General features: G+C 71.9%; 52 protein-coding genes (1 of these 52 cut by a window edge). 24 read left to right on the top strand and 28 right to left on the bottom strand.

All coding sequences use genetic code 11. The features are described from left to right. On the bottom strand, window positions 1–485 hold the 5' end (the start) of the coding sequence (locus EST54_RS11565) for a penicillin-binding transpeptidase domain-containing protein (protein WP_129247522.1). The gene continues 970 nt to the left of window position 1, outside the view; only the first 485 of its 1,455 coding nucleotides appear in the window; it begins with the start codon at window positions 483–485; the stop codon falls past the left edge of the window. Window positions 486–723: 238 nt separating this feature from the next. Here EST54_RS11565 and EST54_RS11560 point away from each other — a divergent pair, with 238 nt between their 5' ends. From EST54_RS11560 to EST54_RS11550, 3 genes are all read left to right on the top strand, one after another. Next, window positions 724–1,683, top strand: coding sequence for a LysR family transcriptional regulator (locus EST54_RS11560; protein ID WP_129247521.1), 960 nt, complete (start codon window positions 724–726; stop codon window positions 1,681–1,683). Then, window positions 1,680–2,576 (top strand): serine hydrolase, encoded by an 897-nt coding sequence (locus tag EST54_RS11555; RefSeq protein WP_129247520.1) that lies wholly within the window; start codon window positions 1,680–1,682, stop codon window positions 2,574–2,576. The genes EST54_RS11560 and EST54_RS11555 overlap by 4 nt, the downstream gene beginning before the upstream one ends. A 273-nt stretch (window positions 2,577–2,849) precedes the next feature. After that, window positions 2,850–3,638 (top strand): Fpg/Nei family DNA glycosylase, encoded by a 789-nt coding sequence (locus EST54_RS11550; RefSeq protein ID WP_129247519.1) that lies wholly within the window; start codon window positions 2,850–2,852, stop codon window positions 3,636–3,638. A gap of 52 nt (window positions 3,639–3,690) precedes the next feature. Here EST54_RS11550 and EST54_RS11545 read toward each other — a convergent pair whose 3' ends face one another. Beyond that, on the bottom strand, window positions 3,691–4,512 hold the full coding sequence (locus EST54_RS11545; protein ID WP_129247555.1) for a Rieske (2Fe-2S) protein: 822 nt from the start codon (window positions 4,510–4,512) through the stop codon (window positions 3,691–3,693). 366 nt (window positions 4,513–4,878) lie between these two features. On the opposite strand from EST54_RS11545, the gene EST54_RS11540 reads away from it, so the two are divergent. Continuing rightward, window positions 4,879–5,490, top strand: a complete 612-nt coding sequence (locus tag EST54_RS11540) for a DNA polymerase ligase N-terminal domain-containing protein (protein WP_129247518.1) — start codon at window positions 4,879–4,881, stop codon at window positions 5,488–5,490. A gap of 73 nt (window positions 5,491–5,563) precedes the next feature. On the opposite strand, the gene EST54_RS11535 is transcribed toward EST54_RS11540, so the two are convergent. From EST54_RS11535 to EST54_RS11525, 3 genes are all read right to left on the bottom strand, one after another. Then, window positions 5,564–6,322, bottom strand: coding sequence for an MgtC/SapB family protein (locus tag EST54_RS11535; RefSeq protein ID WP_129247517.1), 759 nt, complete (start codon window positions 6,320–6,322; stop codon window positions 5,564–5,566). Between the two features lie 172 nt (window positions 6,323–6,494). Beyond that, window positions 6,495–6,920 carry a universal stress protein gene (locus tag EST54_RS11530; RefSeq protein ID WP_244942497.1) on the bottom strand — a complete coding sequence of 142 codons (426 nt, stop codon included), beginning with the start codon at window positions 6,918–6,920 and terminating at the stop codon, window positions 6,495–6,497. 613 nt (window positions 6,921–7,533) lie between these two features. Next, entirely contained in the window at window positions 7,534–8,250 is a 717-nt protein-coding gene (locus EST54_RS11525; RefSeq protein ID WP_129247515.1) for an alpha/beta fold hydrolase, read from the bottom strand. Here EST54_RS11525 and EST54_RS35870 point away from each other — a divergent pair. Next, window positions 8,249–8,383, top strand: coding sequence for a hypothetical protein (locus EST54_RS35870; RefSeq protein ID WP_275416021.1), 135 nt, complete (start codon window positions 8,249–8,251; stop codon window positions 8,381–8,383). The two genes, EST54_RS11525 and EST54_RS35870, sit on opposite strands and share 2 nt — an antisense overlap. Here the strand turns inward: EST54_RS35870 and EST54_RS11520 are convergent. The 3 genes from EST54_RS11520 to EST54_RS11510 form a co-directional block, all read right to left on the bottom strand. Further along, entirely contained in the window at window positions 8,373–8,972 is a 600-nt protein-coding gene (locus tag EST54_RS11520; protein WP_129247514.1) for a hypothetical protein, read from the bottom strand. The genes EST54_RS35870 and EST54_RS11520 overlap by 11 nt on opposite strands. Continuing rightward, complete coding sequence (locus EST54_RS11515) at window positions 8,969–9,253, bottom strand: hypothetical protein (RefSeq protein ID WP_129247513.1); 285 nt, start codon at window positions 9,251–9,253, stop codon at window positions 8,969–8,971. The genes EST54_RS11520 and EST54_RS11515 overlap by 4 nt, the downstream gene beginning before the upstream one ends. 68 nt (window positions 9,254–9,321) lie before the next feature. Next, window positions 9,322–10,533, bottom strand: coding sequence for a WXG100 family type VII secretion target (locus EST54_RS11510; protein ID WP_129247512.1), 1,212 nt, complete (start codon window positions 10,531–10,533; stop codon window positions 9,322–9,324). Window positions 10,534–11,084: 551 nt separating this feature from the next. Here EST54_RS11510 and EST54_RS11505 point away from each other — a divergent pair. The 6 genes from EST54_RS11505 (at window position 11,085) to EST54_RS11480 (ending at window position 21,226) form a co-directional block, all read left to right on the top strand. Next, a complete protein-coding gene (locus EST54_RS11505; RefSeq protein ID WP_129247511.1) occupies window positions 11,085–13,172 on the top strand; it encodes a SpoIIE family protein phosphatase in 2,088 nt (695 codons plus the stop codon). Between the two features lie 38 nt (window positions 13,173–13,210). Continuing rightward, window positions 13,211–14,179, top strand: a complete 969-nt coding sequence (locus tag EST54_RS11500; protein ID WP_129247510.1) for a cyclase family protein — start codon at window positions 13,211–13,213, stop codon at window positions 14,177–14,179. Window positions 14,180–14,416: 237 nt separating this feature from the next. Continuing rightward, window positions 14,417–17,275 carry a SpoIIE family protein phosphatase gene (locus EST54_RS11495; protein WP_239012628.1) on the top strand — a complete coding sequence of 953 codons (2,859 nt, stop codon included), beginning with the start codon at window positions 14,417–14,419 and terminating at the stop codon, window positions 17,273–17,275. Between the two features lie 182 nt (window positions 17,276–17,457). Continuing rightward, window positions 17,458–18,987: a sugar ABC transporter ATP-binding protein gene (locus EST54_RS11490; RefSeq protein ID WP_129247508.1), complete on the top strand. Its 1,530-nt coding sequence runs from the start codon at window positions 17,458–17,460 to the stop codon at window positions 18,985–18,987. A gap of 2 nt (window positions 18,988–18,989) precedes the next feature. After that, entirely contained in the window at window positions 18,990–20,030 is a 1,041-nt protein-coding gene (locus tag EST54_RS11485) for an ABC transporter permease (RefSeq protein WP_129247554.1), read from the top strand. Window positions 20,031–20,074: 44 nt separating this feature from the next. Next, window positions 20,075–21,226 (top strand): substrate-binding domain-containing protein, encoded by a 1,152-nt coding sequence (locus EST54_RS11480; RefSeq protein WP_129247507.1) that lies wholly within the window; start codon window positions 20,075–20,077, stop codon window positions 21,224–21,226. A 117-nt stretch (window positions 21,227–21,343) separates the two neighbouring features. On the opposite strand, the gene EST54_RS11475 is transcribed toward EST54_RS11480, so the two are convergent. Continuing rightward, entirely contained in the window at window positions 21,344–22,288 is a 945-nt protein-coding gene (locus EST54_RS11475) for a LysR family transcriptional regulator (RefSeq protein ID WP_239012629.1), read from the bottom strand. A gap of 89 nt (window positions 22,289–22,377) precedes the next feature. On the opposite strand from EST54_RS11475, the gene EST54_RS11470 reads away from it, so the two are divergent. The 3 genes from EST54_RS11470 (at window position 22,378) to EST54_RS11465 (ending at window position 23,348) form a co-directional block, all read left to right on the top strand. Further along, entirely contained in the window at window positions 22,378–22,809 is a 432-nt protein-coding gene (locus tag EST54_RS11470; RefSeq protein WP_129247506.1) for a tautomerase family protein, read from the top strand. Between the two features lie 108 nt (window positions 22,810–22,917). Further along, a complete protein-coding gene (locus tag EST54_RS34650) occupies window positions 22,918–23,085 on the top strand; it encodes a hypothetical protein (protein ID WP_167511529.1) in 168 nt (55 codons plus the stop codon). After that, complete coding sequence (locus EST54_RS11465) at window positions 23,082–23,348, top strand: DUF4190 domain-containing protein (RefSeq protein ID WP_129247505.1); 267 nt, start codon at window positions 23,082–23,084, stop codon at window positions 23,346–23,348. The genes EST54_RS34650 and EST54_RS11465 overlap by 4 nt, the downstream gene beginning before the upstream one ends. 116 nt (window positions 23,349–23,464) lie before the next feature. On the opposite strand, the gene EST54_RS11460 is transcribed toward EST54_RS11465, so the two are convergent. The 7 genes from EST54_RS11460 to EST54_RS11430 all read right to left on the bottom strand — a co-directional run bounded on the left by EST54_RS11460 (window position 23,465) and on the right by EST54_RS11430 (window position 30,445). Continuing rightward, on the bottom strand, window positions 23,465–24,592 hold the full coding sequence (locus EST54_RS11460; RefSeq protein WP_129247504.1) for a chitinase: 1,128 nt from the start codon (window positions 24,590–24,592) through the stop codon (window positions 23,465–23,467). A gap of 314 nt (window positions 24,593–24,906) precedes the next feature. Further along, window positions 24,907–26,106 carry a cytochrome P450 family protein gene (locus tag EST54_RS11455; protein WP_129247503.1) on the bottom strand — a complete coding sequence of 400 codons (1,200 nt, stop codon included), beginning with the start codon at window positions 26,104–26,106 and terminating at the stop codon, window positions 24,907–24,909. After that, a complete protein-coding gene (locus tag EST54_RS11450; protein ID WP_239012630.1) occupies window positions 26,103–27,293 on the bottom strand; it encodes an MAB_1171c family putative transporter in 1,191 nt (396 codons plus the stop codon). Before EST54_RS11450 ends, EST54_RS11455 begins: the two co-directional genes overlap by 4 nt. Then, window positions 27,286–27,858, bottom strand: coding sequence for an ImmA/IrrE family metallo-endopeptidase (locus tag EST54_RS11445; RefSeq protein WP_203525346.1), 573 nt, complete (start codon window positions 27,856–27,858; stop codon window positions 27,286–27,288). The genes EST54_RS11450 and EST54_RS11445 overlap by 8 nt, the downstream gene beginning before the upstream one ends. Then, window positions 27,858–28,358, bottom strand: a complete 501-nt coding sequence (locus EST54_RS11440; protein ID WP_129247501.1) for a helix-turn-helix domain-containing protein — start codon at window positions 28,356–28,358, stop codon at window positions 27,858–27,860. Before EST54_RS11440 ends, EST54_RS11445 begins: the two co-directional genes overlap by 1 nt. 187 nt (window positions 28,359–28,545) lie before the next feature. Beyond that, window positions 28,546–29,493: a hypothetical protein gene (locus tag EST54_RS11435; protein WP_129247500.1), complete on the bottom strand. Its 948-nt coding sequence runs from the start codon at window positions 29,491–29,493 to the stop codon at window positions 28,546–28,548. Window positions 29,494–29,785: 292 nt separating this feature from the next. Further along, a complete protein-coding gene (locus tag EST54_RS11430) occupies window positions 29,786–30,445 on the bottom strand; it encodes a ScbR family autoregulator-binding transcription factor (RefSeq protein WP_129247551.1) in 660 nt (219 codons plus the stop codon). Between the two features lie 99 nt (window positions 30,446–30,544). On the opposite strand from EST54_RS11430, the gene EST54_RS11425 reads away from it, so the two are divergent. Both EST54_RS11425 and EST54_RS11420 read left to right on the top strand, forming a co-directional pair. After that, on the top strand, window positions 30,545–31,465 hold the full coding sequence (locus tag EST54_RS11425) for a ScbA/BarX family gamma-butyrolactone biosynthesis protein (RefSeq protein WP_239012632.1): 921 nt from the start codon (window positions 30,545–30,547) through the stop codon (window positions 31,463–31,465). 228 nt (window positions 31,466–31,693) lie between these two features. Then, window positions 31,694–32,428, top strand: a complete 735-nt coding sequence (locus EST54_RS11420) for an HAD family hydrolase (RefSeq protein ID WP_129247499.1) — start codon at window positions 31,694–31,696, stop codon at window positions 32,426–32,428. A 61-nt stretch (window positions 32,429–32,489) separates the two neighbouring features. Here the strand turns inward: EST54_RS11420 and EST54_RS11415 are convergent, their stop codons facing one another. The 3 genes from EST54_RS11415 to EST54_RS11405 all read right to left on the bottom strand — a co-directional run bounded on the left by EST54_RS11415 (window position 32,490) and on the right by EST54_RS11405 (window position 36,646). Beyond that, window positions 32,490–33,200 (bottom strand): FadR/GntR family transcriptional regulator, encoded by a 711-nt coding sequence (locus tag EST54_RS11415; protein ID WP_129247498.1) that lies wholly within the window; start codon window positions 33,198–33,200, stop codon window positions 32,490–32,492. A 183-nt stretch (window positions 33,201–33,383) separates the two neighbouring features. Continuing rightward, entirely contained in the window at window positions 33,384–35,240 is a 1,857-nt protein-coding gene (locus EST54_RS11410) for a GMC family oxidoreductase (RefSeq protein ID WP_129247497.1), read from the bottom strand. After that, window positions 35,237–36,646, bottom strand: coding sequence for a hypothetical protein (locus EST54_RS11405; protein WP_239012633.1), 1,410 nt, complete (start codon window positions 36,644–36,646; stop codon window positions 35,237–35,239). Before EST54_RS11405 ends, EST54_RS11410 begins: the two co-directional genes overlap by 4 nt. A 552-nt stretch (window positions 36,647–37,198) precedes the next feature. Here EST54_RS11405 and EST54_RS34645 point away from each other — a divergent pair. After that, window positions 37,199–37,354 (top strand): DUF6131 family protein, encoded by a 156-nt coding sequence (locus EST54_RS34645; RefSeq protein ID WP_167511528.1) that lies wholly within the window; start codon window positions 37,199–37,201, stop codon window positions 37,352–37,354. 147 nt (window positions 37,355–37,501) lie between these two features. Then, entirely contained in the window at window positions 37,502–37,723 is a 222-nt protein-coding gene (locus EST54_RS11400) for a DUF6480 family protein (RefSeq protein WP_129247496.1), read from the top strand. Window positions 37,724–37,984: 261 nt separating this feature from the next. On the opposite strand, the gene EST54_RS11395 is transcribed toward EST54_RS11400, so the two are convergent. The 4 genes from EST54_RS11395 to EST54_RS11385 form a co-directional block, all read right to left on the bottom strand. Next, on the bottom strand, window positions 37,985–39,202 hold the full coding sequence (locus EST54_RS11395) for a cytochrome P450 family protein (RefSeq protein ID WP_129247495.1): 1,218 nt from the start codon (window positions 39,200–39,202) through the stop codon (window positions 37,985–37,987). Between the two features lie 244 nt (window positions 39,203–39,446). Then, complete coding sequence (locus EST54_RS34045) at window positions 39,447–39,608, bottom strand: hypothetical protein (protein ID WP_154074016.1); 162 nt, start codon at window positions 39,606–39,608, stop codon at window positions 39,447–39,449. A 74-nt stretch (window positions 39,609–39,682) separates the two neighbouring features. Continuing rightward, entirely contained in the window at window positions 39,683–40,357 is a 675-nt protein-coding gene (locus tag EST54_RS11390) for a hypothetical protein (RefSeq protein ID WP_129247494.1), read from the bottom strand. Beyond that, window positions 40,354–40,932, bottom strand: a complete 579-nt coding sequence (locus EST54_RS11385) for an RNA polymerase sigma factor (RefSeq protein WP_129247493.1) — start codon at window positions 40,930–40,932, stop codon at window positions 40,354–40,356. The genes EST54_RS11390 and EST54_RS11385 overlap by 4 nt, the downstream gene beginning before the upstream one ends. A gap of 717 nt (window positions 40,933–41,649) precedes the next feature. Between EST54_RS11385 and EST54_RS11380 the strand changes: the two genes are divergently transcribed. Continuing rightward, complete coding sequence (locus EST54_RS11380) at window positions 41,650–42,888, top strand: cytochrome P450 family protein (protein WP_129247492.1); 1,239 nt, start codon at window positions 41,650–41,652, stop codon at window positions 42,886–42,888. 133 nt (window positions 42,889–43,021) lie between these two features. On the opposite strand, the gene EST54_RS35865 is transcribed toward EST54_RS11380, so the two are convergent. The 4 genes from EST54_RS35865 to EST54_RS11360 form a co-directional block, all read right to left on the bottom strand. Next, window positions 43,022–44,131 (bottom strand): IPT/TIG domain-containing protein, encoded by a 1,110-nt coding sequence (locus EST54_RS35865; protein ID WP_129247491.1) that lies wholly within the window; start codon window positions 44,129–44,131, stop codon window positions 43,022–43,024. Window positions 44,132–44,510: 379 nt separating this feature from the next. Beyond that, window positions 44,511–44,993: a hypothetical protein gene (locus EST54_RS11370; RefSeq protein WP_129247490.1), complete on the bottom strand. Its 483-nt coding sequence runs from the start codon at window positions 44,991–44,993 to the stop codon at window positions 44,511–44,513. 486 nt (window positions 44,994–45,479) lie between these two features. Then, window positions 45,480–47,201 (bottom strand): acyl-CoA dehydrogenase family protein, encoded by a 1,722-nt coding sequence (locus EST54_RS11365; protein WP_129247489.1) that lies wholly within the window; start codon window positions 47,199–47,201, stop codon window positions 45,480–45,482. A gap of 104 nt (window positions 47,202–47,305) precedes the next feature. Beyond that, window positions 47,306–47,863, bottom strand: a complete 558-nt coding sequence (locus tag EST54_RS11360) for a PadR family transcriptional regulator (protein WP_129247488.1) — start codon at window positions 47,861–47,863, stop codon at window positions 47,306–47,308. A gap of 231 nt (window positions 47,864–48,094) precedes the next feature. On the opposite strand from EST54_RS11360, the gene EST54_RS11355 reads away from it, so the two are divergent. The 5 genes from EST54_RS11355 to EST54_RS11335 all read left to right on the top strand — a co-directional run bounded on the left by EST54_RS11355 (window position 48,095) and on the right by EST54_RS11335 (window position 54,199). Further along, the gene (locus EST54_RS11355; protein WP_129247487.1) at window positions 48,095–48,889 is read left to right on the top strand and encodes an AAA family ATPase; all 795 of its coding nucleotides are present in this window, start codon (window positions 48,095–48,097) and stop codon (window positions 48,887–48,889) included. A gap of 108 nt (window positions 48,890–48,997) precedes the next feature. Then, the gene (locus tag EST54_RS11350; protein ID WP_129247486.1) at window positions 48,998–50,995 is read left to right on the top strand and encodes a P-loop NTPase family protein; all 1,998 of its coding nucleotides are present in this window, start codon (window positions 48,998–49,000) and stop codon (window positions 50,993–50,995) included. 37 nt (window positions 50,996–51,032) lie between these two features. Next, on the top strand, window positions 51,033–52,580 hold the full coding sequence (locus tag EST54_RS11345; RefSeq protein ID WP_129247485.1) for an ABC transporter substrate-binding protein: 1,548 nt from the start codon (window positions 51,033–51,035) through the stop codon (window positions 52,578–52,580). Window positions 52,581–52,597: 17 nt separating this feature from the next. Then, a complete protein-coding gene (locus tag EST54_RS11340) occupies window positions 52,598–53,437 on the top strand; it encodes a hypothetical protein (RefSeq protein ID WP_129247484.1) in 840 nt (279 codons plus the stop codon). 336 nt (window positions 53,438–53,773) lie between these two features. Then, entirely contained in the window at window positions 53,774–54,199 is a 426-nt protein-coding gene (locus EST54_RS11335) for a DUF779 domain-containing protein (RefSeq protein ID WP_129247483.1), read from the top strand. A gap of 285 nt (window positions 54,200–54,484) precedes the next feature. Here EST54_RS11335 and EST54_RS11330 read toward each other — a convergent pair whose 3' ends face one another. Next, window positions 54,485–55,432, bottom strand: a complete 948-nt coding sequence (locus EST54_RS11330; RefSeq protein WP_129247548.1) for a hypothetical protein — start codon at window positions 55,430–55,432, stop codon at window positions 54,485–54,487. Window positions 55,433–55,588: the final 156 nt, after the last annotated feature.

Here is a 55,588-nt window from a genome sequence, read left to right as displayed (position 1 = left end):
GTGGCGGGGTCGAGGGCCACCGCGGCGCCCTTCTTCCCCTTCAGCGCGGCATATCCGGCTTTCTGCACGCGGGCGTCGACGGTGGTACTGACGTCCCCCGCCTTGGGCCGCTTGCGCAGGAGGGCGTCCGAGGGCCGGGCCAGGCGGGAGTCGCTGCCGTCCAGGACCTCGCGGTAGACGCCCTCCAATTGAGTGCTCCCGTAGATCTGGGAGGAGAAGCCGGTGATCGGTGCGTAGAGCGGCCCGTCGGTGTAGGTGCGCTTGTACGCCAGCGTCCCGCCGGTCTTCGCGGATCCGGTCACCGGGGCGCCGTCGACGAGGATGTTGCCCAGCGGGTGGCTGTACCGGTCGATGGCCAGGCGCGGGTTGTGCGGGTCGGACCGGTACGTGTCCGCCTTGAAGAACTGGATCCAGGTGGCCCTCCCCATCAGGGCAAGCACCATGACCAGGAAGCAGACCGCGACCCGGCGCAGTGGCCTGTTCATGCCGTGGCGCGGCTTTCCTGCCGCGGGCGGGCGACCGGCTGCGGACCGCTGCCGTGATGCGCCACGTCGGCGCCGGGGCCATGGCCGTCGAGGCGGCGAGGACTGCGCCGAGGCGGGATCCCCGCGCCGATGAGCATCGGAAGGTGCGGACATGCCCCGAGAAGAGCATCAGAGAGCCGTTCATGTCCAAGATGCATATCGTGCACGTAACCATCTGTTTTTGATATTCTTGCTGCTCATGGACCTATTGGGGCATCTCCGGTGCTTTGTGGCTGTTGCCGAAGAGTCACATTTCGGCCGGGCGGCAGCGCGCCTGGGCATGGGCCAGCCGCCGCTGTCGCAGCGCATCCAGCGCCTGGAGCGCGAACTGGGCATCCGGCTCTTCGAGCGCTCCAGCCGACACGTGACGATCACCCACGGCGGCACCCTGCTGCTGGCGGAGGCGCGCGAGATCCTCACCCGGTCCGAAGCGCTGCTGGCCACCGCCCGCCGGATTCGCGACGGTGAGAGCGGACTCCTGCGCGCCGCGCTCCCTCCCGACGTCTCCGGCGAGACCATCGCCGCGCTCCTGGCGGACTTCGCGGACCGCCAGGCCGGCACGGAGCTGGAGCTGCACGAGCTGACGACCGCCCAGCAACTCGACCGGTTCGGCGCGGGAGCCCTCGATGTCGGGCTCGTGCACCATCCCTGCGACGTGTCCGGGCTGGAGATCGGCCCCCTGCTGCGGCGCGAGCTCGGCGTCCTCCTGCGGCACGACCATCCCGCCGCCCAGCTGACCGACGTGCCACTGGCCGCCCTGACCGGCCATGACCTGGTCCTTTTCCCGCGGGCCGATGCCCCCGCGCTGCATGACGAGCTGCTGACCACCTGCGCCCGCAACGGCTACACGCCCACCGCGGTCCGCCACGGCCAGAGCCCGAGCTTCATCCGCGGCCTGATCCTCTCCTCGCAGGCCGTCGCCTTCAGCCCCAGGGACACCCAACCCGCGCCACCACACCCGCAGATCATCTGGCGCCACCTGGCCGGCACTCCCCTGGCCTGGCGTCACTCGGTCGCCTGGCGCCAGGGGCACCGGGACGCCGCGGTCGACGCCTTCGCCGAAGCGGTCACCCAGGCGCTGTGGGGCACTGACACAGTGAGCATGGACCAGCCCCTGCCCCCTCTCCACCTACGCCCCACAGCGGAGTACTGGCTATGACCCGCACCCAGGACCACATCCGAACCGCCTTCGCGGACGCGGCTGTCACGGGCTGGCTGCACGCCTGCGACATCGACACCGGCGCGGAGGTCGGTCTCCACCCCGACCATCCGGTCGTCACGGCCAGCGTCCACAAGCTCTGCCTGCTCGTCGCCCTCCACCAGCGCGCCGAACAAGGCGACTTCGACCTCACCGAGCAGATCGAGGTGCCGCCCACCGGCCGCACCTTCGGGCTCACGGGCCTGGGCGCCATGCTCGATCCCGCGCGGGTGTCACTGCGCGACGCCGCCTACCTGATGATGAGCGTCAGCGACAACATCGCCGCCGATCTCCTCCTGGAACGGGTCGGCCTCGACGCCGTCAATCGCACCACCACGCAGCTCGGCCTCGCCCACACCCTCGCCGTGCACACCTTTCGTCAACTCCTCGACACCATCAAGAAGGACGCCGGACCGAGCGGCACCCGGGCGCTGAGCGATCCGCACACCATCACCCGGCTCACCGCTCTCGACCCCGCCCGCACCAACCGCAGCACCCCGCGGGACATGACCCGCCTGCTGTCCTGCATCTGGCGTGACGAGGCCGGCACCCCCGACCACGGCGCCGCCATCCGCCGGCTCCTCGGGCTCCAGGTCTGGCCGCACCGCCTCGCCTCCGGCTTCCCGTTCGACGACGTGCACGTCGCCGGCAAGACCGGCAGCCTCCCCACGCTGCGCAACGAGGTCGGCGTCGTCGAATACCCCGACGGCGGCCGCTACGCCGTCGCCGTCTTCACCCGGGCCGCCAACACCGCCGCCACCCTCCCCGCGGCCGACGCGGTCATCGGCACCGCCGCCCGTATCGCCGTCGATGCCCTCCGGGCACCCCGCACACGGCGCCGGTCGGGTACGTAGTCCCCGGGATCCGTGGTGGGCCGCGCGCTGTCCGGCGATGACGGGCCGAGCAAGCCGAGCACCCGGCGAACGCTCCGCACTGCGCACCGGGGTGCCGGCGGGTGCATCCGGAGCAATTCCCGTAGTGGTTCGTTAGCCCCGGGGAGGGCCGGGAACTCGTGACATCCGTGCGGTGCTTTCCCGGTACGTGGCCGGCGGGAGCCGCCGGGCGGCGCGCCTGGGGCCCGCGTGCCTCGCCCGAAGGCTTCCCGCGCACCATCGACGGAGGGCTGGATGCCTGAGCTGCCCGATGTGGAGGCCTTCCGCAGGGTTCTCGACTCCTGTGCGCGGGGCGTCCCGCTGCGGCGGATCGATGTGCACGACGAGGGTGTGCTCCACGGTGTGAGCGCCCGCGGGCTGCGGCGCTCGCTGGAGGGGCGGCGGTTCGCCGAGCCCCAGCGGCGGGGAAAGTGGCTGCTGGCGCCCACCGAGCAGGGCCCGACCCTGATGCTGCACTTCGGCATGACCGGACAGCTCCTCTGCTGTCGCCCGGCCGAGGCGCTGCACCCTCATGACCGCGTGACGTTCACGGTCGGTCCCGACCGGCAGCTCCGCTACCGCGATCAGCGCAAGCTCAAGGGTCTCTGGCTGGCGGACGAATCCGCGGTGACTCGCATGATGAAGGGTCAGGGACCGGACGCATTGTCGGTCGACCGGCCCGGCTTCGAGGACGCGCTGTCCGGCCGACGCGGCGGCATCAAGTCGGCACTCCTCGACCAGTCGGTCCTGGCCGGCCTCGGCAACCTGCTGGCCGACGAGATCCTGTGGCGTGCGCGGCTGCACCCCGCTCGGCCGGTCGGCACACTCACCGGCCAGGAGCTGGCCCGGTTGTACCCGAGCATGCGCCGGACGCTGCGGTCGGCGGTGGCGGCCGGCCGGGTACCGCCGCGCAGAGCGTGGCTCACCGGCCGCCGTGACGATGCCGATCCGGTCTGCCCGCGCTGCGGCGAACGGCTCCGCAGCGGGCGTACGGCCGGCCGACGCACGGTGTGGTGCCCTCGGTGTCAGCCGGCAGCGGTCTGAGCTGCCCGGGCCGCCGACCGTCCGAGCCGGCGTTTCGGGCCGGGCCGTGGGGTCAGCCGGCGCCCGGCAGCCGCACCTCCACCACGCCGCCCGCACTCACCCGGGTTTCGAAGGAAGGCTGCGGGGCGGTGGCCGGGCCGCGCACGTTCCAGCCGTCCTTCAGCCGGAAAACGCTGCCGTGCCAGGGGCACTCCACACAGCCGTCCACGAGCCTGCCTTCGGACAACGGCCCCGAGAGATGGCTGCACCTGTCCGCAAGGACCGAGAAGTCCCCGTCGCTCTCCCGGACCACCAGCACGGGCACCTCCCCCAGTTCCCGGCGCACCGCCTCACCGACGGGGAAGTCCTCCACCGCGCCCACGGCCTGCCACCCGGGCTCCAGGAGGTACGGCACCGGCTCCGTCTTGTTGGGCCCGGCCGCCTGCCGAAATGCCAGGTGGCCGCCCAGCATCGCGCCGGCGCTCGCCATGCCCAGCCCCGCGTATCCCAGGGCCCTGCCCCAGCCGTACCGACGGCGGCCGCGAGCCACCCATGAGCCGGCGTAGAGCCCGACAGCCACCACATTCGAGGCGGCGTGTACCAGGCCGGTGCGCATCTGCTGTGGCTGCTGCTCCGCCCAGTCGACGGAGCCGGACACGGCGGCGGGCACGGCTGCCACCAGGCCCGCGCCCACCAGAAGCCGTGCGCTCCTCCGCGTACCGGGAACGGCATCCAGCAGCGCGGCGGACAGCCAGGCCCCCATCGGGAGCTGCACGAGGGCCGGGTGGAGCGGATGTCCCAGCTGGCGGCCGTGGAGCACATCGCGGTACCGCCCCCACGGCACGGCCCGTACCGCCCGCTGGAGGACGCTGATCACCGGATCCAGTACCTGCATATCGCCCAGGGCGTCGAGCGGCTTCAGGAACGCGGCTTCGCCGGACCTGTCACGTTCCACGTGCTGCCTCCTTCATGGGCACGAAAACCTGCATGGGCACGAAAACCTGGAAAACACGGAACACGCAGAAAGCACGGAACAGAAAGCACGGCACACGCGAAACACACGGAAGCCCGAAAAGGGGGACGTCCTCGGCGCATGCGCGCCGGTGTCCCCAGGGCTCCAGAAAAGCATGCACAAGACGGGCCGCCCTCGCCCGTCGAAGGGGCTGCCCGGATGATCGCCGCCCGGGTGCGCGCATGCGGCCCCGCCCGTCGCGCGCCACAGTGAGAGAGGTGGCCCTCGGACGGAAGGGGAGGCGGTCACGTGGGCGGCAACGACGGACTGACGGCGTACCGCGGCAAACGGCACTTCGACCGCACCCGCGAGCCGCGGGGCGAGCAGGCGGACGCCGGCGAGGCCCCCTGCTTCGTCGTACAGATCCATGACGCGAGCACGCTGCACTTCGACTTCCGGCTGGAGGTCGACGGCGTGCTGAAATCCTGGTCCGTCCCCAAGGGCCCCTCCACCGACCCCCAGGACAAACGGCTCGCGATGCCGACGGAGGACCATCCGCTGGAGTACCGCGCGTTCGAGGGCGTCATCCCGCGGGGCGAATACGGCGGGGGCACCGTGATCGTCTGGGACGAGGGCACCTACCGGCCGCTGGCCCGGAAGAAGAAGGGCCGCACGCTCTCGTTCGGCCAGTCGCTGGAGGACGGCCACGCCTCCTTCTGGCTGGACGGCCGCAAGCTCCGCGGCGGCTACGCCCTCACCCGGTTCCGTGGCGGCAAGGACTCCGGGGCACGCGAGGCCTGGCTGCTGGTGAAGGAGAAGGACGACCGGGCCGGTCGTGGCGGCACCCCCGACCCCTGGCGGGCCCGGTCGGTGCACAGCGGGCGCACCCTCCGGCAGGTGGCCGCCGAGGACGCCGACTGACGGAGCGCCCCCGGATGACCCCCGCATGACCCACGCATGATCCCCGCATGTCCGCAACCGGCGACGGACGGGCTCATTCCGGGCTGTCGCCCTGCCGTCCCAGCGTGACCCCGTACACCCCCGTCAGTTCGGACAGCTTCTCGACCAGCGCGTAAGGGGACGCCGTCCCCTCCATGCGGAGCACCACCTCGGCCGGGGCGCCTTCGTCAGCCGGTGCGCCTTCCTCGGCCGTACCCGTCTCCGTCCGGACGTTGGTGACCCGGAAGCCGCTGCCGGTACAGGTCTCCAGCAAGTGTCCGAGCACCCCGTGGCGTGAGCGGTAGCTGACGCGTAGCTCGATGCGGGCCAGGGACGGGGGCGAGGAGACCCGGTCCGACAGCTTCGGGAAGCCTCGGATGACCAGGAAGTGCACGGCCGTCGCGCCGATCGCCAGCAGCGGCAGGCCACCTCCACAGGCCATGCCGATGGCGCAGGTCAGCCAGACGGTGGCGGCTGTCGTCAGCCCCCGGACCGCGTCCTTCCTGACGAAGATCAGGCCGCCGCCGATGAAGCCGATGCCGGAGACGACCTGTGCGGCGACCCGGGACGGGTCGAGCGTCACGCCCGTGGTGCCCAGTACCGAACTGAAGCCATGGATCGACACCTCCATGAACAGCGCGCTGCCCACCCCGACGAGCGTATGGGTGCGCAGTCCGGCGCTCTGCTGTCTCGCCTGACGCTCCAGACCGATCAACGAGGACAGCAGCAGGGCCAGCGCCAACTCGGTGAACTGGCGCAGCCCCTGACCATTGTGGACGTCGAACAATGCGGCGGAGAGGTACGAGAAAGGCATATCGGCAATTCTCTCTCTGCTGTCCCTGCGTACGACTCGCCGCGAGCCGTGGGCAGTGGTGGCGGACGGCGTGCCGGCCGGCGTGACGGGCGGAGTGGCGCACGTGGGGCGGATCGCACGGCACGCGTGGGCAACTCCTTGCCGCTCGCAGTGCGTGGGCCACTCGCGGCACCTACACCCGCCGGCTCCGTTCGCCGACGACGACCACCGGGCACGGCGCGCGCCGGGTGACGTGCCGGCTCAGGGATCCGCCGAGCGCGCCCAGGATCCTGCGCCTGCGGCGGCCCACGACCAGCAACGAAGCGTCCCGCGCCGCATGGTGGAGCACACCGGAGGGGGTCCCGTACGCCACGGTGGCAGAGACCCGCGGGGCGTCATGCGCGCGGACGACCTCGCCGATGGCACCGTCCAGAGTCTGATCCGCCCGTACCTTCAGGTCGGCCGCAAGGTGCTGCGGTGCGTCGATCCAGCCGATCGAGCCGTACAGCGGCGGGTACTCCCAGGCCAGCACCGCGTGGACGGTGCAGTGGTCCAACTCCGCCTGGCGTACCGCCCAGTGCAGGGCATCCTTGGACGACTCCGAGCCGTCGACCCCCACGACGATGCACTCATGTCCGTCCGGCCGACTGTCACTTCCGCTCGGTTGATTGTCGCTTCCACTCGGCTGGATGTCGCTTCCGTTCGGCCGGGTGTCATGTCCGTTCGGCTGGCTGTTCATGGTCACCTCCGCAACTGGGCGTGCCCGGACGGTTTTCCTGGCATCGCCGGTTCGGTCGGCCGTGTCGTCTCTCTCCCCTCCTCGGACGTGCCGCGGGTGGGCGGGCCCGTGGGTGTACGGACCCGCGCGCCGCCCGTACCGAAGGCACGGACGGCGCGCCACCCTCACCTGGAGAAACGACGGCCTGAAACGTGGCGAGGAGGGCTGCCCGCTTCCCGCGGGCCCTGACTGCGCGGTGCACGGAGTCTCCGTTGTGCCGCATTCCCCGTGTTCCTCGCCCTGTGTTCCTGTGTTCCTCGTCATTTTCAGTAGAGCCCACCCAGCCGCCCAGGACCACGTCCGATCGGCCTGATCAGGGGGGCGACCGGTCCCGGTTGCGGGGCGGGGCCAAGTGCCCGCCCCGTCGGGCCCTTCGGCACCTTCCTCGGGCCCTACGTCCCGCGCGGCCGGGGCCCGGGCACGGCGGGGCCGGGCACGCCGAGGCCCCGGCCGGTCAGCCCCCGGCGATGCGCGAGAGCAGATCCGCTGTTGCCTCCGGCGCGGCGAGCATCATGTCGTGGCCGCACGGCAGGTCGTACGTCTCCCAGCCGGCGGCCAGGGCCTGTTCGTAAAAGCCCGTCAGGCTCGGCAGGGGCGGGGCGGTGTGCCGCACGTAGACCTTGCGGATCCGGTCGAGGGCGGAGGGGTCGTGGTCGACCCGGTCCGTCTGGCAGCGGAGCGGGAAGTCGGTCAGCCGCGGTGCGACCCATGCGCGCAGGTCGGGGTCGGTGACACCCCACAGGTCGAGGAAGTCCGGGCTCGCCGGGAGCCGCCACCCGTCCCCGGCGGCCACCGTACGGCGGTAGCGGGCAGCGGTCTCAGCGGGTTCGACGTCCAGCAGCGACTGCCCGGGACCGGCGAGGAAGGCGCCGAGGAAGACCAGGCCGGCCAGCCGGTCGCCGGCCCGCTGCGCCAACGGCCCGGCGAGGATTCCCGCGTAGCTGTGCAGCACCAGGTGCACCTCGCGCAGATCCTCGAACCAGAGCAGCTCGGTGAGATCGGCGAGGTGCGTCTCGACGCCGACGGAGGGCGTGAGCGACTGACGGCGTTCGCCCTGCCCGGTGAGGGTCGGGGTGAACACCAGATGCCCGGCTCGCTGGAGTCGCGCCCGTACCTCGCGCCAGGCCCATCCCCCGTGCATCGCTCCGTGGACGAGGACGAACGTCGCCATGGCTCAGAGCCTCTCCCTCACCGGCTGGACCACACCACCGGGCGCACCCCGCGGGGCGGCCTCGGCGATTGTGGCACCGATGACCGGCTGCCTCACGGACCGGCAGGGCAGCCGGGCCGCGCTCACTCCTTGAGGGGGTTGGAGACCAGGTCGACCAGGTTCTTGCGCGGGTCGGACGCGACATACCGGTTGAACTGCGCGAGGCAGGCGAGCACCAGGAGACGGCTGACGCGGGGGTCGTGCACCGTCACCTCGTACGCGGAACGGACTCCGGCGGGCCGGGAGAGCTCGAAGCCCTCGGACTCGTCCGAGCGGAACCGGAGGCGGTGCGAGAGGACGTTGTTGACCTGCACGGCGTCGAAGGCCATCCGCAAGGGGGAGGCATGACGCAGCCGGCTGCCGGCGCCCACCGGTGCGCCGGTCAGTTCCCCGAGGTCGTGCTGGGCGAACGTCCAGCGGTCCGCGCTGTTCGTGCGGCGGCTGTGCTCCACGGTTCCCACGAGGGTGCGGTCGGGCAGCCATGCCTTCCACTCGTTGATGTGGCCGACGCACTCGGTCAGGCCCGGTCCCGCGGTGACGGTGTAGGGGCGCAGGCCCTCGTAGTGCACCTCCCTGTGCACCCGGGCCACCGGCTCCCGCTGCCCGTCCGCCCGCACCAGGAAGGTGGTGTGGGTGCGGGCGTACTCGACGCTGACGGTGAAGGAGTTGAGTGACTCGATCACGGCCGGCCGCCCCTGTTCCGCCCGGCGTCCGGCCGGTTGGCGGCGTCCTCGGTGCCCGCCCGGCTCAGCCTGGCGATGAGGTGCTTGATGTCGTCCACCTGGGAACCGGCCCGGAGCTGCTCGTAGATTTCCCTGGTGACGTCGTCCTGGCGGGCGGTCTTACGCTCCAGCAGCTCGTCACCGAGCCGGTCCGTGGCCGCGATCCGCTCTTCGGCGGCGGGGTCCCGGGGCGGCTCGGGCGTCCCGGGATACGGGGAGTTGAGGGAGTGGTACGCGGACATGGTGCGCTCCTGGGAGTGGGAGGGTGAGAGGGGTGGCGGGCGGTGATCCCGGTGGGTCGGCCCGGTGTTCAGGCCGCGGGGAGCATGCCGATGCGGGCGGCGCCCGCGGTGGCGCTCCAACCACCGCTCTTCTCGAACTCGAAGCCCCGCCGTTCCACGTCGTCGATCAGGCTGTCGACGGTCGGCATCGGGGAGTTCAGCGCCTCGGTGACCTTCTTGACCGTGGACTCGATTCCCTTGATCGCCGCTTCGATCGCCTTGTAGATGCCCTCGATGACATTGATGATGGTGATGATCTTGCTGATGGTCTTGTACATCTCGTAGAGCTTGTAGGCCGAGTACAGACCGGCGCCGACGTCCGCCAGCGGGTCCTCGGGGCCGAGTCCGACGGCCTCGATGGCGGCATCCCCGGCCAGCATCTCCGCGCCCTGCTTGGCCAGTTGCTCGATCTCCTGCTGGATCAGGTCCTCAAGCTTCCGCAGGGCCTGGTGGACGAGGACGATGACGACGTCGTAGGCGTCCTTGTACGCCGTGGCCACGGTCTTGGCGGCGTCCCCGACGCCCCCGATGCCCATCGTCCAGCGGAACAGATAGGAGTCGAAGGCCGTACCGGTCTGCCCCTTCCACTCGCTTCCGAGGGCCCAGGAGCCCTTGCGCAGGGTTCCGGCGACGGTGTAGACGGCCTCGCCCACGGTGTCGTACGCGTCGTGCAGCGCCATCAGCCGGCCGTAGTCACCGGTCAGCGGCTTGAGGAGGAGTTCGATCAGGCTCTGGCCGGTGAAGAACTTGAACACCTTGTCAGCGGTCTTCAGTTCACTCTTCAGGCCCAGCATCATGAGCTGGTGGTGGATGTTCTTCCCGGTGACCTCCGCCGCGTTGGCCGGCTCCTTGAGGGAGACCGCCTCATCGGTGAAGTTGGCGGCCCGGGAGGCGCCCGGAAGGCTGCCGATGTTCGGGAAGTGGGAGATCGCTCCCGGGTATATGGAGTGCAGGTCCGTCATGGCCTGGTGATCGGCCGTGGCGTAGTCGCTGCCGGTCCGGTGGATCTTGTCCTCGATGACGCCCATGCCACGGTGGCACTGGGCGAGCTTGCCGGAGAAGTAGTCCGCGGTCGCCGGCACGAGCAGGCGCAGGGGCAGCAGCAGGCCGTCCAGATCGTCGTCCTTGCGGCAATGGTGACTGCTGTAGCTCTGGATGTCGGCGAGATGACCGGCCTGCTTGGACGTCAGGCCGGCGTACTCATGAAATTCATCCTGCGATGGCGCCTGAAATCCCGACATGAAGGACCCTCCCCGTTGGGCGTTGCATGAAAAGGCATCGGGTGCGGCGGTATCCGCACACACCCGGTGACGCGACGTACTCGTGTGCCCCGTGAGCCGAGGCCCATAGGGAGGTTAGGCACCGCGAGTTGCGGTCTGACCATGGGTTTCTTTTGTCGGAGTTTCCGCGGCCCCAAAGGTTGCTTAATTAACAATTTGCCGTTCATTTGCCTTACGGGCGGCGGACTCGCCGAGGGCTTTGCGTGCGCCCCCGCCCCGTGTCGGAAACTCGAATTTCCGGGCAAGGGAACAGGGCACATTTCAGAACTCACACGGCAGTTGTCCCGGGAAATCCGCGCGTCGCGTCCATTCCGAGCGCACGCCGCGCGGGCGCACCCGGCCGCGGCGCCGGCCGGTGCACGCCCGGACGGAGGTGCGGTCGGGCGCTCCAGGAGGACCATGGAAGCCGGAGCAGTCGCCGGGCAGGGCAGGCCACCGGACGGATACGTGGGCAGGCCACGGAACGGAGCGAGGGGAAGGGTCCCGGTCCGGCAGACGGAAGGAGTGCCGGGGTGAGCGCAGCCGACCTGCGTCCCGCTGACGCCGGTGAACCGGACGGAAGGTCGTCGCAGCCGAGCGGGCTGCTGGACCTGCTCGCCGTCGCCGCGGTGCTGGTGGACGACGAGGGGCGGATCGTGCTCTGGAGCCCGCAGGCCGAGGAGCTGTACGGCTACTCCGCCGAGGAAGCCCTCGGGCAGTACGCGGCGCCGCTGCTCATCCACCAGGAGCACTGGGGCCTGGTGATCAAGAAGTTCGCCGACGTCATGGAGACCGGCACGAGCTGGGGCGGCACCTTTCCCGTCCGGCACAAGGACGGTGCCGCACGGCTGGTGGAACTGCGCACCATGCGGCTGACGGACGACCACGGCGAGTTCTACGCGCTCGGGCTCGCCACCGACTCACCGACGCTGCGCGAGGTGGAGCGCGATGTCGCGCTGTCCACCCGGCTGATCTCGCAGTCCCCCATCGGGCTGGCGATCCTCGACACCGAGCTGCGCTATGTGGCCGTCAACCCCGCCCTGGAACGGATGCACGGCATCCCCGCGAAGGACCATCTCGGCCGGCACTACCGCGAGATCATGACCGCCGCGAAGTTCGAGGTGCCCGAGGCCGCGATGCGGCAGGTCCTGGAGACCGGGGCCCCCATGGTCGACCAGGCCACGGTCGTCGGCCGGACGCCCTCCGACCCGGAGCACAAGCACGCCTGGTCGATCTCGCTGTACCGGCTGGAGGACCCCCAGGGGCGCGTGCTCGGAGTGGCCGACCTGGTGGTGGACGTCACCGACCGTTATCAGGCGGCCATCGAGGCCACCGAAGCCCGGCGGCGCCTGGCCCTGGTCGCGGACGGCTCGGCGCGCATCGGCACCACCCTGGAGGTCGAGCAGACCGCCCGGGAGCTGGCCGAGGTCGCGGTGCCCGAACTCGCCGACCTGGTCACGGTCGATGTGCTCGACTCGGTCCTGGACGAGCACCGCCGGCCCCGCGGTGAGGGCCCCGCGGTCTTCCGCGCGCTCGCCGTGAAGGCCGCCTACCCCACCGTGGCGGTCCAGGCGGCCGACCCTCCCGGTCAGACCGCCGCCTACGAGGCCGACCGCCTGGCCACGCAGTGCGTGCGTACCGGGCGCCCCATCCTGGTCTCCCACGCGGACGGCGACGACCTGGCGCGCATCGCCCGCAGCGACCATGCGGCCACGTTGCTGGCCCGCGCCGGAGTGCACTCCTACCTGCTGGCCCCGCTCATCGCCCGTGGCCACATCCTCGGCTGCCTGGGGCTCACCCGGGCCCGCAACCCTCAGCCGTTCGACGAGGACGACCTCGCCCTCGCCGTCGAGCTGGCCTCCCGCGCGGCCGTGTGCATCGACAACGCCCGCTCGCACCAGAGCGTGCGCACCGCCGCCGAGACGCTGCAGCGCAGCCTGCTCCCCGACCACCCGCCGCACCTCCCCGGTCTGCAGATCGCCTCCCGGTACCGGCCCGCGCAGGCCACCTACGAGATCGGCGGCGACTGGTACGACGTCCTCCCGCTCGACGACGACAAGACGGCACTCGTCGTGGGCGACGTGATGGGCAGCGGTATCGACGCCGCCGCGACCATGGGCCGGCTGCGCACCGCCACCAGTGCCTTCGCCGACCTCGACCTCGATCCGGCCCAGGTCCTCCAGCACCTCGACAAGATCACCTCAGGGCTGGAGCACTACATCGCCACCTGCGTCTATGCGACCTACGATCCCCACGACGCCACCTGCCACCTCGCCACCGCCGGTCATCTGCCCCCCGTCCTGGTACGCCGCGGCAAGCACCCCGAACTCCTCGACCTGCCCACCGGCACCCCGCTCGGCGTCGGCGGCGTCCCCTTCGAAACCGTCACCGTCGGCCTCGACCCCGGCGACCAACTGGTCCTGTACACCGACGGACTGGTCGAAACCCGCCACCATCCCATCGACGAGCGGCTCGAAACCCTTCGCCGCCTGCTGGACGCGCCCGACCGCTCCCTGGAGGAGACCTGCGACCGGCTCCTGGCCGAGCTCCGGCGTCCCGACGATCCCGATGATGTGGCGCTGCTCATCGCCCGCACCCAGCCCTTCGGCCCCGGCTCGTAGCGCGGCACCCGGCCCGTCCCCCTTGGAGCGCTGAGCAGATGACCCGCCACCCCAGCGAGGCACCGACGCCCCCGCCGACCGGTACGGACAACGGGCCCGCCGTCTCCCGCCAGGAGTTCGACGCGCTGTTCGCGACGGTCCGCGCATGGGGCCGCTGGTCCCCCGCCGACCGCGGCGCCTGGAACCGGGTGACCCCGGACCTGGTACGGCGGGCCACCGCCCTCGTCCGTTCCGGCACGGTCGTCCCGATGGCCCGCCCCTGGGACACCTCCCCCGGACCGGACAACAGCCGGCCCGCCCTGCACTACATGTCCGACCTCGGCGACCTCGAAGCCGCCGAGCCGTCCACCCACAAGGACTTCATCGCCGTCGACTACCACGGCAAGGCCGTCAGCCATCTGGACGCCCTGTCCCACGTGGCCTACCGCGGGCAGCTCTACGACGGCCGCACGGCGCGGGACTGCGTCGACGCCGGAGGCGCCCGCTTCGGTGCCGTCTCGGCGCTGGGCCCCCTCGTGACCAGGGGCGTACTCCTCGACCTGCCGGCCGTTCTGGGCTGCCGGTGGCTGACGCCCGGACGGGCGGTGCACGCCGACGACATCGTGTCCGCGGAGCAGGCACTCGGCGTGACCATCGGCGCGGGCGACGCGGTGCTGCTGCGGACCGGCAGCCTCCGTCGCCGCCAGGAGGAGGGCGCCTGGGACCCCGGCGAGGCGAGCGCGGGGCTGCACGTGGACGCCATGCCCCTGCTGGCCGGGCGGGGTATCGCCCTGCTCGGCGGCGACGGCGACAGCGATGTCCGGCCCTCGCCGGTCGAGGGCCTGCATTCGCCGGTCCACGCGCTCGCCCTCGCCGCGATGGGCGTGCCGCTCCTGGACAACCTCGACCTCGAAGCGCTCTCCGCCGCCGGCGCCGAGGAGGGCCGTTACACGTTCCTCCTCGTGGTGGCTCCGCTGCACATCCCGGGCGGCACGGGCTCGCCGGTCACGCCGGTCGCGGTCCTGTGACGGCCGAGGTCACCGTCGTGATCGCGGCGGCGGGCCGGCCCGGTCTCCCCGTCGGCGGGAGCGGGGCCGAGCCCCGTGAGCCGACCGGCCCAGGCCCCTGCTCCCCCTCCGTCCACCCCGTCCGCACTCGCTACCGATATATGTACAAAGCTCTACAATTAGACCTGACGGTGCAGCTGCTCCGAACGGACGGACGGGCGGCCATAGCAGCACGTACCGATGTGGCAGGTGATCGGCATGGGGCTTGGGGCAGGCGACTTCGGCCCCGCACACGCCCGTGACCAGTTCCTTCACGGTGGGCCGGTCGAGGGGACCGTGCGCAGCCCGATCCTGAATTCATGGCAGCGTTCCCGGTCCCTGGGGCTCACCCCGGAGGGGTGCGAGCTCCCCTTCCGTCAGGACATCGATCTGGACGGCCGGCTCGTCCGTGCCGCCGGCCCCGTGCTGGACCGGCTCCAGGCCAGGTTCACGGGCAGAAACATGAACGTGTGCCTCGCCGATGGACACGGGGCGGTGCTGCAACGCCGCTTCGGCGAAGCCTCGCTGGTCAGACATCTGGCGGCGATCCAGAGCGTCCCGGGCTTCGTGTTCGCCGAGCAGTTCGGCGGGACGAACGGCATCGGACTGGCGCTGGCGGAACGGCAGCTGATCACCGTCTACGGCGCCGAGCACTTCGCCGAACGCTCGCAGACCAATGCCTGTGCGGCCATTCCCGTCCGGGACCCGCTCAGCGGACGCATCGAAGGCGTCCTGTGCTTCGGCTACCCGCCCACCGAGGCGGACGCGGCGCTGAACACCGTGATCAGCCGGGCGGCCGGCGCCATCGAACGACGGCTGCTGGACCAGAGTTCGATGCGCGAACGCGCCCTGCTGCAGGCGTACCTCGACGCCAGGAGCCGCGCCCCGTCCCGCGAGACGACGGGCAACGGTCAGTCCGATGAGGCAGCCGGGACCGGACTGGACTGGCGCGACGAGATGATCCTCAAGGAGAAGGCCGCGGATCTGATCGCCTCCGCCCAGCGCGCCGCCGTCGAGGTCTTCCTGCCCGGGGGCCGGCGGGCCACCCTGCTGAGCCGCCCGGTGATCAGCTCCTCCGGACTGGAGGGCATCGTCATCGAGGCGGTCCTCCCCACCCCGCATCGGCACCTCGCGGTCCTCACCGACGTCGGCGCCCCGGCCGGCGCCCTGGCGCCGCAGGCCGCCGCCCCCGCCGTTCCGCCGCCCGGGCCGCCCGGGCACCTTTACGCCACCGAACCCGGCCGGCCGGTCACGACCGCCCGCCCGCCGGGCACGGCCGGCACCACCGAACCGGCCACCGGCGGTGCGACCGGCGGGGTGGTGCTGATCGGCGAGCCGGGGGTGGGCTCGTACGCCGTGGCGGCCCGGCGCCGGCTGGAGCTGCTGTCCGAGGCCAGTACCCGGATCGGCACCACCCTGGACGTGAGCCGTACCGCCCGGGAACTCGCCGAGATGGCCGTCCCGCGGCTGGCCGACTACGTCACCATCGACCTTCCCGAGGCGGTGCTGCGCGGCGAGGAGCCGACCGACCTGCACACCGGCCTGCATCGCACGGTGGTCCACGGCATTCGTGCGGACTGCCCCTTCTACCCTGCCGGTGGACGGGTCACCCTTCGCCCGACCACCCCGCAGATCCGGTGTCTGACTGACCGTCAGCCCATCCTCGAACCCGATCTGACGGTCGCCACGGACTGGATCGCCCAGGACGCCGCACACGCCCGGCAGCTGCTCGACCACGGCATCCACTCCCTGATCGCCGTGCCCCTCCTCGCCCGCGGCATCGCCCTGGGCATCGCCAGCTTCTACCGCTCGCAGGACCCCGCCCCCTTCGGAGACGACGACCGTTCGCTGGCCCAGGAGCTCGCCACCCGCGCGGCCATCTGCGTCGACAACGCCCGCCGTTTCACCCGCGAACACACCGTGGTCCTCGCCCTGCAGCGCAGCCTGCTGCCGCAGCGCTTCCCCGAACAGAGCGCCGTCGAGGTCGCCCACCGCTATCTGCCGGCCGCATCCGGGGTCGGCGGCGACTGGTTCGACGTCATTCCGCTCTCCGGCACCCGCGTCGCCCTCGTCGTCGGGGATGTCGTCGGGCACGGGCTGCACGCCGCCGCGACCATGGGCCGGCTGCGCACCGCCGCGCGCAACTTCGCCGAACTGGACCTCCCCCCGGACGAAGTCCTCACCCACCTCGACAACCTCGTGGGACGCCTCGACCGGGACGAAGGCACCGAGGACGCCTCCTGCGACAGCACCGGCATCATCGGCGCCAGCTGCCTGTACGCCATTTACGACCCCACCTCGCAGGTGTGTGTGATGGCCCGGTCCGGCCATCCCCCGCCCGCGCTGGTCCGCCCCGACGGCACCGTCACCTTCCCCGACCTGCCCGCCGGCCCGCCCCTGGGCCTGGGCGGTCTCCCCTTCGAGACCGCCGCGTTCCACCTCCCCGAAGGCAGCCGGCTCGTCCTGTACACCGACGGGCTCATCGGCGACCGCCACCGTGACGTCGATACGGCCCTCGACCAGCTGCGCCGGGCGCTGGCTCACCCGGGCCGGTCGCCCGAGGACACCTGCGCGGAAGTGGTCCGGACGGTGGTGCCCGAGCACCCCGACGACGACATCGCCCTGCTCGTCGCCCGCACCCACGCCCTGGACCCCCGGCGGATCGCCACCTGGGAGCTGCCCGCCGACCCGTCACTGGTCTCCGGTATCCGCGCCGCCGTGACCCGCCAACTGGCCGCATGGGGGCTGGAGGAGGTCGTCTTCGCCACCGAACTCCTGCTCAGCGAGCTGGTCACCAATGCCGTCCGCTACGGCAACGGCCCCATCCAGGTGCGCCTGCTCCACGACCGCACGCTGATCTGCGAGGTCTCCGACACCAGCAGCACCGCCCCGCATCTGCGCCACGCGGCCAGCACCGACGAGGGCGGCCGCGGTCTGTTCCTCGTCGCCCAACTCGCCCAGGCATGGGGCACCCGCTACACCGCCGACGGCAAGGTCATCTGGGCCGAGTGCGCACTGGAGGCGCCCGGAAACGCCGACGCCACCGAGAAGTATTTCGACGACATCCCCGCCCTCTAGTGGCCCATCCGGCCGCAGCGCCCCAGCGGGCCGTACCATGACGGAATTGTCGATACCGGTACGAATGGCGCACCACGGAATCCCCCCACGCGCCGCCCGCACCGCCGCGGAACGCCCAACAGCGCGGCCCGGCCCGTCGGGACACGCAGGAAGAACCACGAGGCCGACCCCCGGAGAAGTCCGTGCATGACGCTCCAGACAGCAGCCCTCCCCCGCGCGGTGCCCCGGAGCCCCTCGTCCGCGTACGCGGTCTCAGCAAACGGTTCGGCGGCACCCTCGCCCTCGACGCCGTCGACCTCGACATCCGCCCCGGCCGCATCCTCGCCCTGCTCGGCCCCAACGGCGCCGGGAAGTCCACCCTCATCAAGGTGCTCGCGGGCGTCCACCACGCGGACGAGGGCGAGGTGACGGTCGCCGGGCACCCGCTCGGCACCGAAGCGGCCGCCCGCGCCATGTCCTTCATCCACCAGGACCTGGGACTGGTCGAGTGGATGACGGTCGCCGAGAACATCGCGCTGGGCACCGGGTATCCCCGCCGCGCGGGGCTGCTCTCCTGGCGGCGGACCCGCCGGCAGGGCACCGCGGCCCTGGACATCGTCGCCGCGCATCTCGACCCGGGCACCCCCCTCACCGACCTCCCGCGCGCCGAACGCTCCCTGGTCGCCATCGCCCGCGCACTGTCCACCCGGGCCGCACTCATCGTGCTCGACGAGCCGACCGCCAGCCTCCCGGCAGCAGACTGCGACCGGCTCTTCCACGTCCTGCACACCCTGCGCGACCAGGGCCACGCCCTCGTCCACGTCACCCACCGGATCGACGAGGTGTACAAGGTCGCCGATGTCTTCGCCGTGCTGCGCGACGGCCGCCTCATCAGCCAGGGCCCGCTCGCCGGTTACTCCCCGGCCCGGCTGGTGCACGACATCGTGGGCCACGCACCGGGCGGCTACCGGTTCGCACCCGCCGCGGGCCCGGCCGTCCTGAGCCTGGACCGGGTACGGACCGAGAACACCGCGCCGGTCAGCCTGGAACTGCGCAGCGGGGAGATCCTCGGCATGGTGGGCCTCACCGGCGCCGGGCACATGGAACTGGGCCGCGCCCTCGCCGGCGCCGGCCACCTCCTCGGCGGCCGCGCCCTGCTCGACGGGCGCCCGTACGCACCGGGCACGGTCGCCGCCGCCGTCGCCGCCGGCGTGGGCCTGGTGACCAGCAACCGTCAGGAAGAGGGCTGCGCCGCCGAACTGACGGTGCGGGAGAACTTCCTGGCCAACCCCCGGGCGGGCGGGGTGCCGGCCTTCCGCTGGACCGGCCCCCGGCGTGAGCGCGCCGAAGCCGCCGCCCTGGTCGAGCGGTTCTCGGTGTCCCCCACGGACACCGAGGCACCGATCGCCACCCTGTCCGGCGGGAACCAGCAGAAGGTCCTGGTCGGCCGGTGGCTCGGGACGCACCGACGCCTGCTGATCCTCGAAGAGCCGACCGCCGGGGTGGACGTCGGCGCCAAGACGGCGATCTACCGCCTGCTCCAGGAGGCGCTGGCCGACGGCCTCGCGGTCCTCCTCCTCTCCACCGACTTCGAGGAGGTCGCCGACGTGTGCCACCGGGCCCTGGTGTTCGTCCGCGGGCGGGTGACCGTGCAGCTGAGCGGCAAAGCCCTCACGGCGGCCGGGCTCGCCCGCGCCTCCTCGGCCATGGCCGCACTCACCGGGACGAGGTGACGATGACGCCCTTCTCCCGGCCCCCGTTGGGCCGCCGGTGGGGTCACCTCCTCGGTGCCTACGGTCTCCTGGCCCTCACCGTCCTGCTGTTCCTGGCCTTCTCGCTGGCGCTGCCGGACACCTTTCCCACCCTGGACAACATCTCCCAGGTGCTGTCCAACCAGTCGATCCCCGCCATCCTCGCGCTCGGCGCGATGATCCCCATCGTCACCGCGAACTTCGACCTGTCGATCGGCTACGGGCTCGGCCTCGCGCACGTCATGACGATGCAGTTGATCGCCAACGAGGGGTGGCCGTGGCCGCTCGCCTGCCTGGTGGTGGTCCTCGGCGGGGCGGTCGTCGGCACCTTCAACGGTGTCGTCGTCGAATTCGCGAAGATCGACTCCTTTATCGCCACCCTCGGCACCGGCAGCATCCTGTACGCCGTCACCGGCTGGATCACCAACGGGGCCCGGATCGTCCCCGGCCCGCAGGGCCTGCCGGCCGCGTTCACCGACCTCTACGACTCCAGGTTCCTCGGCCTGCCGGTCTCCGCGTACTACGTCCTCGCCCTCACCGCCGTGCTGTGGCTGCTCCTGGAACGACTGCCGCTGGGCCGGTACCTGTACGTCATCGGCTCCAACCCCCGCGCCGCCGAGCTGGTGGGCATCCCCACCCGGCGCTACGTCGTCTACGCCTTCGCCGGATCGGGTCTGGTCGTCGGTGTCGCCGGGGTCCTGCTGGCCGCGCAGCAGCGCATCGGCAACCCCAGCGTCGGCCTGGACTACCTGCTGCCCGCCTTCGTCGGTGCGCTGCTCGGCTCCACCGCGATCAGACCCGGCCGCGCCAATGCCCTGGGCACCCTGGTCGCCGTCGTCATCCTCGCCATCGGCCTGGCCGGCATCGGTCAGCTCGGCGCCCAGTTCTGGGTCACCCCGCTGTTCAACGGCGCGACCCTGCTCATCGCCGTCGGCATGGCCGGCTATGCCGCGCGCCGACAGCTGCGCCGGGGGCGGGCGGCGCCTCCCCGGCCCCGCCATGACGTGCCGCAAACCACCCCGTGACGGCCGGCTGTCCCCACCGTGTCGCCCCTCCGCAAGGAGTGCCCGTGCCCTCGCACCGCAGGACCGCCCGCGCCGGCGCCGTCGTTCTGGCGGTGGTGGCCACCGTGCTCACCGGCTGCGAGCGCGGCACCTCGACCGGCGGCGGGTCCTACTCGCCGGGGCCGGCACGGACCGGCTGCCCCACCGTCCTGGCCGGTGCCCGGGCGGCCGTGCAGCGGGCCATGACGACCCACTCGGCATGGGACGGCCCCACCACCGGCCCCCGGGCGGTGCCCGGCAAGCGGATCGTCTATGTCGCGCAGACCATGAACAACCCCGGGGTCGCCGGTGCCGCCAAGGGCGTGCAGGAGGCGGCGAAGACCATCGGCTGGAACGTCCGGGTGATCGACGGCCAGGGCACCCCTGCCGGGATCCAGGCGGCGTTCAGCCAAGCCATCACCCTGCGGCCCTCGGGCATCGTCATCGGCGGCTTCGACCCGCATCTGACGGCACAGCAGGTGGCGAAGGCCAATGCCGCACACATCCCGCTCGTCGGCTGGCACGCCGTCGACGCCCCCGGCCCCAGCAAGGACCCCAAGCTCTTCAGCAACGTCACCACCCGGGTCCAGGACGTCGCGAGGATCAGCGCGGACTGGATCATCGCGCACTCCCACGGCCACGCCGGGGTCGTCGTGTTCACCGATGCCTCGATCCCGTTCGCCAGGAACAAGTCCGAGCTGATCAAGAAGGCGCTGGCCACCTGCTCCGGCATCCGGCTGCTGGCCGAGGAGAACATCCCGATCCCGGACACGAGCAGCCGGACCCCCCAGGAGGTCTCCTCGCTGCTCTCCCGCTTCCGGGACCGCTGGACCCACTCCGTCGCCATCAACGACGTGTACTTCGCCGATGCCGCCCCGGCGCTGCGGGCCGCACGCAAGAAGGGCGGCGGAGCGCCGTTCAACATCGGTGCGGGCGACGGCGATCCGTCCGCCTTCCAGCGCATCAACAGCAGGGAGTTCCAGGCGGCCACCGTTCCCGAACCCTTCGCCCAGCAGGGCTGGCAGATCCTCGACGAATTCAACCGCGCCTTCTCCGGCAGGCCCGCCAGTGGATACGTCGCCCCCGTGCACATCACCACGGCGGCCGACAGCGGCGGCGCCACCACGTGGGACCCGCCCGGCTACCGCGCGGCCTATCGGAAGATCTGGGGTAGGTGAGCTTGACCCGGCTCCCGGGCGGCGCAACGCCCAGGAGAGCGCCGTTCGTTGGCGGCAAGGTGACCGGCCGCTGAGCGGAGGGCACGTGGCTGCCCCGGTGGCTGTCGCGGGGCGCCGTCAGACGACGCCGCTCGCGCCCGTGGGCAGCTGCGCCACCGAGTCCACGAGGGCCCGCACGGCCGGCTGCCAGGGGCGGTTCTGCGGGCCGCACAGCACCAGTCTCCTGCTGTGGTGCGGGGTGATCCGCACCAGGACGAGGTCGTCCGGGACCAGCGGGCGGGAGACCTCCGGCTGGATCGCTACACCCAGGCCGGCCTGGACCATGCTGATGAGCGTGCCGAGGTCCCGCACGCGATGGGCCGGGGTGTACTCCTCCCCCGCCAGTTGGTGGAGGGTGCGGATGTGCCGCTCGCAGCCGTTCGGCGAGAGGATCAGTGGGTCGTCCGCGAGGTCGGCGACGTGGACGGTCTCCTCGCCCGCCAGCGGGTGGTCCTGCGGGAGCAGGGCGAGGAAGGGGTCGGTCGCCAGCAGCGCGCCACTGCCAGCACGGGGGTCTTCCCGGCCGGCGGCCGGGGGCGGGTCGACCACGATGGCGGCGTCCGCCGCCGCGCTCGCGAGCCAGGCCTCGGTCTCCTCGCCGCTGCCTTCGAAAACGCGGATGCGGAGGGCCGGCAGCCGCTCGGACCAGTGGCGCAGCAGCGAGGGCAGCAGTCCCTGGCAGACCGTGGGGGTGGCGGCGAGGCGCACCGTGCCGTCCGCCGTCGCGGTGTGTCGGGCCGCGGCGTCGACGACCGCGTCCGTCGCCGCCAGCGCCGTGCGGGCGTGGGACAGGACCGCGTCTCCAAGTGCCGTGGTGCGTACGGGAGTCGAGCGGACGAGCAGCGGGCCGGCGAGGGTGCGTTCCAGCGAGGCGACGGCGTGCGAGACCGCCGACTGGCTCAGCCCCAGGTCCGCCGCCGCGCTACCGAACCCGCCCGCATCCACGACCGCGACCAACGCGCGCAACTGCGGCAGATTCAGCGCCACGATGCCTCCCCACCCCACGTCATGAGGCTCCCTCATGAGCCCATCAACCCTCCGCGTTGGACTCATCTTCCCTGACCGGAAAGGGTCATGAGCATCCACTCCCCCTCTTGGAAAGGCATCGCCCCATGCCGTACATCCGCGTCACCGTCTCCGACCCGGACCTGGCGCCCGCCCGTCGACTCGCGCTCGCGGAAGGGCTGACGGACCTGGCCGTCTCCGCGCTCGGAAAGTCCGCCGCCCGCACCACGGTCCATGTGCACCCGGCCCCGGCCGACCACTTCTTCGTCGCCGGACGCCCCGTCCGGGAGGCCACCGGCGCGCACGTGGAGGTGAGCATCACCGCGGGCACCAACAGCGCTGAAGAGAAGGGGCAGTTCATCACCGGGGCCTACGCGCTGCTGCGGGAGACCCTGGGCGTGCTGCCGCCGGTTGCCGGGGTCGCGCTGTACGAACTCCACCCCGAGAGCTACGGCTACAACGGCATCACACAGCTCGACCACTACCGGCACACGCCCCGTCCCGCACCCGAGACCGTGGAAGGCGGAGGGCGCCCATAGGAGTGCGAGATGCGGGTACCCGGCTTCACGCAAGCCGCCGCAACGGAGCGGCAGGTGCCCGCTCGGGCCGGCCGCGGCATGCGCCGGCCTTCGCACGAAAGGCACAGCATGCTTTTCCTGGTTGTCGCCCTCTTCCTCTTCGGTGCGCTGCTCGGGACCGCAGGCCATGTCCCCGTGTCCGTCACCGTGGTCGGTGGTATCGCCGTCACGGCCTGGCTCACGGTGTTCTTCCTGCGGGAACGCCGCAAGAGCGGCATGAAGGGAGCCTCGCGATGACATCGACCTGGATCCCGCTGAAGACCGGCCCCCGTCCGCAGGCCGACCGGATGGCCGTCGCGGCCTTCGTCTGCGGCCTGCTGGGGACCGTGATCTTCAATGTCTTCTTCGGCCCGTGCGCCGTCCTGTTCGGCGTCCTGGCGCTTTCCCGGGGCACGATCCGTCGGCTGCGCGCCTGGCTGGGCCTGGCGTTCGGCGTGCTCGATCTCGTGCTGCTCGTCGTCCTGACCGCGGCCGACGGGACCGTCAGCTGGCATGTTTAGGGCCGGTGCGGAGTCGGCCTCGGTGCGCGGCCGGCCGCCGTGGCCGGCCGCCGTGGCCGGGCGCGTCGATGGTGACGGCGTGGAAACCGCAGAGGGCCGCGGCAGCCGCCGGCTCGTCAGCCGGTGAAGGCCCGCACGAACTCGTTGGAGTTCTTCCCGATGCTGGAACAGGTCGCCTGCGCCTTGATGTTCGCGCCTTCCGGGCAGGGCTTGTCGCGGGTGAGGGACCACATCGACAGCCGGCCGAGCCCCTTCTTCTCGGCGAACGCCGTGAGTTCGACCGCGTCGTCCGGCCGGAAGACCTCGCCCTTGACGTCGTTCACCCCGATCATCGGCGTGACCCCCACGGTTTTCCATGCCGCGGCCTCGCTGTGGATGCCCAGCGCCGCCTTGATCTGCCGGTGGGTGGCGGTGGCGGCGTCGATGGCGTATTTGCCCATGTCACCGTCGTAGTAGGTGCCGTAGTCCATGGCCATGATGTTCACGGCGGAGACCCGGACGCCGTTCTTCTTCGCGCTGTTCAGCACCGCGAGGGAGTCCCGGTTCAGGCCGGAGGGGATCACCGGCAGCGTGAAGGAGACATCCAGCTTCCGGCGCTGCTGGAGCCGGGCGATCGCCCGGGCGCGCAGGTCGTTGGCCTTGGTGTCCGTCAGGGCGGGGCCCTCGATGTCGAAGTCGGCCTTCGTCAGGTGGTAGGCGTCGATGACCTTGCGGTAGGCGGCCACCAGCTTGTCCACCGAGCCGCAGACCCGGGCCAGTTCGTTTCCGCTCTGACCGCCGAAGGAGATCCGCACCTCGCCCCCCTGGGCGCGCAGTCGGTCCGCCTGCCGGGCCACCGGGTTGTCGGCCAGCTCCTGTCGGCCGCCCCACTTGGGCACACAGCCGTCCCCCGGCGAGACGAACGCCAGGTTGTACTCCTTCACCCCGGTCTCCCGGGCGCCCTTGAGGAGGTCGTAGGAGGGCCTGAGCGAGGTGTCGACGTACGGCGCGAAGGCGGGGGACGCCGGGGCGGGGGTGGAGGGAGCGTGCGTGGGCGCCTTCGGGGACGGGGATTTCGGGGCGGGGGCCTTGCTCCTGTGGGGCGAGGACGCCACCGGCGCGGGGCTCTTGGCGTCCTCCTGGTCCCCGGTCGAGCAGCCGGCGAGCAGCGACGCGGCGAGTGCCGCAGCCGTTGCCGCCGCGGCGGTGGCCGGTATCCGGGTGCGGCTCCTGCGCACAGCGGGCTCTTGCGTGTGGTTCGTCATACTCGGGCTGCATCCTTTGTGGGGGGGTGGGCAGTGGTGTGGGGACCTGAGGTCCCGCACGGCAGCCGCGGTCCTCCCCCACCGCCCCGGGAGCGGACCGCGATCCGGATCCGTTCCGGACCAACTTCCCGTGACCCCAGGCAATCGCATCCTTTTTCGCTGGTCAAGGCTCGCCCTCCGCCGCACGGCCGGCCCGCGGGCACCGACCTCACCGGGCGCGTGGAGCCACGACGCCCGGCTCGTACGGCTCCCTACCGCCGGTCACCACCGCCGGGGCCGCCGCGCCTCCCCACGCGACTGCCCCGCGAGACGGCTTACCCGATGGCGACGGGCAGTTGCTTGAGTGCGTGCGAGCGGAACGACGCGCGCCACTCCAGCTGTTCGTCCGGCACGGCGAGCCGCAGCCCCGGGAACCTGTCGAGCAGGGTGCTCAGGGCGGTGCGGATTTCCAGCCGGGCCAGGGCGGCGCCCAGGCAGTAGTGGACGCCGTGGCCGAGCGCGAGATGCGTCTTGTCGGCCCGGTGGATGTCGAAGCGGTCCGGTTCGGGGTAGCGGGACGGGTCCCGGTGCGCGGACGCGAGCGCGAGCAGCACGGTGTCGCCCGTCGGAATCCGTACGCCGCCGATCTCGACGGGTTCGGTGGGGAAGCGCCGGATCGCCATCTGGTTGGGATGGGCGAAGCGGAACAGCTCCTCGACGGCCTCGGGCATCAGCTCGGGGCGGGCGCGCAGGGTGGTCAGCTGGTCGGGATGGCGGAGCAGGGTGAGCAGTCCGCCGCTGATCAGGTGCTGGGTGTTCTCGCTGCCCGCCATGAGGATCAGGAAGGCCAGCGAGACCAGTTCGTCCTCGCTGAGCCGGGCACCGTCGTCCCGGGCGGCGATCAGGGAGGACAGCAGGTCGTCCGCGGGGTGTGCGCGGCGGGCGGAGATGAGGTCCAGGAGGTAGCGGTGGATGTGTCCGATCGCTTCGGCGGTGTGCCCCGGGTACTCGGGGGCGAACATGGCGGCGACCCATCCGGAGAACGTCCGGCTGTCCGCCTCGGGCACGGCCAGCAGGTCGCCGATGATGACCAGCGGCAGCGGGTGGGCGAACGTCGTGACCAGATCGGCCTGCCCCACCTCGGCCAGCCGGTCGGCGAATTGACCTGCCACCTCGGCAACCCGCGCGCGGAGCTGCTCGACGTGCCGTGGGGTGAAGCCCTTCGAGACCAGCCGGCGCAGCCGCAGGTGATCGTCCGGGTCGATGTTGAGGAGATTGGCGTCCAGCGCGGGCGGCAGGGAGAACCCCTGGTAACCGTTGGTGGAATGGGCCTTGTTCACCGACAGCCGCGTGTCGGTGAGCCCGGCCCGGACGTCGCGCTCCCGGGTGACCAGCCAGACGGGGGACCCGTCGGGCAGCGCGATCCGGTGCACCGGCCCTGCGCTGCGCAGCCGGGCGTAGGTGGGGTAGGGGTCCTGGAAGAAGTCCTGGTCGAAGGGGCGGCCGAGGGGCGGTGCCGGGGTCTGCTGGGTCATGTGCGTTCCTGGGTTGCCGGGCCGGCGGCGGGGTGCGCGGCCGCGGCCCGGACGATCGGGGACGTGGTGAATGCTCGCGCCAGTTTGCGCTGGAAGGCGAGTTCGGCAGCGAGGTCCTGGGGCTCCGCCACGCGGGGCGTGGGCGGGTGGACGGCGGGCCGTCGTTGCCCGGCCCGCGCCGCCAGCGCGGCCCTGAGCTGAGCGGCTTCGACGGTGGCGGCCAGGTCGGTGCCGTCCAGGCCGGCCGCCCGGGCGCGCGCGTCGGCGGCGTCGGCCACATCGGCCGGGATCCAGACGCGGAGCGCCCATTGGGCGTCGCGGATCTCGACGAGTCGGCGGTAGAGCCGGGTCCGCAGATCCGTGTCGGGTTCGAGGTGCAGCACCGGTTCGGGAATCTGGGCGGTGACCTCGCGGTGCAGCGGGCCCAGCTCCCGGAAGGCGCGGTAGTCGGTGAACCGCTGCCACAGCGCGGTGAGATGGCGGCCCCAGTCGGGGAGGATCCAGCCCAGTGTCTTGCTGAGGGTCGCGATGGTGACGGCGACCTGGGCCACCGGCTCCCAGGCCTGCCCACCGACGCCGAACTGGGCGGCCACGATGTCCGCGGCCCGGCATCCGGTGTAGACGAGGGCGAACGGCAGCGTCGCGGCGATGAGGTACAGCCCGCGACGCATCCAGGGCTGCGGAGCGATCCTGGCGTAACGCCAGCCGAGGACGCCCACGTCGACCTGGTTCGCGGCATAGGCGAGCAGGTAGAGGGCGAGGTAGGCGGGGTAGTACTGGGCGCTGTCGATGGCGAAGTCGTCGGGCTTCTCCCCGCGGCTGGTGGCCACGGTGAACAGCACGACCATGGCGACGAGTACGAGCCCGAGTCCGATCAGCCGGGGGCGTGCCTTGCGCCAGGCGACCGGGGCCTCATGGCTGAGGTGGAGCAGCACGATCTGCTGGCACGCCGTCAGCAGGATGACGCAGCTCTGCGACAGCAACCCGGAGAAGTTGACGATGCCGACGGCGCTGCTGGTCGCCGCCCAGACCGCGGGGGTGGAGACGGTGTAGGTGACGAACAGGAAGAAGAAGTTGGCGAGCAGCGCGACCTGCGTCACGGAGCGGTCCGTGCGCAGTACGCGCAGTTTGTACAGCAGCGCCAGGCCGGCGACGGCAGCACACAAGGGGTAGAGAACGCTATTCATTGCTTCCTCGGAAGGCGGGGTTGTCCAGCGCACCGAGCCGGGAGACCAGCTCTTGCATCGCGGGTGGGACGGGCCGGACGTGGTCGGCGGTCCAGCTGCCGATCCGGCGCCCGATCAGCGAGCCGACGTACTCGGCTTCGGTCTCCGCCCAGGACCGGGCGTGTTCGCGCCCCAGCGTCCGGCGGATCAGAGCCGGGTCGAGCGAGGGCAGCAGGAGCCGGGAGGCCTCGGGGGTGAGGACCGGGCTCGCCTCGTGGTCGCAGATGAGGTGGCCCAGCTCGTGCAGGATGACCTGCTGCTGGTGCACCGGCGCGAGCCGCTGCTCGTAGACGACGTACTCCGTGCTCGCGGTGGAGACCCACAGGCCGTCCGGGCTGCCCAGCGGCAGCGGACAGGGCAGGAGCTGGATGGGCCGTCCGGAGCTCCGGCTGAGGTGTGCGCACAGGTCGTCGATGGACAGCTTCGTGTGCGCGGGCAGCCCGAGGGCGTCGACCCGTCGTTCGCACTGTTCGCGCAGCCGCGTCGCCTGCGGGTCCGCGTCTTTGTGCCGCCAGCGCATCACCATCACTGCGGCGAGCGGTCATTGCGGCCCTGCCCCGGCAGGTCCTCCAGGGTCGCGCGGGCGGCCTCGGCGGTGCTGACCAACCGGGTGATGAGATGGCTCAGTTCGCTCAGCGAGGAGTCGGGGGCGGCAGGGCCCGTCTGCCGCAGCGCCACGCTCTCGACGCGGTGCGTACGCATCTTCCTGAGCAGCTCCAGCTCGGAGTTGACATCGTCGAAGACCTGCTCGTCGAGGAAGTAGGCCACCCGGGAGACGCCCAGACTGTGGGCCACCTTGACGAGGGTCTCCACGGTCAGGTTGGTTCCGTCCGCGGATTCGGCAGCGGCCAGGGTGCGCTTCGAGACCCCGGCGAGTTCCGCCAGCCGGGCCAGGGTGAAGGGGCCTTCGGGGTGGTGGTGGCGGATGTGCCGGAGCCTGCGGGCGATGGCGGTCTTGGCGGCGTGCGCGGCCCCGTCCGGACCGGCGGACGTGCCTGCCGCCCTGGCGAATTCGTGGCGGTCCAACCTTGTCCCCTCCGTGGCGTGTGCACTAAAGGGTCGCACGCGGCACGGTGCCCCCCGGTGCAGGGTACGCGGCACCGTTGACCTGCGTACGCGGGACGAGAGGCCCGGCCTCGGCTGCGGGAATCCCGCCCGCCGGAGTCCGGTTCGGCCGGAACGGAGCGGTCCGCCGGCCGAATCGGGCGACCGGTCAGATACCCGGGGCCTCGTCGTGCACGGTGAGCAGCCCGGGGCAGATGTGCGGGGCCGGCAGCGGCCACGGGGACGACAGGGCGGATTCCACCGCCATCGACTCCCGTGCGGTCCGTTCGGCAGCGCTGCGCGCGGCTCCCAGACGGCCGCGCCAGATCAGTTCCTCGGCGATGCCATAGGCCCAGGAGCCGAGCCAGCCGCTCTGCCGGGGGCAGTGCAGCGCGAGCGCCCCCCTCAAGGCGTCGTAGGCCCGCAGGAGTTGGTGGGAGAGTTCAGCGTCGAGATGCTCGGCGTGCGGACGCTCGTGCAGCGGCGGGACCGGGCAGTCGGCCAGCAGGTGGGCCACCCGCCGGCGCAGCAACTCCGCGCCCTCCTGGAGCCGTTGGGGTGCCGACCCCTTCGGACACGACGCCTCCCAGAGCTCTTCGAGCGGATCGCCGGCCCGGGACCACGGCGGCGCGGGCGCCTCGTCGCACGGGGAAACGTCCGCGGCGTCCGGGGAGGGCGCACCGCCCTCCGGGCGACCGCCGCAGTGGTCCGCACACTCCGGGACGTGATCCGCCACCGGAGAGTGCCGCAGGAAGTGTTCGTAGCGCAGTTGGGACCACAGATCACACGGAGCAGCCGGTCCGGTGAGCAGCCGCCAGACGGGGGCGACGTTCCAGGTGTAGCCGGTGACGCGCTCTATGTGCCCGGAGCCGCGCGTGGCGAATACGGCCAGCCGCCCGGTGGAATTGTCCTGCACCTGCGTGTAGAGGCTTTCGCCGAGTTGCCAGGCGGCGCCTATCCCGAACGGCGCTTCCTGAGCGCCCGTTGCCCCTTTGTGCGCGGCGGCGGGCAGCAGCGTGCGCAATGCCGTGTCGTCCGCCGGCTTTCCCTGGGCGACGAGGAAGGGAATTCGCTCTCGGCGGCTGCCGGAGAGAGAACTGCTGCGATCAGCCGCCATGCGGGTCTCCCGTCGTGGTTCGGCATGCGGCAACAGCCGTATCCGGCTTGGCCGCAGAAGCTATGACGGTCACTGGCCGTCCCCCTATGGCCATCTTTCGACGGCCCCGCATCGAGACGATAGACATAAGCGCACTGCGGTGCAACTAACTGCTGATGTCATGCAATAAATTGCACCGCGGCCATGGCGTGGGGACCCTGGTGGCGCGAGACCGCGCGCGGCGGTCGTTCCGGACGCGGCCCGTGCCGTGCGCGGCGGGGCGACCGCACGGGCCGGGTGCCGCGCGTGGCAACTATGCCGGTTCGGGTGCCGGCCTGCCCGTACGGGCCCGCCGGCGTACCCGGTCGAGCAGGCCCGCGGGGTCCGGTTCGGCCTGGAGGCCGCGGAGCAGCAGCAGCCACAGGTCGTGCAGATGGGCCTCGATGTGCCGGCGCCCCTCCAGGGCGTCGGAGACGGTGTGCAGTCCGAAGAAGGCGCAGACGACGCTGTGCGCGGTGGCGGCGGGCGGCACACCGGCGGCGAGTTCACCGTTGTCGCCGGCCTCTTCGAGGAGCTGGGTGACCAGGTCGATCCAGCCGAGGAAGGGGGCGGGAAGCTCGGTTTCGATGGCCTTGCGTTCGGCCCAGAGACGGGATCCGGCGCGTACCACGATGTCGTCACGGAACGCCCGGGCCACGTCGAAGCTGAGTCCGACGAGTTTCTCCAGGGCGGGCAGACCGGGCTTGCGGTACCGGGTGATCAATTGCGGCCAGGTGGCAAAATGCTCCTCGACAATGGCGAGGGCGAGCTTCTCCTTGCTGGCGAAATGGAAATAGATCGCCCCGCTGGTGCGGCCGGAATGTGCGCTGATATCGCTGATGCTGGTGCCGGCGTACCCTCGCTCGTCGAACAGGGCCGCCGCCGCCTCCAGAAGGAACCTGCGTGTCGTCTTCGCCCGGATCTGCACGTACACCTCAGATGTCGTTCTCGTGCCGGCGGCCCGCAATCTATCGCGCTGCGCCACCCGGAATGAACAGGTGCGCATGTTCGAATTTCGATATTCCCTGGTCGTATGAGTTCCTCAACTGCTGGCACCGCCGGAAAGAGTGAGCCGCTCAGCTGGTCCCGCACCGTCGAGCGGGAGCTGGTGCACCGGACTTCCGTGGCGGAGGTCCTCCTTACGGATGTACGGCGGACGGACACCCCCCATGTCTTCGCCGCGGCCGCGTCGTGGCCGCGCGCCCATGCGACGTTCCCCCGCGACGGATCACCGCGGCACAGCCCGCTGATCCTGGTGGAGACGCTGCGTCAGCTCGGTCTCTACATCCCGCTGCGGTTCTACGCCGTTCCCGCGGCGTGCCACGCGGTCATCACCGACCTGTACTTCCGCCTCGCGCCCGGCAACGAGCCACCTGCCCGCGCCGGAGCGACCGAGGTCACCTGCCGCGCGTGGGTGAGCGCGGTGCGGCGCAGCCCGGGCCGCCGCGTCTCCGGCCTGCGCCTGGACGCCGCCTTCACCGTCTGCGGGCTGGCCTTCGGGCAGGGAGGCGGCGGTGTGCGGTTCCTCAGCGACGCGCAGTACCGCGCGCTGCGCGGCAGGTCGGCCCGCGTGGGCATGGTGGCCGCCGCCCCGGAGGCGGCATACCGCCCGCCGGCGGCGGAGCTGTCGGTGAACCACCCGCAGGACGCGGTCCTTGCCGTCGCCGGGAGCGGGCTGCTCCTCTCGCCGGCCGACCCGCTGCACCCGTTCCTCTTCGACCACCCGACCGACCATGTGCCGGGCATGGCACTCCTGGAGGCCGCGCGGCAGGCCGCCGCGTACGGCAGCGGGGGCGCCCTGGGCCGGCCGCGCGCCGGCCGCCTGAAGGCCGTCCGGTTCACCGAACTCGCCCCGCCCGCACGGGTGCTGTGCACGCAGTACGACTCGACCTGCGTCTTCCGTGTCACCCAGGACGACACACGGACGGCCTACGGAACCCTGAGTTACTCATAGGACCATACAATATGGACAATTAGGAGCCTATTGACCACGCCGAGTTGCCGTCCGTAACGTAACGATCGTTATTTTCCGCTGCAGAGCGCACCAGGTTCCCCCTTTCGCGGTGGCTGCCCTCTGCCGGAAACCCCCAGCCCGGTGCCCGGCGGCCGTCATCCGACGCTGCCTCGCCCCGCAACGCGACCGGTCATTCGCCGCTCCGGGCCTGTCGGAACGGAAACCCGGATGACCGCACATCGCTTTTTCTCCTGGACACCCGCCGCCGTGGTCTTCGACTGCGACGGCACCCTGATGGACACCGAACGCCACTGGGTGGACGCCCGCGACATGGTGCTGCGCGAATACGGCTGCACCCCCTCGGCCGAATTCTCCGAACAGGCCCGGGGACTGCACTACACCGAATGCGGGCGCCTGATGGCCGAGGCGGCCGACCGCCCCGACCTGACCAAGGACATGACGGACACCCTGCTCGACCGCTTCCGCGAGCTCGTGGCCGCCAACCCCACCACCATGCCCGGCGCGCCGGAACTGGTGCATTCGGCCGTGCAGTTCGCCCCGCTGGCGGTGGCCAGCAACTGCCCACTGGAAGTCGTCGAGTCCTGCCTGGGCCTGGCCGGACTCCGGGAGTGCTTCCGCCACATCGTGGTGCCCGACGCCGCCATCAGGCCCAAACCGCACCCCGACGTGTACGTCACCGCGGCCCGGCTCTGCGGAGTCGACCCGGGGGACGCCCTGGCCGTCGAGGACTCCCACTGCGGCGTGCAGGCCGCCGCGGCCGCCGGCATGCGGGTGCTCGGGGTCGGCGCACAGCCCGGCGAGAAGGAGCAGGCGCTGGCCGACTGGTGGGTCGACTCGCTGGAGGAGCCGACGGTACAAGGGTGGGCGGACGCCCGTATCCCGACCCAGGACACCGGGCAGGCCGACGCCGGGGCCTCCGGCGCCGGGGCCATCGACTCCTAGGCCGGTTCCGTACCGTCCCGCCGGGTTTGCGCTCCGGATACCCCTCCCGGCCGGTCCGCGGTCAGGGCTCCCGGCCCGGCCGCTGTCCGTCCGTGGTGCGCATGAGGCCTTCGGTGTCGGTCATGTAGGCCTCCAGGGCCCGGCGGGCGGCGCGCTCGTCGCCCGCGGCCACCGCCTCCGCCACCGGGTGGAGGCGGTCCGCGGCGGCAGCGGCGTCCTGGAACGGCCGGGCGAGCGCCTGGCGGACCGGGAGGTAGCCACCGAGCAGGGTGTTCGTCATGAGCAGGTAGACGCGGTTGCCGGTGGCGCGGGCCAGGGTGCGGTGGAACTCCGCGTCGGCGAGCTGCACCTGGTCGGCGTCGCCGCCGGCCCGTACCGCGGCGACCTGCTGCCGCAGCGCCGCGACGTCCCGCGCGGTGGCCCGGCGGGCGGCCAACTCGCCGATCAGCGTGCCCACTTGGCGTCGCACCTCGAAGATCTCCGCCAGCCAGGCGCCGTCCCGCAGCACCAGGGACGGCAACAGCTCCGCGGTCCCCAGCCGCCAGAAGTCCCGGACCCGGGTGCCCACTCCGTGCCGGGTCTCGACCAGGCCCGCCTGCATCAGACGGACGAACGCATGCTTGAGCGTGGTGCGGTTGACCCCGTAGGAGGCGGCCAGCTCGCGCTCGGGCGGCAGCAGGGCACCCACCGGGTGCCGGCCGTCGATGATCGCGTCCCGCAGCCGGCGCTCCAGGGCGTCGACCGTCGTGTCACGAGTGATCGGATCGTCCATCGGTGCCGCCACCGTTCCCCCCACCCCGCGCCGCCCGGGCGGCCGTCCTCCGTTGCCGTGCGCGCCCCACCGTACAAGGGCGCCGAGCCGGTCCGTGCGGTGGTCACGCCCGCCGTACGTCCGACCGGACACCTCGGCGTACGGCCGGACGCGGGAACGGCGCCGCGCGGACCGGACCGGGGCTCAGCCGCCGTCCGGCCGGCAGGCCGCCTCGGACACGGCGCGGGCCAACGCCATGATGGTGAGCTGCGGGTTGACCTCCGGGCAGCTGGGCAGCGCGGAGCCGTCCGCGATCACCACGCCCCGCACCCCGCGCAGCCTGCCGAGCGGATCCGCGGGTGCCCGCCGGGCGTCGGCCCCCAGGGCGACGCTCCCGGTCGGGTGGAAGGCGGACAGGTGGAGTTGGCGCGGGGTGACCGGTTCGAGGACGGCGTCCAGCTCGCGGGTGGTCCGGACGGACGGAGCGCCCGGTACCCCCGTGAACACCTCCTCGGCGCCGGCCGCCAGCAGCAGCTCCCCCATGGCCCGTACGGCGCGCAGCAGTCGCCGGCCGTCGCGCGGGTCGAGGCGGTACCAGGAGACCGCCCGCTCCCGGCCCGTCACCCGGCCGCCGGGCCGGTCGGAGATCATGGCGCCGAGGGTGGCGAGATGGCCGGAGCGGTCGAGGCCGGCGCGCAGCGCCCGGCCCGCCCCGGGCAGCACGAACGAACTCAGGCCCGGCGGCGGAGCGGTGGCCTCCAACAGGATTCCCTGGTCGTGGAGTTCCTCGACGCCGGCGCTCTGCAGCACCGACGGTGCGCCGGCGACCGGCTCGGCGAAGCGGCCCGCCACGCTGGTCGCGGGGTGGACCGCGAGATTGCGGCCGGTCATCGGATGGCCGCCGAGGCCGGAGCGGCGCAGCAGCAGCGGTGACTGGAGCGCACCGGCGGCCACGACCACCAGCGGGGCGAGGATCTCGAAGGTGGTGCCGTCCGGCCGCCGGGCCGCGACCCCGGCCACCCGGGGACCGCCCGGGCGGTCCCGCTCGACCAGGAGGCGCCGCACCCGGGCCGAGGTGACGATGCGGGCGCCGTGCGCGCAGGCGTCGGGCAGCACCGACAGCTGCACGCTCTGCTTGGCTCCCGTCGGGCACCCCACGACGCACTCGCACGAGCCCCGGCAGCCGGGCGCGTTGCGGCGCAGGGCGTCGGCCCCCCAGCCCAGCCGCTCGGCGCCGAGCAGCGCGAGGCGGCCGTTGGTCCCCAGGACATCGGTCGGCTGCCGGGCCACGGACAGGGTGCGTTCGACCTCGTCGAGCTGTCGGCCGAACTCCGTGGCGTCGGCGAGCGGCAGGCCGAAGTCCTGCCGCCAGCGCGCCAGCACCCGGTCCGGAGTGCGGTAGCAGGTACCGGAGTTGACGAGCGTGGTGCCGCCCACCGCCCGCCCGGTCGGCAGCAGCACACCGGGCACCCCCAGCATCACGCTCGCCCCGCCGTCCCGGTAGAGCTCGCCGAACCGGTCGAGCGGGGTACGGCGGGCGAACTCGGCGGTGCTGTGGTGGCGTCCCTCTTCCAGCACCAGCACCCGCAGTCCGGCCCGGGCCAGGGTTCGGGCGGCGACGGCGCCGCCGGCACCCGAGCCGACGACGACGGCGTCGGCGCGCTGCCTCTGCGGCCACTCCGCCGAGGGCACACAGTCCAGCGGCGGGTCCGCGGGCGCTGCCGGACGGGCCACCGGGGTGCTGCGGCGCGCGTGGTATTCCGTACCGGCCGCGAGGAGCACCGGAATCTTGACCAGGTCCAGGAGGTACGCCGTACCCGGCCGGCGCACCAGGCCGGTGACGGTGCGCTCCCGCTCCTGTGGGGTGAGGCGGGCGAGCGGCCGGCCGTGACGGGCGCGGGCGGTGGCGTCGACGGCGGTCGCCGCCGCGGCCATCGCCGCACGGGTGGCGCGCGGCATGGCGGCGAGGGCGGCATCGAGGCGGCGGGCCACCGCGCGCACCGTCGCCGGGTCGTCCTCGGCCAGCAGCGCGGCCAGCAGCCCCTCGGTCGCGGTGTTCATCGCTCCCCCACCTCCGCGTGCGCGGTGCCGCGCAGGGTCCACGCGGCCTCCGGGCGCCAGCCGCCCCACCACCGCTCCAGGACGACCCGGGCGTCGGCCGTGACGCTGTTGCGGCACACCGCACGGCTGCCGTCCGGGTCGGTGTACTCCAGCGCCAGGGTGCGTTCTTCGGGCTGGTGCACCGTGACCCGGATCCGGCGCGGGCCGGCCCGTCCGGCGACGGTCCAGGAGGGCAGGCCCACGTCCGCCCGGAAGCGGCCCAGCCCGAACCAGCCGACCGCGGTGCGGGTGCCGCGCCGGGGCCAGTCGCGGCCCGCCCGGCGCAGCCGCAGGAACACCAGCGGGGGCAGCCGGTCCAGGCCCCGGCGGCGGGCCACCGCCACGACCACCTCCAGGACGTCACCGCCACCGAGGTCGGCGTGCAGCCAGGCCCAGCGCCGGGCGTTGCCGTGGCCGTAGATCCGTCCGGTGGCACCGGGGGCACCGGCCAGGGTGAGGTCGGTGCCGGGGCCGCGGACCGTCCCGGTGTAGCGGGCCCGGCCGCCCGGAACGATCTGCGCGGCCGGCAGCAGGGGGCGGCGCCAGGCCCAGGCGGGAAAGGTGTGCAGCGTGGGCCCTTCTTGATCCTCCGTCAGGTCCCAGGTGTAGGGCCCACAGCTGCCGCGCAGCCGGCCGGGTCCGGCCGCGACGCCGGTGGCCCGGAACCCGGTGGCATCGGGCGTGACCGGTTCGGGACCGAAGCGGGCGTGGGCGACCGGTCCGCCGGGCGGGCACACGGCCACCCAGCCGTGCGCGTAGCCGCCGCTCCCGTCCTCGGGGGCGGTCACCTCGTGGTGCAGCCAGAGGCCGGTGCCGGTCGACGGCTCGGTGACGGTGGTGTACCAGACCTCCGTCCGGCCGGGCCGGCCGTTCCACCCCGGGGCGAGCTGCTCCGGGCCACGGTCCGCGGCCGGGAAACGGAAGCTTGCGAGGAACGGCAGCAGGGCGCCGGCGAGCGAGAAGCGCACCGTGCCGCGCCCGGCCTCCTGCTGCGCGTCGTCGTGGACGGTGAAGGGCAGGACGGTCAGGGAGTGCAGCGGGCGGCTCGGCGAGAGGGACTTCCAGCCGTCCAGCAGGTACGTACGCCCGGCCGTACGGAAGGAGAGGCGGTAGCCGATGCGGCGCCGGGCGAGCGGCGAGATCTCCATCTCGCCCTCCACGGAGGCCTCCTCGCCCCAGCCGCACACCCGCAGCCGGCCGCGGACCCGCGCCTCCGTGGTGCGCCAGGGCAGCAAGAAGGTGTCGGTCCGGACCTCCAGATCCAGCCGGACCGGCCGGGTCTCCCGCTCCCCGGTCAGCCGTACGCTGCCGGTCATGGTCTCGGTGAACCGTGTGCGGCGCTTCGCCATCGGACGGCGCTCCGTCATCGGGTGACGCCCCCTCGGCGGCCGGCCGCCCGACGCCGGACCGGGCCCGCCGAGCCACCCGTCGCGACGGCGCCCGGCGGGCACCCGGGCCTCTCCTGCGTGGGCGTGCTCTGCATCCGACAGCTCCTCACCGGCGTGGATCGGCAACAGTGGCTCAGTGGATGAGCCACTCAACCAATGGAATTCCCGGGCGTCAAGAGGTATGCAGGGAGCGGGAGTTGGCTCCGATTGCGGTGTGGGCAGCTCCCGCCACCCCTCCCTGGCGGCGGTCCGCGTGCCCGCAGAGCCGTACGGGCCCGGACCCCGCCGCCGGGAAGCGGGCGGCCGGTTCCGGGCCCGTAAGGCCGGGTCTACGCCCTCACAGAGACGTCGGGGTGCAGCCGCCCGACGGTCCACACCCGCTGACGCCGTACGGCGAGCGCGGTCACGGCGAGGAAGCCGGGCCGGCCGAGTGACCGGTGGGGGTGGCCGGGCGTCGGGGATCAGCAGTTGCCCTTGCGACGAGCCGGGATCACAGTGAGAAGGGGAACGTATGCGAGATCGGAGAGCATCATGATCATTCTCGGCGTCATCTTGCTCATCATCGGTTTCGTGGCCGGCATCGGGATCCTGTGGACGATCGGGATCGTGCTCGCTGTCCTTGGCGCGATCTGCTGGATTCTCGGCTCGCTGGGGCACGCGGTCTTCGGGCGGCGGCACTACTACTAGCTCCGGCCACCGGCCCGCAGGCACCCGCCCACGCGCCGGTATCCGCTGTTCCGCACGCGCCCGTCACTTCCCGCACGCGCCCGTCGCTTCCGGCACCCACCGGGGAAACGGCCCGCGTGCACCGTACGCAAGGAAGAGCTCTCCGGTATGGACACACAAACCCCGGATCCGGATCCCCGCAACCGTCCTGGCGTCGGCGGGGTACCACCCGGCGAAACCCCTGCGGGTGAGGGCAGCACGGGCTCGGAAACCGGCCCTGCTGACCGGCAGACCCGCGGCTGGGCCAAGGGCCCGGTGATCATCCTCGGCATCATCGTCGTGCTCTGCGCGGCCTTCTTCATCGCCTACGCGGTGACCGTGACACTGTGACGCGGTGACGCGGTGACGCGGTGACGCGGTGATCGTGGCGTCGGCTTGGTCATCCGCGGGTCACGCCGGTGGGGAGCATGGCAGGTCCCGGCAGGTCGAGGTCCCGGCAGGTCCCGGTAGGTCCCGACAGGTCCCGGCCCGGGTCGCCCTCCGTGAGGGTGCCCCGGGCACGGCGCGATCCCCGGAGCCGCGCACCCGAAGCGCCCTGTTGACTACGGAGCGTGGTCGGTAGTCCGCCGGATCACGAGAGGCGCGGGGAATTCACCCGGCCTTCGGCGACCAGCGGACCGGAAGGTGCCGCGGGCCGCGGAGCAACGCACCCAACCGCCAGCGCAGATCGGCCGGGTGTGCGTCCAGCTCCAGCGTCGGGCAGCGCTCCAGGAGCGTGCGCACCGCGATCCGTGCCTCCATGCGTGCCAGCGGGGCGCCGAGGCAGAAGTGGATGCCATGGCCGAAGGCCACATGGCCGCGGGCGTCGCGGGTGATGTCGAAGTGCCCGGGGTCACCGAAGCGGACCGGGTCCCGTCCCGCGTCGGCGATCACGGGGAGGACGACCTCGCCGCCGCCGGGGATCACCGTTCCCGCGATCTCGGTCGCCTCGGTGGTGAAACGGAAGGTGGAGGTCTCGATCGGTCCCTCGTAGCGCAGCATCTCTTCGACCGCGTTGTCGATGAGGGACAGATCGGCGCGCAGCGCGGCGAGTTGCGCCGGGTGGGTGAGGAGAGCCAGGACGCCGTTGGAGATGAGATTGGCGGTCGTCTCATAGCCCGCGATCAGCAACAGCTGGGCCATTCCCAGGAGTTCCTGCTCGCTGAGCCGGTCGCCGTCCTCGTCGCTCACCGCGATCAGATCGCTCAGCAGATCGTCGCCGGGGCAGGCCCGTTTCTTCTTCACCAGCTCGTCGAGGTAGCCGGTCATGGCCGCCAGGGCTTCCCTGGCCTCCGGCGTCGCGGCGCCGACGAGCAGGACGTCGGTCCAGGCGCGGAAGGCCTCCCGGTCCAGGAACGGAACGCCCAGCAGCTCGCAGATGACGGTGATCGGCAGGGGGAAGGACAGTGCGTCGACGAGATCGGCACGGCCGTCGGGCGCGGCGAGCATCGCCGCCAGCAGTTCGTCGGTCAGCTCTTGGATGCGCGGCGTGAGGGACGCCATCCGGCGGGCCGTGAAGGCGCGGGCCACCAGGCCGCGCAGCCGGGTGTGGTGCGGCGTGTTGGAGCGGAGCATCGTCACGCCCATGGTCACCGGCTGCATCGGCTGCGCGGACGAGGCGTGCCGCCACTCCTTCGACAGCCGCGGGTCGCTGAGCGCCGCACGCACCTCGTCGTATCCGACGACCAGCCAGACGACCGTGCCCTCCGGGAGACGTACGCGGTGTACCGGGCCCTGCTCGCGCAGCGACGCGTACACCGCGTACGGGTTGCGGACGAAGTCCTCCCCCATTGCCGACAGATCGAGCGTCTCCACCGGTTGCGTTGCCATCCGGCCTCCTCCCCCTCGTGCCCTTGGCCTCGGTACGGCCACATGTGGGGAATCCCTCCCCGGCGGAGGAGCCACTAACCACGACGCCCGCCGATAGGCCGGTCCTTGACCACGCGGGAGCCGGGCCGGCGGCCGGCCCGCGCCGGCGTACGTCAACCGCCGGCCGGCGTGCACCAATCGCCGACCGGCGTACGGCACCCGCCGGCCGGCGTACGGCGACCACCGATTGCCCGGACCCGGCCGGCTACCGCTGGATCAGGTACAGCATCAGAGCCGAGATGACGGCTCCGGCCGCGCCCTCGATGGCGTGGGCGGCGGTGAAGCGGGCGTACTTCCTGAGCCACGGGCGCCGTGGCTTCCGGGGAACACGCGGGAGGGAGGGCTCGTCCTCCGCACGGTCCGTCATGGGCTTCTCCCTGGTCGGTGGTGGGTCGTGGGTGAGTGATGGTGGGTCGTGGGTGAGCGGTCGTCCCGCTTCGGTCAGCGCCCCGCGCACCCCACGGGCAGCGGGGCCTGGGGCTCGGCGAACTGCTGGAGCTCGGGCCCGGAGCGGGCCAGCAGCCACACGGGGTCCGGAAGCGGGGCGCCGGGGGCCGGGTTGGGCAGATGCCGGCGCGGTGAGTACCCCAGGGCGGTGGCGATGGTGCGCCACAACCGGGCGTCGATGAAGTTGTCGTCGGCCGCGTGATGGATCGCCAGGCAATGGGCGGAGAGCTGGTCCTCGGCGCCGGCGGCGAACCGCCACCAGAAGACCGCCGCCTCGTGGCGGTTGAGGGAGTAGAGCAGGCACGCGAAGGTCCGGGCGCCGGCCGCGTCGTAGTCCCTGGCGAACTTCTCCAGGCGTCCCATGTGCCCACCGCGCAGCACCGACTCGCAGAGGGTACGCAGATGCCGGCGCAGCTCCTCCGGTCCGGCCGTGGGGCCGGGGAACGGCCGGGGCCGCGGCCTCCGGGGCAGCGGCCTCGCGCGGCCGGGGCGGGCCGGTGCCGGGCCGCGCTCGTGCCGCCCTTCGGGGACCGGCCGGGCCGCGGGCGTCTGCCCCTGCGCCTCGGCGATCCGCTCGGCCAGTCGGCGAGTGAAGGCTTCAGGATCGTGGTCGGCCAGTACGCGACCCACCTCATCGGCTTCGGCTTGCAGAATGTCTTCGATGGTCACGACGGTTCTCCTTCCTGATCGTGCCGGAGATAGGAGGCGGCCAGGTCCTTGGCGAGCTGGCGGCCGCGGGAGTAGTAGGTGCGCGCCGTGCCGGGAGTGATGCCGAGGGTCTCGGCGATCTCCTCGTAGCTCAGCTGGGCCACGCGGAGCCGGACGCAGTCCGCCTGCACCGGTTCGCGCCGGGCCAGTTCGTCCATGGCACGGTCGAGGGCGTCGTAGGTGCCCAGGTGCAGGATCTGGTCGACGCAGGACTGGTGGAGCCCGGCCTCCGCGGCGGCGGCCTGTTCGCGGCGGGCCACCCGGTTGCGCGAGCGGATGTGGTCCTTGATGACGTCACGCAGGATCCGCAGGCCCAGGGCCCGGTAGTCGCTGTGGGCCAGGAACTCGTCCCACTTCGCATGGATCTTCATCCCGGCTATCTGGACCACGTCTTCGGCGTCCTGACGGTGCCGCAGCATCTGTATCGCGTAGCCGAGGTAGCCCTGTTGCACCTCCTTGAAGAAGGCGGTGAAGTCGACCCGGAGCCGGTCCATCGGGTCGGGTCGCAACTGCTGTCCGTCTCCGTAATCGCTCACCGGGCGGCCGTCCCTCGGCCTGCCACGGGCGGGCGGACGGCACCGGGGTGGACCCGCGTACGAAGATCACTTTCGCAACTCCACCGGCTTCCGAGGGCCGGTGGGTGCAAGGGGCTGGAGGCCGGCGGGCCGCAGGTCCGCGAGGCGGTGTGGGTGCTCTCGCGCACACGGGCGCGGCGCACGGCCGGAGTCGTCCTGGCCGCGCCGCCCATGGCCGGCGCGTCCCAGGGCCACTGGTGGTCCACTGCCTCTCCTTTCGAGGTGTCGCGGCCAACTCCCCGGCATCCGGGCGACGCCAGGGAGACCGCTTTCTTGTCCGTAAACCGTTCGCGAAGCCGAAATTGTTAATCAGATCCGGGGACCGGATATGACGGCCCGCAGTCGGATGCTCACGTTGAGCTTCTGACCTGCGGCGTTGGGGAAAAGGGGACGCGGGAGAGTGGCGCGGATCACACGCCTGTACGGGCCGCACGGTTCGGGTCGGCCGGCCGACCGGAGGAACCGCGGCCGCTGCCGCCCCGGTATGACTTGCCACTCGCCGGGGTGAGCGCCCTCGCGTTCTCCCCCAGCAGCCTGCGTGGCGGCGCTATCAACGCTTGGTGACGGAGACAACCGTCCGCGCCCTCCCTGCCGTTACCCCGCACCGCCGAGTTGCCGGCCGGCGCCGCGCGCCGCGCCCGTTCACCCACCGGACCGACGTAGGCAAGGAAGTCCGCCATGCCCCACGAGCCCGAAGTCCTCGTCCTCGACGCCCACGGCGCCGACCCGGACGCCGAAATCCGCGCGCTGCACTCCCTGGGGCCCGCGGCCCGCGTCGACGTCCTCGGCGTCACCGCGTGGGCCGTCAGCGACCCCGACCTGCTGAGAGAGCTGCTGACCAGCCCGGACGTGTCCAAGGACGCCCGGCAGCACTGGCCACGCTTCGAGGAGGTCAGTGCGACCTGGCAACTCGCCTTGTGGATCACGGTGAAGAACATGTTCACCGCGTACGGCAGTGAGCACCGACGGCTGCGCCGCCTGGTGGCACCCGCCTTCACCGCACGCCGGGTGGCCGCGCTCGCCGGGCACATCGAGACCGTCGTCACCGGCCTGCTCGACGACCTGGCGGCCAGCGCGCCCGGCGAGCCGGTCGACCTGCGGGAGCGTTTCGCCTACCCGCTGCCGATCCAGGTCATCAGCCACCTCATGGGGCTGCCACCGCATCAGCGCGAGGGCTTCCGCGACGTCGTCGACGGGGTGTTCGCGACCACGTTCACGCCCGAGGAATCGGCGGCGAACACGGCGCGCCTCTACGCCGTGCTCGACCGGCTCATCGCCGCCAAACGGGCCGAGCCGGGCGCGGACATGACCTCGCTGCTCATCGCCGCGCGGGACGTGGAGGGCGGGGAATCGGCGCTGACCGACGACGAGTTGCGCGACACCCTCCTGCTGGTGATCTCGGCAGGGTACGAGACCACCGTCAACCTGATCGATCAGGCCGTCGTCGCGCTGCTGACCCACCCCGAGCAGCTCGCCCATGTCCGTGCCGGCCGCGCCGGCTGGGCCGAGGTGGTGGAGGAGACCCTGCGTCTGAAGCCGGCCATCAAGCACCTGCCCCTGCGCTTCGCCGTGCGGGACATTCCGCTGCCCAACGGACAGGTCATCCCCGCAGGCGAAGCGATCCTCGCCTCGTACGCCGCGGCCAACCGCCATCCCGGCCGGCACGGCGACCGCGCCGGCAGCTTCGACCTCACCCGCACCGCACCGGGACCGGAACACCTGGCGTTCGGCCACGGCGTCCACTACTGCCTCGGGGCGTCGCTGGCCCGCCTCGAAGCCGTCACCGCGCTGCGAGCCCTGTTCGCGCGCTTCCCCGAGGCGGAACTGGCCGTACCCGCCGATGAGTTGGAGCCGGTGCCTTCGCTGCTCACCTACGGGCACAAGCGCCTGCCGGTCCGGCTGCGGCCCGCCGTCTGACGGGCCGCAGCCGGACGGGAAACGCCCCGCCCCCGGGTGAGCGGACCGACCTCGTCCGCCCACCCGGGGCTCCCGGCGGCGGCCCCGCACGCGGCCGCCGCCGGTCCCCGCGGGAAGGTGGCCGGGTCACCGCTCACACGTAGGTGTAACCGCCGGGGACGAGGGTGCTGCCGCCCGTGGTGGTGACCACGACCGGCACGTTGCCGAGCGGTCCGGGCGGGGTGAAGCCCACCAGGGACGTGCCCGCGGCATTCGACGAAACGCCCGTCGCCGGCACCCCGTTGAACGTGACCGACGCCCCGTTCAGATTGCTCCCCGAGATGACGAACGCCGTACCACCCGCCGCAGTCCCCGCCACCGGCGAGATGGACGTGGCCACGGGCGGGGGCGGCGGCGTGTAGGTGTAGCCGCCGGGGACGGTGGTGCTGCCACCCGGCGTGGTGACCACGACCGGCACGTTGCCGACCGCTCCGGCGGGGGTGAAGCCCACCAGGGACGTACCCGCGGCATTCACCGCAACCCCCGTCGCCGGCACCCCGTTGAACGTGACCGACGCCCCGTTCAGACTGCTCCCCGAGATGACGAACGCCGTACCACCCGCCGCGCTCCCCGACGACGGCGAGATGGACACCGCCACGGGCGGGGGTGCGGTGTAGGTGAACCCGCCGGGGACGAGGGTGCTCCCGGCCGGTGTGGTGACGACGACCGGGACGTTGCCGACGGGGCCGGCCGGTGTGGTTCCGGTGAGCAGGGTGCCCGCGGCGTTGACGGACACTCCGGTGGCCGGCACCCCGTTGAAGGTGACCGTCGCGCCGGTGAGGCCCGTCCCGGTGATGGCGAACGCGGTGCCGCCGGTGGTGGGCCCGGTGTTGGGCACGAGAGAGGTGACGGTCGGGCCGGCCGGCGGGACGTACGTGTAATACACCGGGTTGGACGTGCCTCTGGGTGTGGTGGCGACGACCTGGACGACGCCCGCGGCGTGCGCCGGCGCGAGCACGGTGATCCAGTTGCCGTAGGGGTCGACCGCGACGATGGTGGCGGGGGTACCGCCGAAGGTGACCAGGGTTGCGCCCTGCAGACCTGACCCGGTGAGCTGGACGGTGTTTCCTCCGGCGATCGGGCCCGAGTTGGGGGTGGCCTCGAAGAGTCTCGGATATCTGGGCCAGTTCCCCCCGCCTCCGTCCCCGCCGGGCCAGGAACCCGTGGACTGCACAAGTGCTGCCTGCTGTACGACTGCGGACATGGCTTCTCCCTGGGCAGCCCCGCTTCGTTTCCGCGCACGAACCCATTCGTGAACGGATCTTTCCGGAGCGGAAGGTGCTGCCGTCGAATGGTGGATGCCTGCGACAGTAAGGTTCTCGATAGATCGGAAAAAGGCGCGTACGCGACAGCAATGATGCGTTCGGCGATCAAAATGACAATACGTAGATGAGCGTCACTCCCGCATTCTGCAACGGCGCGCGCCGTTATTCCGCGGCCCCGTCATTCGAGCCGCCCGGCACGGTGCTTTCGCAGCCCCAATTTCGGTTCATGCGGGATTCATGCGCGCGGCCCGGGGACGCGCGCGTCGCACGTCCCCGGGCCTGCTCGTGGTCCTCGGCCCCGGTCCCACGGGGCCTGTATTACGGCTGGTGGTAAATGGTGGCGGCCCAGGCGGCCTTCCAACCCCCGTCGCCGAACTGGAGGTTGACCGAACACCGGCCGGTGTCGCCGTCGCAGTTCAGGCTGTTCGCCGGTACGGGTGCGACCAGCCTGCCTTCGGCGGACCGGAGCGCCGGATGGAAGACGGTCGCGGGCCAGCTGGCCCGCCAGCGTCCGTCACCGAACATCAGGGTGGCCACGCAGGTGCCGTTGTCACCGTCGCAGCTGAGGCTCGTGGCCGGTACGGGAGCGCGGGAGGCGGACCGGTTCGCCTGGTGGAAGATGGACGCGTCCCACCGGGCCTTCCAATTGTTGTCGCCGTAACGGAGATTGGCCGTGCACTTATAGGTGTCGCCATCGCAGTTGAGCGCGGTCACCGGAACCGGGGCGGCAACGGCCGGGGCGGCCGGACCGATACCCAGAACCGCGAGGGCGGCGCAGGTGCCGACGATGGTGCGTCGCATAGCCATGTCCTTCCGTCGTGGGCGCCCGGCGCGCCCGGTCCGAAAGAAGGATCTGTCGATTCCGTCCGGCAGCACGGCTGCCTCCAGGGGCCTTCAGCAGAAGGTGTGAAGGCCCGTACCGGCAAGCGAAACGCGGTCCGCGCGGCCGGCGGAGACCGGTGGTGAACAGCGCATGCGTGGTGCGCGCGGGGCGTGGAGAGGGCGCATCGCACGGCCCGTCCGGCATCCGGTGGCCCATGCCGCAGGCACAGTCCGGCGCTTCGGCGGCGAGGTCGGCGGACGGTGCTTCCGTACGTGTCACGACGAGGGTGCGGGCGCGGCGCCGGAGGGTAGGTACTCAGGTTCGCGGAGCGCCCGGCCTGCGGACGCCGCGCTCCGCCCGGGGCCCGCCCGTTCGCTCCCGAGCCCGCACAGACTCGGCCGACCCGGGCTGGGTCGGCCGAGTCTGTGCGGGCGGTGAACCGAAGGGCCGGGTTTGCCCGCTGGTTACGGGGCCATCTCGTACGCACCGGCCAGCGCTTCGACGCGCTCCCAGACACGGGCCGAGCGGGCCTCGTCGACGACCGGGCGCCGGACCGCGCCCAGTGCCCAGCGCTGCTGCTCCTCCGTGGCGGAGTCCTTGCCGTGCAGCTCCACGGCATGCGCGGAGAAGTCACGGACGAGGACGGCGAACAGCTCGTCGAGCACCTCCTCGTCGAGCCCGGTCAGCCGCGCCTGCTCCAGGATCAGCTGACCGTGGACGACCAGCGCGAACAGCTGGCCGATGGCCAGGAGGAGATCGAGGTCGCGGCTCTGCTCCTCGTCGGGCGCGGCGGTGGTGACGAACTCGCACAGGGCGTCCGCCTGCTCGCGGAGGCGGCCGACGTTGGGGACGGCGGCATAGGCGTCGTAGGCGGCGCGCCAGTCGTGGAAGCGGATGGCGCCCAGACCGCGGGCCGGCCCCTGCCGGAAGAGGAACGCGTCGTCGGCCGCGTCGAGGCGGGTCGGTACGGGCGGGTACTCGGCCGGGTTCAACAGGTGGTTGCCCATGAACTTCAGGATCAGCGCGAGGTTGACGTGGACGGTGCCCTCCAGCTTGGGCAGTCCCCGGATCTCGGTGGCCGCCTGGGCGAAGTAGGTGTCCTTCTCGAAGCCCTTGGCCGCGATGACGTCCCACATCAGGTCGATGACCTTTTCGCCCTCGGTGGTCACCTTCATCTTCGTCATCGGGTTGAAGAGCAGGTAGCGGCGGTCGTCCGGGCCCGCGGAGCGGAAGTAGTCGACGGCGCGGTCGCTGAACAGCTTCATCCCGACGAGACGGACGTAGGCGTCGGTCAGCTCGCGGCGCACATGCGGGAACGCGGTGACCGGACGGCCGTAGAGGATGCGGTTCTGCGCGTGGGTGACGGCCTCGTACATCGCGTGCTCGCAGATGCCTATCGCGCCCGTGCAGAGGTTGAACTTGCCGACGTTGACGGTGTTGAGGGCGGCGTCGAAGGCGGCCCGGCCGGTGTGCAGGATGTCGGCCTCGGCGACCGGGTAGCCGTCGAGGCGGAACTCGCTGACGTACTTCGAGGAGTCGACGACGTTCTTGACCAGGTGGTAGTCCGGGTGGCGGCTGTCGGCGGCGAAGAAGACATAGCCGTCGGGGCCCTCGACATCGGTGCGGCGGCCGAAGACGGAGACGAGTCCGGCGGCATTGCCGTTGCCGATGTAGTACTTGGATCCGCTGGCGCGGAAGCCGCCGTCGCCGTCCGGCTCCAGCAGCATGTCGGTGGAGTAGATGTCGGCACCGTGCGCCTTCTCGGACAGGCCGAAGGCGAACACCTCGCCCTGGTCGAGGAGTTCGGCCGCGCGGGTGCGGACGGCGGCGTTGTCGCTCTGCCAGACCGGGCCGAGTCCCAGGATGGTGACCTGCCACGCGTACCAGTAGTCGAGCCCGTAGAAGCCGAAGATCTCGTTGAGGGCGGCGATCCGGGCGGTGTCCCAGCGCTTGTCCTGGTTTCCGTCGGCGGCGGAGGCCGGGGTGAGGAAGGTCGCGAACAGCCCTTCCTTGGTGGAGAACTCCAGGAACTCCGCCAGCCAGGCGCGGGAGCGGTAGTCCTCGATCAGCCGGCGCTTGCCGCGGCCCTCGAACCAGTCGACGGTGGCGCGCAGCAGCCGGCGGGTCTCGGGGTCGAAGTGCGCGGGGTCGTAGGTCCGCGGGTTGAACAGCAGCGGGTCGGCCATGGTGTTCGCCTTTCCGGTTCGTCGGGGAGGGTGGAGGTCAAGGGACGTGCGGGCGTGCCGGTGAGCGCGGCGGCCGGGCGGCGGGTGGCTCGTCGGCGCCGGGTTCAGGGGGCGGTGCCGAGCCGGCGGAGGGTGGCGAGCACGTCCTCCAGCCAGGCGATCGTCATCCGCTCGTACGCGATGCCGCCGCGCAGCACGACGTGCTGGAGCTCTTCTCCGGTATCGAGGGCCTCGGGGGCGTCCGGTCCGGTGAAGTCCCGCCGCTCGCCCGCGAGATAGTGCGCGAGCCGCTCGGTGTGCTTGTGGTGGTGCCGCTCGACCTCGCGGATCAGCGCGGCCGGGTCGTCGAAGGCCGCACCGCGGATCTTCACCGCGAGCTCGTGCCGGACGCTCTCCGGTTCGATCGGCTCGTGCAGCCACTCGGCGAGGACGGTCCGGCCGAGCGCGGCGACGGAGTACTCCTTCTTGTCCGGGCGGCTCTGTTGCGGCACCTCTCGGACATCGATCCAGCCGTCGCTCTCCATGCGCTTGAGAACGCGGTAGATCTGCTGGTGGGTGGCGGTCCAGAAGTAGCCGATGGACCGCTCGAACCGCCGGGCCAGCTCATAGCCGGAGCCCGGCTTCTCCAGCAGGGAGACGAGAATCGCGTGGTCGAGCGCCATGCCCCGATCCTTCTATGCAACGAGTTGCATAAACAAGGGGCGCCGCGCGGGTGAGACGCGGCTCACCCGCGCGGCCGCGGCGTCCGCGCCCTCTCAAGGACGAGCCCCTTCAAAGACGACTCCCTCAAAGACGGCTCCCTCTCAAGGACGGACCCGCCGCCCGTCACGCCGTGCGACGATGACGTCGAAGGGGAATCGGGGGAGGCAACGGTGCACAGCAGAGGCTCTGGCATGCCGGAGGCGGGTGCGGCGCCGTCCGGCTCACCCCAGGCACCGTCCCTCGCGGGGCACCGCGGACTGCTCGACCTGCGCGGCCGGACCGACGCCGGGCCGGCCCCGTCGTCCCCGTTCACCATGGCTTATCCGGCGAACGCCGTGGTCGTGGTATCCGGCCTGCCGGGCAGCGGCAAGAGCACCCTGCTGCGCCGCGCCCCCGCGCAGGCGACCGTCATCGATCCGCGGGCCGTCCATGTCGCCTGCGAAGCGGTGATGCCGGGCTGGTTGCCGTACGGCCTCTACCGGCCCTGGGCACGGTGGCGGCACATCCGCTGGCTGCACCGCGAACTCCGGGGCGACGGACCGCTGTTGGTCCACGACTGCGGCAGCCGCCCCTGGGTGCGCCGCTGGATGGCCCGGGCGGCGGGGCGCCGGGGCCGTCCCCTGCATCTGGTCCTGCTGGACGTGGGCAGGGCCGAAGCGCTGTCGGGTCAGGAGTCCCGCGGCCGGCGCGCACCACGACGCGCGTTCGCGCGGCACCACCGCGGCCTGGACCGGCTCCTGCGCCGGCTGTCCGAGGCCGCTGCCGCCGGCCCGTCCCCGGCCGCCGTCCGGCCCGCCGCGGACGGGGCAGCCGAGGTCCCCGCGCCCCGCACACCGCTCCCCGTTCCCCCCTGCGTGGCGGAGGCCGTCTCGGTGGTCCTGCTCGGCGGCCCGACCCGGGGCCTTGCGACATGGGAGTTCGCCCGGCCGCCCCGGCCCGCGCGGCCGGCCGGCAGCGGAACCACACGCCTCCACTCAGGAACATGAGCCACCTTCGGCACCTTGGGTGAACCGGTGGCACGTTGCGCTTACGCGTGCCAACCTTCTGTAATCAGCCAGCGGTCATGTCGCTGGCCGGAACCGGGGGGATGAGCCATGACGGAGCGTCCGTTGGGCATTCAGGGGATCGAGGCCCTCTACGAGGAGTGCCGCACCCGCGTACAGGACAACAGGACCGCGCCGCCGGGGCCCGGGCTCCCCGCGATCGTCCTGGTCGGACCGCACGGCAGCGGCAAGACCAGCACCCTGAAATGGCTCGGCTACCTCGGCTCTCGGCGTCCCCATGTGTACTTCGACTTCGGCTCCGCCGCGCCCCGCCGCCCCCATGAGGTCGCCGGCCGCCTCGCCTACGGGCTGTCCCACCGCCTTCCCCGGCAGACCCCGCTGCTCTTCCCGCGGCTGACGCTCGGCCTGTTCGTGGTGGCTCCCGAGCTGTTCCTCAACCCGACGGACCCCGAGCGGGCCAGGAAGCAGTTGCGCCAGGCGCTGCGCGGACCCCAGGATCCGCAGCCCGCGGCCGACCGGGTCGTCGCGGTCGCCGGGCTGCTGCAGGACCTCAACCTCGTCCGGATCCCCGGCATCAGCCTGCTGGCCAGCCTCATCCGGCAGCCGCCCAGCATGCCGCTGCGGGTGACCCGGCACACCGGATTCGCCTGGTACGCCGGCCCGCTGGCCGCGATGGACGCCCTGGTCGAACTCAACCAGCTCAGCAAGAGCGAGGACCCGGCGGACCGGGCCGCGGTGGACCGGCGGCTGTGCGAGGCGTTCCTCGCCGATCTGCGCGGCGAGTACGCACGGCGCCAACGCGACCGCAACTGCGTGGTGTTGCTGGACAACATCGATGCTCCCGGCGGACGGGAGTTCCTCGACCTGCTGATGGAACTCCGGGACGCCGCCGGCGAGCCCGATCCGCTGCTGGCCCTGGCCGCCGCCTCGAACGTCGGCCGGGTGCCGGGTATGTTCGCCACCGGACCGGCGGGCGTGCAGGTCCGCTCCCCCGAACAGGCCGGCTACGCCGACTGGGAACGGTCCGTCCCCGACCCGCCGCCGAACCGCTCCTGGCGCTGGTACTGCGTCCAGCTGCGCGGTCTGACGGCCGGGGAGACCGCCCAGCTCGGTACGAACATCGCCGCGCGGCTGCCGGAGGCACCGCTGCTCGCCCACCGGTTGACCGACGGGCATCCGTGGAGCGTCCGGCAGCTGCTGACCGCCTCGGCCCGCATCGTGGGCCGCGAGCGACCGGAGGCGCTGTTGCGCGCGGTGCTCTCCAGCACCACACCGTCCGCGGCGGACGCCGACGAGGGGCCGTCGCTGGAGGCGGAGGCGCGGGAGTATCTGCTCCGTGATCTGACCGACGACCAGCGGCGTGCGCTCGTCGAGTGCTGTGCCGCCCGCGAGTTCGACGCGGCGTGCGACGCGGGGCTCCTCGACCGCTTCCAGCTGCACACCCGCGATTCGCTGGCCCGGGTGGTCGCGACCCGATTATGGCTGACCGACCCCGTCCCCCAGGATGCCGAGACCCGTGGCGGCCGCGGCTCGGGATATCTGGAACGGGTCCATCCGAACCCGTTGCGGGGCGGCTCGGTGCTGCACCCGTGGCTCCGCCTGCTGCTGTTGCGGGAGCTCGCCGCCGGCCCGGACCGCTGGACGGCCGTCCACGGAAAGCTGCGGACCTGGCACATCGAGCACGGCCACCCGCTGGAAGTGCTGTACCACTCACTGGCGTTGCACCGGGTGGACGATGTCATCGAGCATCTCGCCCAGCGCCTGGTCGAACTCTCCGACACCAATGTCTGGTTGTACGAGCTGTACACCATCACCGCCGCACCGCTGCGTGAAGCGGTGCTGCCGGAGCAGTCCGCCACGCTGCGGGCGGAGGAGCTGGCCGCGGAGCTCGCGCCGCGCGCGTTCGCGGCGCACACGCCCCTGACCCTGCTGGTGATCTCGCTGTGGCTGGCGTCCGACCCGCGCAATCGGCTGCCCGACGCGAACCCCGAGCTCAACCGCACCATCAACGCGATGTTCCAGGACCTGGCCATGCGCTCCGTGCCCACCCGGATCGGGCTCATGCACGAGGCCGCGAAGTACGTGTGAGCGCACCGGAGCATCCCCTCCCCTAGGAGCAGGCACCATGCATCTGACCCCGCAACCTGCCGACTCACTCCCCCCGTGGTGGAAGGGGTGGCAGGGTATCGGCGCCCTGGCGCTCTCCCTCATCCTCCTCGCCGGCGGGCTCTGGTACTTCTGGCCCGCCGAGGAGGACACCGGCTGCGCGCCGGGCGTTCCCGGGCTGCGCTGGGCCGGCGAGGGCACGCAGCGCGAGTGCGTCGGCCTCATGGACAAAACGACGTACACCTTCGATCCGCAGCTCAAGGGGATCACCGACCGGATCACGCAGGAGAACCGACGGGTCCGTCAGCAGTGGGAGAAGCCCGACAAGGGCAAGAGCCGCGTCCCGTACGTCAAGGTCGCCGTCCTGACACCCATGACGGACAGCGACACCAGCGCGCTGCCCATGAAGGAAATAGTCACCAGCCTGCAAGGCTCCTTCATCGCACAGTGCCGGGCGAACGGCTGCCCTCAGCTGCCCGCGACCAGGTCCCTCGGCATCCAGGGCAAGACCCCGCAGATCGAGCTCGTCCTGGCCAACGAGGGCCGCGACGAAACCCAATGGCAGCCGGTGGTGAAACAGCTGGCCGAGTTGACCAAGGGCGAGCATCCGCTGGTCGCGGTCACCGGTATGGGCGTCAGCATCCCGGAGACCCAGGCGGCGGCCGACGAACTCAGCCGGCTGAAGATCCCCACGATCGGCGCGGTGCTGACCGCCACCGATCTCAACTCGCCACGTCTGTTCAAGGTGTCCCCGTCCAATGTCGACTACGCCAAGGCACTCCGTCGCTTCCTGACCGAATCCCCGCTGGCGAAGCAGCGCGGCTACCTCGTCTTCGACAGCCGGGACGACAACTACGTCAAAACCCTGCGCAGGGCGTTCGACGAGGAATTCGGCGACTACATCGGCCGGCGGCGCGTTTCGTTCGTCGGCTCGACGGGGCACAAACCCGCCGGCATTCCGAAGCTCTTCCAACGCGCCGTCAACAACATCTGTCTGACCAAGACGCAAGTGATCTTCTACGCCGGGCGCGACCGCGATCTCGCCGACTTCGTCCGTGCGCTGTCCACCCGCAGCCAATGCGGTCACGACAAGCCGATCACTGTGATGACCGGGGCCACCGGCACATTCGCCCAGGGCTCGGCGGTGCAGGGACTGCTCAAGGCCAACAAGATCACCATCGTCGACGCCTCCGCGACCAGCCCCGACCAGTGGACCAGCGGCGTCCACGCCCCGGCCGGCTTCAAGCCCTTCCTCCAGGCCCTGCGGGATCTGAAGTTCGACGACTCGGTGATGGACGACGGATACGCGATCATGCACCACGACGCCGTACTGACCGCCGTGTGGGCCACCCGCAATGTCACCGGCCAGACGGCCAGCGAGGCGCCCGGCGTCGAGGACGTGTACAACGAACTCACCAATCTGCACGACGCGAGCACCGTCCCCGCGGCGAGCGGAGAGCTCAGCTTCGACGACGCGTCCAACGGCTGGCCGCACAACAAACCGATTCCCGTCATCCAACTTCCCGATCCCCTCAAGGATCCCGAGCCGCCCTACCTGGTGCCGTGACGGCCGGGGGGTGGGCAATGAACAGCGAGGTGCCGGGCGGCCGGAGTCTGCTGGGCAGGCTCCGCGGTGCTCTCACCTTGTGTGTACTTCTCGGAGGGCTCAGCCTGGCGCTGGTGTCCAACGACCGCCATGGCTTCTGGTGGTCCGCGCTCAATGAGCTTGCGCTCTTCGCCGCGGCGGGCGTCGCCATCCCGTTCTACTACGACCTGTTCCTGCGGGACGTCGAACGAGGGCGGTTCCTCGGCGAGATGACACGGTTGCTGGACGAAAGGCTGCTCAGTGGGGATGCCGGCCGTGGTCTCACCGTGCGCGCCGAGGGGCGGCCGTCGCCGACGGAGAAGGCCGTGTTTCTGGCGGGCGCCCAAAAGGAGATCATCGAAATCGGGGTGGCACTCCGCAGTCTCGCCAGTCTCTTCGTCTCACGGCCCGAGCGGGACTTCGCCGCGCCGGTCCGCCAATTGCTGAGCGCCGGGGTGAACATCACCTACGTGGTGGCGGACCCCGAGTCGGCTCTGCTCGCCGAGTACGCCCGCAGCATCCGCGATCCCGACCTCCCGGCCCGGGCGGCCGACTCGGCCCGGGAGCTGCTGGCGGTCACCCGGCGTTTCGATGCCGAGGGGCTCGCCGGCCGGATGTCCGTCCGGATCACCCACCAGCTGCCCACGTGCTACCTGAGCTTGGTCGATGCCGATACCGAGTCCGGCCACTGCCGTACGGCGCCGTACCTGCCCGGTGTGCGGCGGGCCGACTCGCCTGTCATCGACATCGCCAGAGCGGGTCAGCCCGAATTGTTCGCACGCTATGTGACGTACGCGCGCAGCGTCCTGGAGGACAGCCGCCTCTTGGACGCCCCATAGGCCGGGCCCTCGGCGCGGCGCGCCCCCGACCGGCTCGGACGGCGGCACGGTTCGGTACCTTCCGGAGCGGCGGTCGCACCGCCGGCAGCCGCCCGGGACCGCACTCCGCCCGCGCATGCAACCACCTCGCAACCTCGCAGGGCGTTCACTGCATGAGTGGCCCGGGCGACCGGAGCCATGGTTCCGGGTCGGTTCCGGGCCAGACCGCCACCACCGCCCCACCGTCAGGCGCCATCACCTCCGTAGGAGCCGAGCAAGAGAGGGACCCCACATGTACCGAACTCGGCGCAAGAATCCGCTGGTCAGCTGCTTCGCCATGACATCGGGCCGCGTCTGATGAGCGGCGACGAGCGGGAGGCGACCGCTCCGGATGCCCCGGCCGGCGCGGGCGCCTCGCGCATCGCGCTCACCGCGGCCGCGACGGAACTGCTGCGCCTGCTGCATGCTCAGCACGGCCCGCTGATGTTCCACCAGTCCGGCGGCTGCTGCGACGGCAGCGCCCCCATGTGCTACCCGGCCGGGGAATTCCGTACGGGATCGTCGGATGCGCTGCTGGGCCGGCTGTGCGTGGAGGGCGTGCCGGAGCCGGTGGAATTCTGGATGTCGGCGGACCAGTTCGCGCGCTGGCGGCACACGCATCTGACGGTGGACGTCGTACCGGGGCGGGGCAGCGGCTTCTCCCTGGAGGCACCGGAGGGCGTGCGTTTCCTGATCCGCTCGCGGCTGTTCACCGAGGAGGAACAGGCGCGTCTCGGCGGCTGAGGCCGAGCGGTCCGGGCCGTCGGCCGGGCAGCCGGCGCCGGGCGAACCGCCCGGAGAAGCCGGTCGACGGGCCCGGGGAAACAGAAACAGCGGCGGAACCGGAGACAGAGTGAGGCCCCACGCACGGGGGAGAGCGTGGGGCCTCACTTCATTAAACGGGTAGGAGCGCGCGCAGGTTCCCCGCAGGGTGCAGATTTCGCAAGAAAATTCTGTGCGCGGCGGCGTGGGCGCGGCCGGCGCGGCAGCGGGGGGGGCGGTGCCCGGCCCCCGGATCCCCCTCGCCGGTCAGCTTTCCCGCCGCACCAGCCGTTCCAGCATCTCCTGGAACTCCGCGTCCGCCACCACCCGCAACCCGTTGCCGTCCGGCTCGCTCAGCGGGGTCATCACGCCGCGGCGCCACCAGAACACCCTGGGGCTGATGGCCCCCGCCGCGTCCTCGTGACCGGCCGCCGCAAACTGCGCCATGGCCTGCAGGGCCGGGATGACCCGGGCGTCGTGGATGCGGTGGAACGCCAGCTGGTGCCGGAAGGGCACGGCGACCAGCGCACCGTCCGGCGTGAGCCCGGTGCCCATGAGCCGCTCCACCAGCTCGTCCAGGACCAGGACCCGGCTCGCGGTGAAGAAGGAGTCGCCGAGCAGCACCTCGAACGCGGAGCCGTCACCGCGCCGCACTGTCTCATGCCCCTCGACCGGCAGCGCCCGCAGATTGTTCATCGCCCGGATCCGCAGCTCGGCCACGTCCCCCAGGTCCGTCAGGGAGTCCTCGCTCAGCATCTGCACCGCCTCGGGCAGATCGAGGGCGAGCACCTCCCGCAGCCCCGGCGCCGGGGCACGGCCGTAGCGGAAGGAGTCCGAGGCGGGGAGCGTCTCCTGGGCGACGACCCGGGGGTAGAGGCAGGCCCGGATCTCGTCCTCGCTGAGGATCTCCAGCGGCTGCGGGCCGTCCATCGTCCGGAGCACCTTGCCGACGTGATCCCGGATCAGCGCGGGCCAGCTGCGCTCACCACGCCGGTCGCGGTGGCAGACCGCGGCGAGGTTGCCCAGCCCGAACTGCCGGCCCGCGGAGTCGGTGACCACGCCCGCGTACGCGGTGACTTCGAGCCCCTGCTCGGCGAAGGCCTGCCGGACCTGTGATCTGAAGAGGCCGCCCTCGCGCTCGGAGAAGAAGCTGAACTCCCCGTCGCGTGCCAGGTCGCGGGAATCCCGCTTCGGTCCTCGGCGGAACAGGCCCATCTCTTCCTCCCGGCAGCGGCCACGCTCAACGGCCATGAATGGGCCGATCGTAACGGGTTGCGGCACCGGCCTCGTCGCCCTGCCGCCGGTGCTGCTCACCGCTTGTGACCGGCGCAGGGAGACGAGGTGACGGGGACGGAAGGGGGAACGGGGGTG

It is taken from the genome of Streptomyces sioyaensis (assembly GCF_004122735.1).
Classification (GTDB): domain Bacteria; phylum Actinomycetota; class Actinomycetes; order Streptomycetales; family Streptomycetaceae; genus Streptomyces; species Streptomyces sioyaensis.
The sequence above is the reverse complement of the archived record's forward strand: the minus strand, read 5'-3'. Positions and strand labels throughout refer to the sequence as shown.

Excerpts from the sequence above, each read along its gene's own strand:
- EST54_RS35865 (WP_129247491.1), bottom strand. The coding sequence starts at position 44,131 with ATGTCCGCAGTCGTACAGCAGGCAGCACTTGTGCAGTCCACGGGTTCC.
- EST54_RS11360 (WP_129247488.1), bottom strand. The coding sequence starts at position 47,863 with ATGGCGCTCGACCACGCGATTCTCGTCTCCCTGCTGGAGAAGCCGGGC.
- EST54_RS11560 (WP_129247521.1), top strand. The coding sequence starts at position 724 with ATGGACCTATTGGGGCATCTCCGGTGCTTTGTGGCTGTTGCCGAAGAG.
- EST54_RS11405 (WP_239012633.1), bottom strand. The coding sequence starts at position 36,646 with ATGACGGAGCGCCGTCCGATGGCGAAGCGCCGCACACGGTTCACCGAG.
- EST54_RS11525 (WP_129247515.1), bottom strand. The coding sequence starts at position 8,250 with ATGGCGACGTTCGTCCTCGTCCACGGAGCGATGCACGGGGGATGGGCC.
- EST54_RS11510 (WP_129247512.1), bottom strand. The coding sequence starts at position 10,533 with ATGTCGGGATTTCAGGCGCCATCGCAGGATGAATTTCATGAGTACGCC.
- EST54_RS11465 (WP_129247505.1), top strand. The coding sequence starts at position 23,082 with ATGACATCGACCTGGATCCCGCTGAAGACCGGCCCCCGTCCGCAGGCC.
- EST54_RS11345 (WP_129247485.1), top strand. The coding sequence starts at position 51,033 with ATGCATCTGACCCCGCAACCTGCCGACTCACTCCCCCCGTGGTGGAAG.
- EST54_RS11330 (WP_129247548.1), bottom strand. The coding sequence starts at position 55,432 with ATGGGCCTGTTCCGCCGAGGACCGAAGCGGGATTCCCGCGACCTGGCA.
- EST54_RS11495 (WP_239012628.1), top strand. The coding sequence starts at position 14,417 with ATGGGGCTTGGGGCAGGCGACTTCGGCCCCGCACACGCCCGTGACCAG.
- EST54_RS11435 (WP_129247500.1), bottom strand. The coding sequence starts at position 29,493 with ATGGCGGCTGATCGCAGCAGTTCTCTCTCCGGCAGCCGCCGAGAGCGA.
- EST54_RS34045 (WP_154074016.1), bottom strand. The coding sequence starts at position 39,608 with ATGACGGACCGTGCGGAGGACGAGCCCTCCCTCCCGCGTGTTCCCCGG.
- EST54_RS11555 (WP_129247520.1), top strand. The coding sequence starts at position 1,680 with ATGACCCGCACCCAGGACCACATCCGAACCGCCTTCGCGGACGCGGCT.
- EST54_RS11395 (WP_129247495.1), bottom strand. The coding sequence starts at position 39,202 with ATGGCAACGCAACCGGTGGAGACGCTCGATCTGTCGGCAATGGGGGAG.
- EST54_RS34650 (WP_167511529.1), top strand. The coding sequence starts at position 22,918 with ATGCTTTTCCTGGTTGTCGCCCTCTTCCTCTTCGGTGCGCTGCTCGGG.
- EST54_RS11475 (WP_239012629.1), bottom strand. The coding sequence starts at position 22,288 with ATGAGGGAGCCTCATGACGTGGGGTGGGGAGGCATCGTGGCGCTGAAT.
- EST54_RS11340 (WP_129247484.1), top strand. The coding sequence starts at position 52,598 with ATGAACAGCGAGGTGCCGGGCGGCCGGAGTCTGCTGGGCAGGCTCCGC.
- EST54_RS11350 (WP_129247486.1), top strand. The coding sequence starts at position 48,998 with ATGACGGAGCGTCCGTTGGGCATTCAGGGGATCGAGGCCCTCTACGAG.
- EST54_RS11535 (WP_129247517.1), bottom strand. The coding sequence starts at position 6,322 with ATGCCTTTCTCGTACCTCTCCGCCGCATTGTTCGACGTCCACAATGGT.
- EST54_RS11445 (WP_203525346.1), bottom strand. The coding sequence starts at position 27,858 with ATGGTGATGCGCTGGCGGCACAAAGACGCGGACCCGCAGGCGACGCGG.
- EST54_RS11370 (WP_129247490.1), bottom strand. The coding sequence starts at position 44,993 with ATGCGACGCACCATCGTCGGCACCTGCGCCGCCCTCGCGGTTCTGGGT.
- EST54_RS11455 (WP_129247503.1), bottom strand. The coding sequence starts at position 26,106 with ATGACCCAGCAGACCCCGGCACCGCCCCTCGGCCGCCCCTTCGACCAG.
- EST54_RS34645 (WP_167511528.1), top strand. The coding sequence starts at position 37,199 with ATGATCATTCTCGGCGTCATCTTGCTCATCATCGGTTTCGTGGCCGGC.
- EST54_RS11460 (WP_129247504.1), bottom strand. The coding sequence starts at position 24,592 with ATGACGAACCACACGCAAGAGCCCGCTGTGCGCAGGAGCCGCACCCGG.
- EST54_RS11420 (WP_129247499.1), top strand. The coding sequence starts at position 31,694 with ATGACCGCACATCGCTTTTTCTCCTGGACACCCGCCGCCGTGGTCTTC.
- EST54_RS11450 (WP_239012630.1), bottom strand. The coding sequence starts at position 27,293 with ATGAATAGCGTTCTCTACCCCTTGTGTGCTGCCGTCGCCGGCCTGGCG.
- EST54_RS11415 (WP_129247498.1), bottom strand. The coding sequence starts at position 33,200 with ATGGACGATCCGATCACTCGTGACACGACGGTCGACGCCCTGGAGCGC.
- EST54_RS11380 (WP_129247492.1), top strand. The coding sequence starts at position 41,650 with ATGCCCCACGAGCCCGAAGTCCTCGTCCTCGACGCCCACGGCGCCGAC.
- EST54_RS11550 (WP_129247519.1), top strand. The coding sequence starts at position 2,850 with ATGCCTGAGCTGCCCGATGTGGAGGCCTTCCGCAGGGTTCTCGACTCC.
- EST54_RS11400 (WP_129247496.1), top strand. The coding sequence starts at position 37,502 with ATGGACACACAAACCCCGGATCCGGATCCCCGCAACCGTCCTGGCGTC.
- EST54_RS11355 (WP_129247487.1), top strand. The coding sequence starts at position 48,095 with ATGCCGGAGGCGGGTGCGGCGCCGTCCGGCTCACCCCAGGCACCGTCC.
- EST54_RS11365 (WP_129247489.1), bottom strand. The coding sequence starts at position 47,201 with ATGGCCGACCCGCTGCTGTTCAACCCGCGGACCTACGACCCCGCGCAC.
- EST54_RS11545 (WP_129247555.1), bottom strand. The coding sequence starts at position 4,512 with ATGCAGGTACTGGATCCGGTGATCAGCGTCCTCCAGCGGGCGGTACGG.
- EST54_RS11500 (WP_129247510.1), top strand. The coding sequence starts at position 13,211 with ATGACCCGCCACCCCAGCGAGGCACCGACGCCCCCGCCGACCGGTACG.
- EST54_RS11485 (WP_129247554.1), top strand. The coding sequence starts at position 18,990 with ATGACGCCCTTCTCCCGGCCCCCGTTGGGCCGCCGGTGGGGTCACCTC.
- EST54_RS11515 (WP_129247513.1), bottom strand. The coding sequence starts at position 9,253 with ATGTCCGCGTACCACTCCCTCAACTCCCCGTATCCCGGGACGCCCGAG.
- EST54_RS11410 (WP_129247497.1), bottom strand. The coding sequence starts at position 35,240 with ATGAACACCGCGACCGAGGGGCTGCTGGCCGCGCTGCTGGCCGAGGAC.
- EST54_RS35870 (WP_275416021.1), top strand. The coding sequence starts at position 8,249 with ATGGCTCAGAGCCTCTCCCTCACCGGCTGGACCACACCACCGGGCGCA.
- EST54_RS11335 (WP_129247483.1), top strand. The coding sequence starts at position 53,774 with ATGAGCGGCGACGAGCGGGAGGCGACCGCTCCGGATGCCCCGGCCGGC.
- EST54_RS11425 (WP_239012632.1), top strand. The coding sequence starts at position 30,545 with ATGAGTTCCTCAACTGCTGGCACCGCCGGAAAGAGTGAGCCGCTCAGC.
- EST54_RS11470 (WP_129247506.1), top strand. The coding sequence starts at position 22,378 with ATGCCGTACATCCGCGTCACCGTCTCCGACCCGGACCTGGCGCCCGCC.